Source organism: Paraburkholderia steynii (assembly GCF_900100565.1).
GTDB classification, from domain to species: domain Bacteria; phylum Pseudomonadota; class Gammaproteobacteria; order Burkholderiales; family Burkholderiaceae; genus Paraburkholderia; species Paraburkholderia terrae.
In genome coordinates this window covers 1-57,671 of record NZ_FNDI01000018.1, presented here as the reverse complement: position 1 = coordinate 57,671, position 57,671 = coordinate 1, and the positions used below count along the sequence as shown (strand labels likewise).

Genomic DNA, 57,671 nt, shown 5'->3' with positions numbered 1-57,671 from the left:
GCTTGCGTTCCTCGTTCTACGCCTATGACCTGCGCACCGGCCTGCGTTGCGAGCTGAATAGTTGCCTGACCGACCTTGCCGTTTGCGCCGAAAACCAGGATCACCTTGCCTGGCGCTGCACCGCCGGCCCGACGAAGCCCTTCGGCTGCGGTGACGAACGGCACGCCCACTGCCCCGGCTTCGTCCATCGACAGTGCAGTTGGCTTTTCGCGCACGCTCGACAACGGCACCGTTACGTATTTTGCATGCGCGCCGTTTCTGCGAATGCCAAGCTCCCCCCCACTTCCCCATACTGCCTTGCCGATCAGATTTTCAGGGCCGCGCACAACGGTGCCGGCGTAGTCACGTCCAGGCGTGCGAGGCCAGACCGCGTGCGGCATAAAACCGAGCACCGCCTTGACGTCGCTCGGATTAACGCCGGAGCTGCCCACTTCAATGACGCATTCGCCATTGCCGGCATCAGGCATGGCCTGTTCCTCAAAGTGCAGTTCAAGCGCGTCGATGTTCGCGCTCTTCGCTTTGACCGTGATAGCTGTATTCACATAAACTCCTAACGTTTGATGAGATTGAATTCGTCGTTCAGGTAGCGCAGCGCCAACGCAACGTAGCGGTCGGCAACGGCGGCAAGAGCGTCAGCCTCAATGCCGTCCAGAATGCGCAAGAGCCGCGCTGGATTACCCGCCCACAGTTCGCCAGAGCCTATCGTCTTCCCGGGTGTCAGCACCGCGCCAGCGGCAAGCATTCCACCGCGCTGAATCGTGGCACCGTCGAGCACGCGTGCGCCGAAACCAACAAAGCCGGTGTCTTCAATCGTGCATGAATGGAGAATCGCACCGTGACCGACGGAAACGTCGTCGCCGATCAGTGTCGGCCGTCCGCCCGTCGTGCAGTGGACGACCGTGCCATCCTGGATGTTGGTTCGCTGCCCGATCTTGATGCGTTGGACGTCCCCTCGCAGAACACAGTTGAACCAGATCGACGCGCGCTCTCCGATCGTGACGTCGCCGATAACGACGCTGCCGATGCCGACAAATGCACTCGAATGGACACGTGGTGACACCGCCGCGTAATCGGGCAAGATGGTGTCGCTCATGCCAATTCCAGCATGTCGCGCGCCTCGCGCGCCGACGCGACCTCGCCGCCCAGCGACAGCACTATGTCTCGCGCCCTCGCAACCAGCTCTGCGTTACTGTCAGCTAGCACGCCACGCGAGATGTAGATGTTGTCCTCAAGACCGACCCGGACATGACCGCCCGCGAGCCATGCGAGCCCCACTACGGGAAACTCGAAACGCCCGATGCCGAAGGCCGACCAAATTGCGCCTGCCGGCAGCAGATTACGCGCGTACAGTATCGTTTCAGGGGTCGACGCAAATCCGTACTTCACGCCGGTGACGAGGGTCCACAGCCCGGGACCGTTCAGCACGCCGTCATCGATCAGTTCGCGCGCGAGATGAATGTCGCCGCTGTCGAAAATCTCAAGCTCCGGCTTGACGCCCGCTTCACGGATCACGCGCGCCATTCGCGCGACGTTTCGGGGTGTGTTGATCACTACCTGCGTGCCCGAATTCATAGTGTTCAGGTCCAGACTGCAGATGTCCGGACGCAGCTCGGCGATGTGCTCAACACGTTTTTCCGGCTGCATCAGCGTTGTCCCGGGCCCGGCGACCTTAGGGTCATCGTCACCCGGCACAAACCTGCCGCCCGGCCCAGTCGTAAGGTTGATGATGAGTTGGTCGTCCACTGCGCGGATCCGATCCATCACGTCGCGGTACAGCGCCACGTCCATCGACGGCTGCCCCGTCGAAGGGTCACGTACGTGAATGTGAACCACCGCTGCGCCGGCGGTCGCAGCTTCCAGCGCCGAGTCGGCGATCTGCTCCGGCGTGATGGGCAGGCCTGGGTGCTGGTCGGGCCGCGTGATATTTCCGGTGATTGCGCAGGTTATGATGGTTTTGCGAGCATGCATCGTGTTTGTCTCTTTGTGAATATTCCTTACGGGCAGAAGCTCTTACGTCGGTACGCCTCCACGGAGTCGCACTGCTATCCAAGCCGCCGTCCGCCATCAACGACGATCGTCGTGCCGGTGCTGAAGGTCAGATGCGTCGCGCAGGCGATGACCGCCTCCGCGATGTCCTGCGCACTGCCGATACGTCGCATCGGCGTCGTCGCGGCGACCTTGTCGTTGAAGTTAGCACCGCGTCCCGGGACGAATCCCGTATCGACGACACCGGGCGACACGTTGAGGATGCGAACGTGCGGTGCCAGTACACGGGCAAGTGACATCGTCATCACATCGAGCCCAGCCTTCGCCGCGCAGTACGCAATGTTGCTGCCAATGCCATTCGCCCCGGAGATCGACGACACGTTGACCACAAGGCCGGCGCCCGACTGCTCGAGCAGACCACGGAACTCCCTGATCGCGGCAAACTGTCCACGCCAGTTGACACGCATGATGTCGTCGATAAGTTCATCGGTCAGGGCATCGAGATCGGCGTGCGGCACCGGCCTGGTAAAGCCTGCGGCGTTCACCAACAGGTCGACGCGGCCGTGAAGACTCGCGAGTTCGTCCGCGAGACCTTTAAGCGTAGATGTGTCTGCAACCGAAGCAACAGCGGCATGATGTCCCCTGCCCGGTAGCCCGCTTATCATGCGCTGCGCGGTCTCGATCGTCTGCCCAGTGACCACCACACACGCGCCAGCGGCAGCGAGCGCAGTGGCCGTGGCCGCGCCGATACCCCCAGTACCGCCGATGACGACTGCAACCTTTCCTTCCAGCGATTCGGACATAACGTACTCCGACGATCATTTATTTGATGGGTGGAACCGGGCGGAACGACTCGCCTTCAGCAAGAACGAATTCGTACTCGAGCGAGTAATGCGGCCCGTCGCAGGCGCTTGAGGCCGTACCTTCACGTAGTTCGTAGCGTCCGACCAGATCCCGAGTGACGCCGAACACGACGTCGGAGCCAAGATGGTCAGAATCGTCGGCGAATACCTGAGTGACCAAGGTTGCATAGCCTGGCGCGACGACCAGGAAGTGGATATGCGCCGGACGATATGGGTGCCGCTTCTGGGCAGCAAGCAGAGCGCCCACAGGACCATGGGTAGGGACTGGGTATCCCGCGGGACACACGCTGTGGAAATAGAACTCGCCGTTATCGTTTGTGCGGAACTGGCCACGCAGATTCATCTCGGGCTGCTCCGGGTCCTGGTTCTCGTACAGTCCAACGGGAGACGCCTGCCAGACGTCGACTGTCGCGCCGGCAATCGGCTCACGGCGGGTATTCACCACCTTCACTCGGACAACCAACGGCAGGCCGGGCGATCCCGACGCCGCGATGTTGGCGCCATTTTCGAACCGTGGTGCGCCATCGCGAAAGAATGGCCCGAGCAGTGCACCGGAGGTGCGCTCACCGCCGCACCCATTAAGCAGTGTGACGAGCGTGGAAATGCCGAGCACGTCAGCCAGCAGGACCACTTCGTTGTGCAGGTCGGTGCACGACTCGCCGACGGCCCGGAGAAACGCGTGGCCCTGTTCGAATTCCTGATCGGTCAGGCGCACCTCGCGCAGAAATGCGTGGCTATGCCTGACGAGCGCGAGCAGGATCTGCCGCAGGCGGGGGTCGGGCGTGTTGCGCATCGCTGCCTCCACGAGTCCGGTCATGGTGTCAGCATCTTCGATGATGCCCTCGTCCTCTACACGGTTCATACGGCTTCCTTTTCTGGTCATCGTTTGCAATCGATTGCATGGTAGGCGCATGATCTACCTGCGTCAAGTCGAAGCGAAGACGTGGCGGCAAAATTCGGTGTGGCCTCAGTTACGACTCGAAAAGGTGGACGACACTCGTAAACCCCTACTTATTGCTAGCTCTGAATGGCGTACATTTACGCAATCGATTGCATTAAAGTAACGAAGACTGCCGTTTGGCCCTCACCTGTTATAGCCCGAACGGGAAACGAAGATGACACGGATACTGATCAAGAACGCTCAGATCGTCTCGATGGACGATGAAGTCGGAGACTTTCAGGGAGACATCCTTATCGACGGCTCGCGGATCGCCGCCGTCGGTCACGCACTCGACGCGCCGGACGCGGCAATTGTCGACGCCTCGGATTGCATCGCGATCCCGGGGCTCGTGAATGCGCACCTTCATACGTGGCAGGCGGGACTTCGCACTATCGCCTCAAACTGGACGCTACCGGAGTACTTCCGATGGGTGCACGCTGGCCTCGCCGCACTGTTCACTCCCGAAGACATTCGGATTGCAACGTTGGCGGGGGCGCTGAACCAGCTCGAAAACGGAACCACCACGCTCGTCGACTGGTGCCATAACAATCCCACGCCTGCGCATACCGATGCCGGAATTGCCGGGCTGCTCCAGGCTGGCATCCGGGCCACGTTCATGCACGGTTCGCCGAAGCCTTCTCCCGTCCCCGGGCAGAGGCCGTTCTGGGAAGTGCCGCATCCGCGTGACGAAGTGATTCGGCTCAAAAGCGAGCTTGATGGAAACGACAGCCTTGTCAGCCTCGGCCTCGCGATTCTGGGTCCGCATTACTCGACGCTCGAGGTCGCGTTTGAGGACTTCGAGCTGGCGCGGGAATTTGGTCTCGTCGCATCCATGCACCAAGGTGGCGGTGTCGCGCGCAGTCCCGACGGATGGCGTCACCTCGAGCAGGCCGGCTTGCTCGGGAAGCGCATAAACATCGTGCACGGCAATGATCTCGGCGCGGATCAGTTGCAACGTTTTGTGCGCGCCGGCGTGACCTTCACTGTCACCGGCGAAAGCGAGATGGTGTCCGGGCACGGGCACCCGATAGTCGGACGGCTACGGGACCTCGGCGTGCGGCCATCATTGGGCAGTGACATTGAGTGCGCGGTGTCGGGCGACATGCTGACGGCGGCGCGCATTACGCTGTCGCATCAGCGTGCGTTGGACAATGTGGCTGCCCGTCAAGCCGGCACACTAGGAGGAAAAAGCCAGGCTCGTACACGTGACGCGCTCGCGTGGATTACGATCGAAGGAGCACGTATGCTCGGACTGGAGGCGTTGGTCGGCTCAATCTCGCCCGGCAAACAGGCCGACCTAGTGCTGATCTCGACCGCCTCGTTGAACATGCAACCTGTGCACGATCCGGTATCCGCTGTCATCCTGCACGCCAACCAGTCCAACATCACTTCCGTCATGGTGGCCGGCCAATGGCGCAAGCGAGGAGGGAAACTTCTTTACGACGATGTCAACGGCGTGATTGAAGCGCTTCGGCTATCGGGAAAGCGGATACTGGGTGCCGTGGGCATTCAAGGCTCCGATCTGGAGTAAAGAGCTTCGTTGAACCTTGCATACTCGCCGGCCCCAGTTGCGGGTCCCCTCTCCGCGCATGGACGTATGCTACTGATACGCCATGCGCATGTCGTATCAATGGATCCTTCGATTCGCGACCTAGTGGGGGATGTGCTTATCAGTGGCGGCAAGATCGTCGACGTTCAATCATGCATTGAGGCACCGGACGCTGTAGTGATTGATGCTCGTCATAAGGTCCTGATCCCCGGCCTCGTCAACGCACATATTCATCTATGGCAGACCGTGTTGAAAGGGTGCGGAGGAAACTGGACTTTCAGTGACTATTTGCATGTGCTTGACAAGGCTGGCAAAAATTTCACGCCTGATGATGTATATCTGTCGACGTTGACCGGTGCGCGTGAGCAGCTTGAGAGCGGCGTCACAACGGTATTTGACTGGGCGAATATTCTCAACACGCCCGACCACGCGGACCGCGTAATCGATGCGCTCAACGACTCGGGAATTCGTGCCGTGCTAGGCCATGGCACGCCGGGCGCCGACTTCTGCACGTGGCGCGAGTCGACCAGACTCCGGCATCACGACGACGTCGCGCGGGTCCGCCGGCAGCGCCTGTCTTCCAACGATACATTGGTCACGCTCGGACTCGCTGTCCGCGGGCCCGATTTTGCCACCTTGGAGGCAACCCGGGCCGACATACGCCTGGCCCGCTCGCTCGACATCATGTCGAGCATGCATGTGGCGTTCGGCACGTGCGGCGGGTATGTCCCGAACGTGCGACGCCTTGGCGAAGCAGGGCTGCTCGGCCCGGACATCAACCTCACACATGGCAACCGCCTGGGCAACGATGAGATTAGAATGGCCGTCGACCTCGGGACTAGTATTACAGTCACGCCGGAAACCGAAATGCAGATGGGTCACGGGTTTCCCGTCACCGGTCGGATAATCGACGCTGGCGGCAACGTCACGCTCGGCTCCGATCTCGGCTGCAGCTGCAGCGCCGACATGTTTTCTCAGATGCGCTTCGCCGTTCAGTTCGAGCGTGCAATGGCCAACTCCCATGCGCAACTGGAAGGTCGGATGCCAGACACTATTGCGCTCACTGCGCGCGACGTCTTGCGAAGCGCCACACTGCAAGGCGCTCGCGCCCTCGGACTGGCGCAGCGCACTGGTTCGATTACCCCGGGAAAGGACGCCGATCTGACACTGCTCAGCTGGGAGCATTCACACCTCGCGCCGCGAGACCCGGTGCAGGCTGTGGTGTTTCACGCAAACGCATCCAACGTCCATACCGTCATGGTCAAAGGCGAGCTGCGCAAATACTGCTATCAACTGCTGAGCCCTTCCGAGCACAAGGCGTTCGATGCCCGCGCAGCCAGCAAGCGCATCGTGGACGCGGTGGCGTTGCCGACCGGCGCATATAGCGACGACTGGGACTTCCGGCAACGGCCTCCGCACGGTCGTTAGCTTCGCGCCGCCGACGGCGCCGCTGTCGACGCCCGAACTACCAATTCCGGCGTTAGCACCACGTTCACTTGACGCTGACTGCCTGATTGCAGCGTTTCGAGGATCAGCGAAGCCGCTCGCGCGCCCATTTCATATAGCGGCAGATGAATCGTCGTCAGCGCAGGGGCGACGGCGTCCATGAGCGGCATATCGTTGTGCCCAACAATCGAAATGTCTTCGGGACAGCGTACCCCTGCCGAACGCAGCGCATCGTAGCACCCAAGCGCAATCAGATCGTTCCCCGCAACGATCGCGGTGACATCCCGGTACTTTTCCAGCAGCACTTCACAGGCTGCCTTGCCAGCTTCACGCGAGTACTGCGGGCACTCGATGATCGGACAAGCGGACTTCCTGAGACTATGTTCCTTGATCGAGTCTTCGAATCCCAGCTTTCGCAGATGCCCTGTTGACAGCCCTGTCGGTCCACTGAGATGCGCGATGCGGCGATGGCCGAGCGTGGTCAGATGGCTCACTGCGAGACGGATAGCGAGTCGGCTATCGCCGACAACGCACGAGACTCGTCCGCTCTCATCGCTGCGATTCACGCCGATCACGGGCAAGCCTTCGTCGAGGCAATGCATCAGCACTGGGTCGTTGCGCTCGGCAGTGGCCAGAATGAGTCCGTCTACGCGTCGCCCAACCATTTGGTCTACAACAAATCGCTTTCGCTCGGCAGATCCGGAGGCATTGGCGATGAGCGGCAGCATCCCGCGTTTCGCGAGTTCGTCCTCGATTCCTCGGCAAATCGGCGGAAAGATCGGGTTCGTAATGTCCGGCAGCATCACGCCGATGATGCCGGAGCGGCTTGTCCGAAGCGACGCCGCAGCCCGGTTCGGCGTGTAGTTCAGCTTTTGCGCAGCCTTCAGCACCCGATCGGCAACCTCGGCCCCGATCAGATGACGGGTCGACGGGTTCAACACACGGGACACTGTTGAGGCGTGTACTCCCGTCAGTTCAGCAAGCTCGTGAATTGTCGAGCGTCTCTTTGTCGCCATGGTCGGAAAATTAACCAGCAATCATTCGGCATGTCGGACAACCAACATGGTCGGAAACGCTATGGCGTGTACGTCTGGAGCCTCCGATACAGGCCACGATGCGAAACGCGAATCTTACTCTATCGGCGCCAGCCAGACCGGTACTGCACGAGACTGGCCAACGTGGATCTCTTCGCCGGCGCCTGATTCGACTGCGGAGCCAGCCACTCAACTTCGACGTTGCTGCCAAAACCTCTCCTCACAACGGCCGCTGTCCTTGTCTGCCTCGTTGTGATCTAAAACGCGCCAGCGACATCAACCGGCGGCGGTCGTCAAGGCAAGGAAGGCCGCTCACCCCATTATGCAACCGATTGCGTAAATGTGCACCATATTCACAACTTTTTCCCCTCGATATTCTGCGAACCGAGCATGCAAGGAGGTGCGTTTCCCTTGCGAAGATGGGAATCCGGACGCCTCACGGCCCAACCCATGACTGCGCCCAGCGTCTTACGCTATAAGGCCACGTCGGGGTTCCTCTCTATTTCTCCCTTCCTTTTCGCGCGTCAATGGGTAAACCCTCCTTACCTAAACTCCATGCAACAAGTATTGTTCATGCAACCGATTGCATAGATACCGCTGCGACCCTGCGGAAATTGCGTACGCACCGGCGCGGGCCTCGCGTTGCGCTACATCACGCCGCTGTCGTCGGTGGCACAGACCAAGTCGTCATTTGTTGGAGGAATAATGAAACTCAATCGCCGTCAGTTGCTTGTCCGGGGAATCAGTGCGGCCTCCGCAAGTTTCCTCACAGTAAGTGGTGTCAAAGCATCCCCATCCGTTCGCCGTGGATTGCCGGGACAGCTAGACACCAGTGGGGCTACGCCTGAGCTCGTCTCGTTTTTCGAGGGCTACTTTGCCGCCAAAACAAGCCGCAACGTTGAAAAGACCATGTCGTTCTTTTCCCGGGACATGGTTGCTTATATCGACGCCACCCTCGGCTGGCGCCTTGCAGGATTCAACGAACTTCACAAGGTATTTTCTGACTACATGCCTCGCTGGAGTCCGTCGGCCGCGTCATATCCCACCCGGATCTTGGGAGACATGCAAAGTGCCATCGTGTGCTTTACTGATACGCCCGAACTGTTCGGTGGAGAGATTCACCCGTTCGGGGCCGTTGATATTCGCAACGGCAAGATTGTACGGTGGGTCGACTACTGGGACTCACGCGGCTGGCCTAATTCCTATGGCCTGAAGAAGGCTGTCCTGACAGATCTCGACGAAAAGGAAGTTCGCACTTCGGCGTCACCGATATTAGTCGACGCGGTGAAAAAGCTTGCTTCCGCATTGTCCAACCCTGATTCCAACGCTGCCGAGTCGTTGTTCAGCCTCGACGCAGTTTATGAGGACCGAACGCTCCGCAGCCAGATTTTCGGGCGCGCGGCGATCTCGAGCTATCTGGGACGAATTCTGCAAGCTAGCTCAAGCCCTCTTGGAACGCGCGTACGCCACGTTGTCGGCAATGCGAGTGCCGGCGGGTACGAATGGGTAGCTGGCACGTCGGATACGGCTATCACAGGAATAACTGCGATCCAACTCAATCGTACTGGCGAGATATTCCGCCTCAGCACTGTCTACGACGGCGCCCTACTCGGTAGCGATACCGTCAAGTCCATGTGCTCTCTTTCGGTGGAGCCTTAACTCACTATAAACACCTTTCGCATCACAAAACGTCAATTCTTTAGTAATACATATTAACCAGGTCGGACTACACGGCTGCCAGGAAACGATAGGAGACGAAAATGTGGATTATGAAAAAATGGGGGAGTGCAGCACTTACCGCTGGACTGTCAATTACGATTGCTATCCCTGCTATCTCGCAGGCGCAGGAGAGTGTTACCTTGTACGGTGTGCTTGACACTGGCCTACTATTTACCAACAAGTCTTTCTCGTCCTCTGGAGCCAACGCCGGAAAGACCTTTTCCCTGATCGACGCAGGCGAGTCGCCGTCAAGGTTTGGAATCAGCGGGTCAGAAGATTTGGGCCACGGAGTAAAGGCGGAATTCAAACTGGAGAGTGGGATCAACGTCGCAAACGGAGGATTCGACAGTTCCAACGGGAATCTGTTCGGTCGTCAGGCGTGGATTGCAGTTGACGGAGCTTACGGCAAGGTGACAGCTGGCCTGCAGTATTCTCCTTTCATCTTTGCTTTATTTGATTCCGATGCCCGAGGTTTCTCAACCTTCGGAAGCGGTTACGTGATCTATGCCGACGCAGTTGCCGTCACGGGCGTTTTCACAGCGAATGCAATCTCGTATACCACCCCTAACGTTGGGGGCCTGCAGGCAAGCGCAATGCTTGCACTAGGTGGGGTAGCAGGTGATTTCCAGGCTGGACGCCACTATTCGGCAAGCATTGAATACAACGGCGGGGCGTTTATGATAAATGCCGCGATTTATAGCAGCAATGCGGGCGGAACTCAGACGCCTGTTCCAAGCACCATACCGTTTCAAGGCAAAACGGTTGGAGTTGGCTACAAATTTCAGTCGCTGGGACTCAAGGCATCGTTCACTAACTACAAGGTATCAGGATCTGTCAACAACGATGTATATTCTTTCGGCATAGACTATTTCGTTAGGCCTACTATTAATATTAACGCCGGCGTGTGGCTTACGAGTGATCGTAATAAAACAAAGAGCCATTCCATACTGGGAGCAGTTGGAGTAGAAGATTATCTCAGCAAGAGAACTTCGGTGTACGTTCAGGCTGGAGTGGTAAACAATCATGGAGGGATGAACACTGGTCTCTCGGCGACCGGCGCTCTCTACAGCGCGCCCGGGACGACCATCGGAGTAGATGTGGGCATTCGCCACACGTTCTAAACGATCGGTGACCAGCGTTCTTCCGCCGAATAACACGCACGGTTGAGGAGATTCCTATTGCAGCGATGTACTTGAATCAGATGACGCAGCCGAATTCTACCCCTAGCTGATCAGTTGCGGGGTTGGCTTGATACTGACTTTTCCGTCGAATGAAAGCCCCCGCTGCCTGCGTCATCTTTCCACGAACGGCGTTCGTATGTTCGCGCTGCGATCGTGGATCTCCGAAGCTGACAGTGGCGAGCGGCAAAGCAATGGGAAGTGTCTTATCCATATCAATTAAGTCGACGCGTCTCATCCGGTTGATGACCCGCGTCACCTTTCTGTCGCGTACCGTTTGCATCTTTCTTCTCCGGGGGACGATCCGCGACATGTGAGTATGTCAAGGAAAAATGAAGCTTCAGACGATGATGACAGAAAGACATTTTATACATTGATATCGCGAGGGATCTTCTAGGCAAACAATACCCGACGTCCCGGACATGGTTGTGTGTTCCGGAACTTTTAGTATCGACCCACGGATTTTGTCGTCATCATCCGTCGCGGATTTGAGCATATTTATCTTTGAAACGGGCGACTTTTACTTAGGGTAAATCTCAGAACAGCAGGCATTCCAATAAGACGATTCTCATAAAAACATGCGGCCTCCTGGCAGCAGGGGCATGCCGGCCTGCTTTGCGTTGGATGGATTTCGGTGACATGCGCAGGAGGCTTCAAATGGAAACGAGACAACAATCACTACGAGAGGCGATGACGAAATGGTTGATTCCGAATTGCGCGGTGCCCGTCCGCGTCCGGCAGTTTCGGTTGGCAGATTGCAGACGCTGCGTGGCTGTTGATGCAGCGGTTCGTTCTCAAACACTAACCATCTGCTTTTTCCAACACGATGACAGATCCTGGAACGTCCTTCCGCCACGCTCACACCAGCTCATGATGCGTACATGCTGACTGGCGCCATTGATAGCCTCACCTTCTGCTCTGGCACACAACCAACGCTGGCGCGGCGAACAGGGTTTCCTGGCCGGAATAAGCACGCCGGCGTGACCACTGAAGGCCCGATCAGTACGTCATGCAGCGCCGGTCAAGGTGGCCGCACTGACCTGATTAAGCCGTTGGCGCACAGAGCCGATAGCGCCAGCCGATCATGCCCCGTCATGGAGTCAATCAGCGTCGGAATACGCGCCAGGATCTGCTGTCAGGTCACCTCCGATGGAGGGATCTTACACCGGCGGAATGGCGAGGAAGCACCGAGTGGGCGTTGACACAGAACGGAACGGACGGACGCGTTCAACCCGTCCGCCAAAAAAAGGATACATCGGGAGAGACGGTAATCGTATGCCCGGCATGGTCGGCAGGGCCGCATTCGACTCAAGTGGAAAAGAGGGTGGCGCTTTCGTGGAAGATCTGACCGAACGCAAAGAAGCTGAGCACCGCTTGCACAAATCCTATGAGAGGCTCCGCGAACTTACCTCGCATCTCGAAACAGCCCGCGAGGACGAACGCAAGCACATCGCCCGGGAGATGCATGACGAACTTGGACAACACCTCACTGCACTTCGTCTGAGAGCATCGATGTTACGCATGCAGCTCGGCGACGACCGCCCGGAACTAGTCGAACAGACTCAAGGATTGATTTCCCTTGTGGATGAAACCATGCAGGTCGTAAGGGGCGTCATCGCATCGCTGCACCCCGCCGTCCTCGCCACCGGCATTGCCGCAGCGCTCGAGTGGCTTGCTGCGGAGTTCAACCGCAATGGGCACACCGTTTGTCGTCTGCACTTGCAGGACGAAAATATCGACGTACGCGAGGACCGCACTGTCGTGCTGTTTCGCCTGGCCCAAGAGGCGCTGACCAATGTCGCCCGTCACGCTGCGGCCAACGAAGTGACCATCACGCTTGAGCGTACGCCCGATGCTTGTCTCCTGGAAGTGTGCGACAACGGTCAAGGATTCGATGTTCTGGCAACACGAAAACGATCGTTTGGACTTGCGGGGATGGAAGAGCGCGTTCAGATGCTAGGCGGTCAGATCAACATCATCAGTTCACCGGGAGCGGGTACCACAATAATTGTCAGACTTCCCGACCGTCCAGCTGTGCCGACATAGTCATGCACTCCGCGAGATCTGTTGAAGTTCATTAGTTTCGCTAATCGTGTTCACAAAAGCAATAATTGGTTCGTTAATTCTGCTGCCCTGGAACCGATGGGGAGGAGTCCACAACTACCGGCGGCATCCTGTCTGTTTGACATTGCAGCAGTGTGTGCCGATTTGGACTATACGGGGTTGCCCGAAGACCTAGCAATATGATGAGACCGGGTCCCGAAACGAAGTTTGGTCTCTAAATCAGGCATAAAAATTTGGAGACCGTTCAGGACCATGAACAGAGCCACGTTCCGACTTCGACAGATCCAGCTCACTGATAGGACGCAGTGCACGCGTCGTGTGATGCACGAAGCTTAACAACATCCTTAAGCGCGTTGGCTAAAGTCTCAGAAACAGAGGGGTACATTAGCAGAATTGGTGAACATTTTTCGACCATTCGGTTGCGATAACGCAACGCAGTAGATCTGACGAGATTATCGTCCTCCGCGTTGCCCGGTAGGAGTTTCGAGCATGTTTTCCACTAGCAGTATCTCTGAACATGATTAGCGATATCTAAGAACGCCAACAGATGGTCCCATCCTGGCAGGCCGTCGAACACCCGCATGGCTCGCTCCTGCTTCTGCGTCGTCGCCGGCCGCAGTCCGGTTGCGGCCATGAAATGCAGAGTGCGGGCGGCCGTCAGAAGTACCTCACGCGCAGTTGCCTGACTGTTGAGGTCGATCCGCCGTTCGAGGTGATCAGCGGACTCGAGGTGGAACCAGCCAAGATTGCGGGCAGCAGTGATCTGATGCCGCGCAATGATGTCGCCCAGGGGTTTGGGCAGCTGGATGCTGATCGTTTCCCGACCGGCCTCCGCTCGCCCTGCGGCCCAATACGCAGTCAGAAAAACCGTGAAGCAATGCACGATCGTGGCCCGCAACTGCTCTTGCGCATGCTGGATGTTCTGATAGCCCGCTTCACCAGCGGCGATATCAAGAGCGAGATGGTGCGGGAGGTTGCGCTCGCGTTTGATGTTTTTCGCGAGGCGCTTGACTCCGTCCAGAGTGGACGGTTTTGAAATACCAGAAGACATGACGGTTCTCCGGCCCTGCTGCAGCGTCACCCGTCCACGCTACGTTCCAGGGCCAAAGAAGGCCACATGGAAAATTGGTAAATCAGGCAGTGCCGTTTCCAGTTTTGCGAAGACGGGTAGCGGGCGCCTGCCGGGGCGCCGCGCGCACATCATACCTTGCAGGGGCCGAAATTCACAATCCGGCTGCTTTTTCACACGCCATTAAGTCGTGACGCCACGCTGGGACTTTCAACAGCGTGAAGGAGCGCTACTTATGTTCAGCCAATTCAAGTTCAATTGTCCCGCCGTTGACGTCCGGGTGACAGTGACCCGCCAGACGTTCACGCACTCGATCATTGGTACCTCAGAAATACTCATCCAGCACGATCACGACTGCTCGCGTGAGGACACATGCGAACACCGGGTGACCGCAGTCTGCCGCGTGCGTGCGCTGAACCAGGCCGGTTAGCGGCGACCGGCGAGCGAAAGGTCAGGCGGATTTTCCCTACGCATGTCGTCGCCAAATCCTCCTTACAATGAGGCTGTTCCGAGGAATCCGGGCAACGTCCGAGGGGAAGAAGCGCAATGCCGCCCCGTTGCCTCGATTGAGAATGCTCAGGGAGATACGTTAAATACGACACCGGAGCCCGCCGCGTAGCCGTCGCGGCTTGACTACCGTGAGCCCGCATGCCGCCTGTCGGCTGCGGGCTCTCTTTTTTTAGCCGACCTTGCGCGAACGCAGTTTCGCGCTCGCGGCGCGGGACACGCCCTCTTTAGTCCGAGCGCCGTGGAATCCGTCGGAGCGGGCGCGGTATCCAGAAATTGTTCATCAGTCTCGGGACCGCCGCAATCAGGAGCAGTTCGCCGGGCGCCACGACGGCAAACCCAAGTATCGAACGGGGATCGAACCAGAGCCCCAGTCTGACGACCGCCGCGATGCCGGCACCAAAAACCGCGAGCGCGAGGACCGGCAACCACCTGAGCAACGCCTGACGTCTTGGCGACAGAAATGCACCGTCGTCGATCCGGCCAAAGCTTTTGATCGGCCGCAGACCGCGCACCGAGCCCGTCAGTGTCGGCACGACACGGGTTGAGGTATGCAACGCCTCCAGGATGACCCCGCTTTTCCCTTCCCAATAATCAAACTCGATCAGCCAGCCGTCGCCGTCGGGCCGCGACCGGAACTTGATCCCTTCATGGGTGCTATGCACCACCTTGAGATCCAGCAGGGTCGCACCGGGATACCGGACTTTCAACGGGTTGGTGCTCACGACGTCACCCGGCTCGATGGCCTTGCGCCCTGCGTTCCACAGGCGGATACGCGACCGGGTCAGGCGTTCGACTGCGTGGCCGTTGTGCGTAATGGAGAGTCCGTCAACCTGGTCGTGCTTTTCGATGACGGTCACCCCTTCCGCCGAATAGGTGAGCAACCGGCGCTCGAGGAAACGGGTGATGGCAAGGGAGCCGACGCTGCCGGTGGACTCACGTGACCGCGGCATGCCGATGTCGACCAGACGTCGCACGAGCCGAAATGTCTGAAATCGTCGCGGCCACAACGGCCCCCTCCAATGCCGCGCCGATGTTGGACATCATCAGCCCGCACGCGCGCGAGACCGTATGCGATCCCCCCAGACGGTAGTCAGTGCATCAGGAAGTGCAGCGCGAACACGAAAAGAAGACTCCTCCGCGTTGAGCCCAAAACCGCTCATCAATGTATTTTATGATCGAAAAGCACAATATGATCGTAGCTTCGAGAACTTCATGGACTACGACGGTTGACTACAAAAGCACTGCACCATTGAGGGCGCATCGTCTTCAGGCTTACCCCGCCCGAAGATAAGGCTCAAGATTCTGAGTCCGCTCAACGTGTCGTTCAACGAGTTTGGCGAAGATTTGCCGAAACGGTAGCGCGCCCGTGCCCTGCTCATGTCTGCCCGGATAGTCGGATATCTGAATATGGCCCGTTCGCGGCAGCCACTGCACTAGAAACGCAAAGGGTCAGGAGTTAATGCGGCCGCATGGTAGGTGTCAAAAAGAAACTCAAGATTGCGATCAGGAATCGCCGCGAACAGCGCTTCAGCTCTATAGAACGATGACATGAAATAGTCGGGGACTTGCTGTGGGCTCATGACCTCGACAAGCGTCTTGGTCCCGACGCTCCCGAACACCTCTACAGCTCATAGACATCCCAGTTCGCATCTACGCCTGCTGTCACGTGTCCCGACATCACGTGGATACGGGGACAACCGGGCAACAAGGCAGCGTCAGGGGCGATGTCGAGGCTGTCGCGGTATTCCGTACGGCGCCAGGAGAACGAAGCAATACCCTTCTCGCCTGATGCCGAACTACCCATCGGTGCTCCCATCTGCACAAGTTGCAGATTTTGCTCCTCGAGCAGGCAGGGCGTTCGCAATGCCACGGCGACCAGCACCGAGCGCTCCACCTTCGCCGGTGGCTGATACGACTTCGGGGCCAAACGCCTCTATGCCGGATACGCGACTGCATGGTGGGACGACGTAAAAATCGACATCCGCAGCTCCGAGTTTTCCGGGCGCTGGAGCTTTTCTCCGTTCGCGTATCTCGCACTCTGCTATACGTTCCTGCAGGACCGGATCAGTAGAAATGGTGCGTACAGTACAGTGCGATGTTCAACTATGCGTTCTCCGGGCGCACGAGCATCTATGCAGCACTGTCGTGGCTTGACAACCGCGGTGCCGCACAGTATTGCGTCGCGGGCGCGGCGAACGCGGGTCTCGCACCTGCTTATCCGGGCGCCCCGGCACAGGGAGTTCAGGTTGGCGTAGTGCAAGCGTTCTCGTGTTCCGCGTTTTCAGGCACTGGCTCGCGGGACGGCATAGGCGTGCCGCCGCAGAAGTTACGGAGTAGTCGTTGCCCTTGCCGCACGAAAAGCGAGGTTTGCCACCGCGAGATCTTCAAGCGCGGTCTCAACCTCCTAGAAAACGGTACATTGCCGCGCGTGCGCTTGCCCTTCAACGCCGCCCGGCAAAGTTGTTGCAGATCGCGGCACAATGCGGAACGATTCATCTGTGGATACCGATCGCGTTCAGGAGATCGCCCAATTTCGTCAACGCTTCCTCCGTATCGACGCAAACAGATCCTTGAGGCTCCGCTTCGGTCATGGCCAGCGAAAAACTCCCGATCAGATGCAGATGGCTGCCCGGCGAAATCCAGTCAGCGCAGATGAAGGGCTCGTCCGCCAGCGTGGCGCAACTCACGATATCCGCGCCGCACACCATCTCCTCCAGTCAGGCGAGCGGGTGCTGGTGATCCGGCATCGCACAACGCTCGGGCGCATCGGCCCGCCGTTGTCAGATTACGGTCCCGTATCCCGATGTCGTCGAGCGTGCGCACGGCGGCCATCGTCGGTCCAATCAGGCTGCCGACGCGTCCCGCGCCGAGCGCTGCGGTGCGGCGAAGGTAATTACGTCGCCAGCGAGAATGGCACGCGGCATGCCCGTGTGACTGTCAAGCAATGTGGATCGCCACGGAGCCCGAGCTTTAAATTACCTGCGCAGCATACTCACGGAATTCTCGCAGTCCAACCCGCTTCGTTGCATTGACCAGCGTGTTTTCAAACGCTTTGTTGTTCTATCAGAAGACGGAAGGTATGTGTCCATCCAGCCCTGTCTGCGCACATTAGGTGCGTTGACAGTCTGGCGGGACTGGGAGCAACGCCTTAACTACCAGCCCGCCGCCACTCCTAAGAAAGCATTGGAGGTCACCTCCGTGTCTTTGACAAATTGCAGCGGCTATCGCAAGTCCAAGTCCGCTGCCACCCCAGTGACGCGCGCGGGAACGTTCCGCTCTCCAAAAGCGATCGAACATGCTGTTCACCTCGTCGGGACGGACTCCTGGCCCTCGGTCACTCACGACCAGCACCACGGCAGTTGGAGTACCATCTAGCTCAATCTCAAGAGACCTGCCACTAGCTGCGTAGCGGAGCACATTGTCAATCAGTATCGTCAGTACCTGACCAATGCGTCCACGGTCGGCAAAAACGCGCGTTTCCACAGCACAACGTTGGACAGTAACAATGCCCGCCGCGGCAAGCTGCGGCGCCGCCCATTCCAGTCGCTCCGCAATCAGGTCGCATATTGCGAATTCTTTCAAATCGAGCGTCAACTGACCTGCACGCGCGAGAGACACGAGATGAAGATCACCGACCAATCGATTGATCTGCTCCAGTTGTCGCCGGATTAGTCCCAACTGTTCTGAGTTCAACGGGAAGACTTCGTCCAGAAGACCTTGGACGCGACCCATTGCTGCATTGAGTGGCGTGCGCAACTCGTGCGCCAACACAGCACTGGAATCGCGCACCTCACGTTCGTACTGCTGCAACCTCGCGGCCATATTATTGAAATCACCTGCGAGACCGGTGAGCTCGCCCGGGGCGCTTGCAATTACGTCGACACGCGCAGAAAAGTCCCCGTCGCTGACCCGATGCGCAGCTGCGGCTACGTGCGTGAACTGACGAGACAATGGTCGTGATGCCGCAAGTCCACACAAAACGATAACCGGCACTGAGATTGAAACCATCGCGATCAGCGTCCACCAGTCGGGATTGGCCAGGCCGGGCACGAGCCGCTCAATATCGTAAATCTGCGGTAGCAACTGTCGCAGGCGCGCTTCGTTTTGTTTCGGATGTTGACGAAGAAATTCGATTTCCTGTCTCACCTGCATCGGAGCGTGCCGCAAGGCGAGCGTATCCCGAATGCCGAAATAAAGCCACATGGAAAAGGCAATCACAATGACCGTCGCCACAGCCAGCGCGCTCATGCGCACCCCAACCCAAATCCATAGCGGTGTGGTTCGACCGCGCGGATGCGTTCGCGATGACGTCATCATTGGAAGCGATACCCGACGGCACGCACCGTTACCAGTACACCCAGGATGCCATGTTGTTCCAATTTGCGGCGAAGATTCGAAACATGCACATCAACCACACGCTCAAGCGCGTCGCTGCCTGGCAAGCAGGCTTCGAGCAGTTCACTACGTGTGAATGCCTTGTGCGGAGTTGCCAGAAGCGTGGCGAGCAGGTTGAACTCGGCAGGTGTGAGGGTCAACTCGTGAGGCGCACCGGATTCGTCTTCCACACTCGCCCGAACAGCCAAGGTGTTGACCGCGAGGCGACCATAACGCAGAAGTTCTCCGCTGGGTCGTAGAAGACCCGTGCGTCGGAGTACGGCGTGGACGCGGGCAACTACCTCCCTGGGGTTGTATGGCTTGACGACGTAATCGTCTGCCCCATACCGCAGCGCCCCCACCTTGTCCGACTCATCCCCGATGGCAGTGACCATGATGACGGGAGCGTCGCCGGCTCGCCGGATTGCTGAAAGGACTTCTGTCCCACTCATCCCCGGCAACATCACGTCAAGCAATACCAGGTCCGGTTTCCACTGTGCAAACATCTGCACGGCATGTCTGCCGTCAGGGGACAGCGCGACTGCAAAGCCGTCCCTGCGAAGGTACGCATCGAGGATGCTCGCACTGTCCGAGTCGTCTTCGACAACCATAATTTTTTTCTGCAGCATGATCGTCGGAGGCTCCGCGATGATCTTTACGAAATCTTAATAGTTTCTGAATCGACCGTTGACAGATGGATGTCAGGCTTAAGCGTACTACGATTGTATGCTGACTTTATGCCCCTGACGTTCGCCGACGCAGTGCTGTCGCGCTCTTTCCTACTTGCCGCAATCTTCTTGTCGATGGGAGGGTGTTCGCTCGCCCCCGACTATCGGCGTCCTGATCCTGTAGTCCCAGTTACGCTGGGTGCCAACAACTCTCCGTCAATTTCCGAGCCCCCCCCATCCGACGTATTACTTACGAAGGATGAGCTTCAATTTTTGAGAAAATTTTCACCGGACGCGGACCTTGCTCCACTGGTTTCCCAGGCACTGGCACATAACGCTGATCTTCGTCTAGCCATGTTGCAAGTGGACATGGCCCGGGCGCAATACAAGGTCGAACGATCGGCACGACTGCCAACAGTGCCCATTTCTGGGCAACTGCGACGTCAACAGTTCAACAACATTGCACTCGATGAGCGCTACGGGCAAAACCTCTCTGTCGTGAACCTTGGTATAGAGGACTTCGAGCTCGACTTCTTTGGGCGACTCAGGTCGCTCTCCGATGCAGCTCGTGAGCGCCTCCTCGCGTCGGACCATGGAAAGCAGGCAGCACGTGGTGCGTTGATTGCTGAGGTACTGCGCGCCTATTCGCTGGAACGCGCATCCGACGCCACACTGGCGTGCTTTGAGGCAATTGACGTTGATAGTGCGACGCTTCTGGCATACGCAAATCGTCAGCATCAGGTCGGTCTATTGTCGACGGACGGACTCGATCGACAGCAAAGCGAGAGCGATCTGGCGCATGTGCGCGCGCTACGGGCGATGGAGGAACATCGAGCTGCGGTTCGGGCGCTGCAGATTCTGGCGGGATACCAGACGATGCCCATTGAGACGGGCGATATAACGGTCATCGCTATAGCAAATGCATCGTCATTGGATGCCCTGCGCAATCTCGACTCACACGTTCTGATAGAACGGCCCGATATTCAGCAGGCCGAGGCTGAATTACGCGCTCGGAACGCGGACATTGGAGCCGCTCGCGCGGCGTTCTTCCCATCGGTCCGTCTGACTACAGCAATTGGCATCGCCAGCACGGGTCTGGGCAGCCTTTTCAACAATAGCAGTGGCGAATGGCTATTTACACCCCAGATATCCCTCCCCATATTCAACTACGGCCGCAACCGCGCAAACCTCCAGCTAACCGAGCTTCGAAGGGATGCGGGTATCGTGGAGTACGAGAAAGCGATTCAGCAGGCGTTCCGCGAAGCCGCTGACGCCTTGGATGCGCACAGTGTGCTTATAGCTGCGGAGGCACGTGAGCGCGGACGCGTCACCCGCGAGCGCAAGCGCATCGACCGCATGGACAAGCGCACCGCTCTTGGTCTGGAAGACAAGGCCGCGCTGCTGGACGCACGCGTGCAAGTCAATCAGACGAACCTGATCTATCTCGAAGCCGCTCGTGATCTCGCGCTCAATGAGATCGCTCTCTTTCGCGCCTTCTACGGAGTCACGCTACCAGCTCCGATTTAACCCCTACTTCCTGCCTTAACGCCTTTATGAAACGTCTTCAGCTTTCTGCGCCAGTTGCTGCCGCAGTACTAGCGATTATCTCGATTCCACTTACTGCGCGAGCAGACGGGATCACTGTCTCTCCCAGCTTACTCGGCGACTCGACTCAATGGGTGATCGGCGCGTCTGCGATGGTCGAACCGCGCTATGCCGGCTCCGATCAGACTCATCTGCAATTCGAACCTGTGTTTTCCGTCCAGCGTGGGATCCTGTTTGCGGACACCATGCGCGGCGCGGGCCTTCAGTACCAGACCAGTTGGGGCTTTTCCATCTCTGAATCCATCTATTACGACTGGGGTCGCGTCGATCACAGTGACACGTGGCGACCGGGGTCGAACAGGTTGGCAGGGATGGGTGACGTTCCCGGGTCCGCCACGCTGCACACACTGATAGCGCAACAATTCTGTCCATGGTTTACGGCCAGCATCGAGGCCGACTCGGATTTGAGGAGCGGAGCCAGCCGTAATCACGTGCGCGCAGGCGGAGAAATCACTGTACTCACCACTGGTACCGACAAGATCACGGTGGACATGGATACCTGGTGGGGTGACCAGAAGTACAATCAGGCGTATTTTGGCGTCACTCCAACACAAGCCGCACGCACCGGCTTCAGGGCCTATTCGCCGGGGGGGGGCCTCTATGCATACTCCGCGGGCGTGGAATGGGACCACACAGTATCGCGCCACTGGTCGACAACGCTGCAACTCGTGGGAACCCGCTATATCGCCAAGGCACATGGCAGCCCCATCGTGACAGACAACGTAACGTTCAATGCAGTTGCAGCACTGAACTACTCGTTCTGAGCAACCTGAACCAAATCAGATGACCAGGCAGAGACTGAGCGCCCTTCCGCGCAACTACACCGTGACGATATTGATTCTGCTCGCGGGTTGCAGGCACGATGACAAAGCTGTCGTGCAACCGCCGCGTGCGGTACAACTCGCCACTGCGGAAATAACCGACGATGCTAAATCGCTTCTTGTCGCTACCATCCGTCAGGAACAACGTGCGGACCTCGCATTTGAAAACGGAGGTCGAATTACTTCAATCGGCGTGGAGGTGGGTGACAGGGTTCATCGCGGGCAAGTGCTGGCGCGGATCGAACCGGAGCCAGCCAGCCAGCGGCTCCAGCAGGCCGAGGCGAACCTCCAGGCCGCAACCGCCAGGCTTCGGGAACAGCAGGCGCAAATGCGCCAGCAGCAGGCCATGTTCGACGATGGTTCAATTTCCTCCATCACACTAACTGGTACGAAGGTTCAGCTCGAAACGGGCATGGCGCAGCTTCGCTCGGCGATGGCTGACCGCGCGCTAGCCCAGCGCGCAGTACGACAGCAGGAAATTCGTGCACCCTACGATGGCAACGTAGTCGCGAGACTACAGCAGCCCGGCCAAGATCTCGGCCCCGGACAGGCAGTCTTACGCGTGGAGGGCATTGGACATCCTCAGGCGGTAGCATTGGTCCCAATCGGCACTCCTATGGAGGCCCTTTCGCCCGGCAAAGTTTTGCGGGCGACTAGATCCGGCGATCCCCATACTACGCTAACTCTTCGTTTGCGTAGTCTCTCGACCCGGACATCGACCGGCACCTTAGTAGAGGCCATCTTTGACATCGACGACAGAAACGCAGCCTTGCTTAGTGGGCAGAGCCTGTTGCTAACAATGCCCTCCTCGCTGCACGCGGCCTTGACGATCCCATTGGCGTCCGTGTTACCTGACGAAAGGGGCGAAGGCGCATCGGTTTTCGTCTACGACGCGGCACGCGGAATTATACGTCGACGGCAAATTGAACTTGGTGCAATCGACGGCGAACGTATCCAGATACTCGCTGGAATTTCGCGTGGTGAACAGGTCATCACCGCAGGAGCCGCTTTTCTCTCGGATGGAGAGAAGGTCCTGCCATTCCGTTCATCGTCAAGTCTTGCTGACGGGGACACGAAGTGAACATAACGCGCATCGCACTATCCTCCAGCAGACTTACCCTGTTTTCCGCCGTACTCGTCCTCGTTGCGGGAGTATTCACGTTCCTTGGCTTTCCATCTCAGGAGGAGCCTTCGGTCACCATACGCGATGCGCTCATTTCGATTGCCTATCCGGGCATGCCGAGCGAACGGGTCGAGAATCTTCTCGCAAAGCCAGTAGAGGAACGGCTGCGAGAGATCTCTGGAATCAAGACGGTTGTCACTACAGTCAGGCCCGGTAGTGCAATCATCCAGCTGACAGCCTACGACAAAGTAAAAGACCTGCCCGCATTGTGGCAACAAGTGCGGGCCAAGGCTGCTGAAGCGGGTGCCGCCCTGCCAACAGGGACAATGGGCCCCTTCGTCGACGACGACTTTGGACGTGTCGCGGTGGCCTCGATTGCTGTTACGGCGCCGGGCTACACCATGAGTGAAATGCGCGAACCACTGCGCAAGCTACGCGAGCAATTGTATACCTTGCCTGGCACAGAGAAAGTAAGTCTGTACGGGCTGCAGGAAGACCAGGTCTATATATCGTTCAATCGCGCACGCCTCTCCGAAGCCGGGCTCAGCCCGGCCAATCTGATTGCACAGTTGAACGCGCAAAACGTGGTGACGCCAGGCGGTCTGGTATCTGCGTCGGGACTCGCCTTGACTATCTCGACCAGCGGAGAGATCCGGAGTGTCGACGATCTGCGTCGCTTCTTAGTGTCGACTCCGGCCCCGGAAGGCGGTACGCGGCAGGTTCCGCTGGATCGTCTCGCCGATGTTCGTGCGGTACCCGCTGACCCACCGGAGCGCGCGGCGATCTATCAAGGCAAGCCGGCGATCGTGGTGGCTGTGTCCATGGCCTCAGGGCAAAATGTGGAAACCTACGGCAAGGCGTTGCGCGCAAAGCTGGTAGAAACAGCGGGGCTGTTGCCCGCTGGTTTTGAGCAACACGTTGTAACGTTCCAGTCCGATGTGGTTGCGCGCCAGATGGGACGAATGCATCACGTGATGGCAGAAACGGTTGTCATCGTCATGGCGGTAGTAATGCTCTTTCTAGGGTGGCGAACCGGCCTGATCGTCGGCGCTATCGTGCCTCTGACAATTCTTGGCGCACTGATCGCCATGAGGGCCTTCGGTGTAGAGCTGCAGACGGTATCCATCGCCGCTATCATCCTGGCGCTCGGGCTGCTTGTAGACAATGGTATTGTCATCGCCGAAGACGTCGAACGCCGGCTTGCCACCGGAGAAGACCGTCGTCAGGCTTGCGAGATGGCCGGACGAACCCTGGCAACGCCGTTACTAACTTCCTCAACCGCAATCGTGCTGGCGTTTTCGCCCTTCTTTTTTGGGCAGACCAGCACTAACGAGTACCTGCGCTCACTCGCGATTGTGCTTGCGACAACGTTGCTCGGTTCGTGGTTGCTGTGCGTGACCGTTACACCGTTACTCTGCCTCTACTTCGTGAAACCGCATGCGAAACTGGAGGGAACGACGCACGAGACATCCCATGACTCGCCGCTCTACCGTATCTATCGGAAAATCATAACGTGGGTGCTCGAACACAAGTCGGTGTTTGTAGCCTGCATGGCCCTGCTGCTCGCAGCTGCTATAACGATACTTAAGGGGCTACCGTACGACTTCCTGCCAAAATCGGACCGCTTGCAATTTCAGATGCCCGTGACCCTCCAACCGGGCAGCGATTCTCGCGAGACATTACGCACCGTTACGTCGATCAGCCATTGGTTCGCCGACCTCAAAGCCAATCCAGAAGTGGTCGACAGCATCGGATATGTTGCGGACGGTGGTCCCCGAATTGTGCTCGGTCTGAACCCACCGCTCCCGGGCCAGAATGTCGCCTACTTTACTGTTAGCGTGCGCCCGACATCCGATATTGATCTGGTCATCGCCCGAGCACAGGACTACATGGCAAAGACTTATCCCGCAATACGCGCAGAGCCGAAGCGCTTTTCGATGGGTTCGACCGAGGCCGGCCTGGCTGTCTACCGCGTCACCGGGCCGGACGAAACAATGCTTCGGCATACAGCAGCCTCTATCAGTGACATGCTGCGCGCACTGCCAGGTACAGTTGACGTGCGCGACGACTGGGAGTCACGGGTACCACGTTATGTAATCAACGTGGATCAGTTGAAGGCGCGTCAGGCCGGAGTATCCAGTGACGACATAGCTCAGGCACTTCAGGTGCGATACAGTGGATCAAACGTTACTGTTGTGCGAGACGACGGCGCGAACGTACCGGTCATACTTCGGGGCGACGCGTTCGAGCGGAACCCTACCGCCAGCCCTGCAGACACCGTGGTCTATGCATCCTCCAGCGCGACTGCGTTACCACTGGCGGCGATTGCTACAGTACGGCGCGACAGCGAGCCCTCAACTATTGTGCGCCGGAATCTTGCGCGTACCATCAGCATTAGAGGTCATAACCCGGCGCTCACCGCGGAGCAGATCGTGCAGCGCCTGTCCGGCTCAATTGCGAAACTGCAATTACCTCCGGGCTACAGAATCGAAGTTGGAGGCGAAATCACGGATAGCGCCGAAGCGAATCAGGCCCTCCTGCAGTATTTTCCTCATGCGCTTGTGGCGATCCTGCTGCTTTTCATCTGGCAATTCAACTCTTTCCGAAAGCTCGCCATCGTGATCATCAGCATACCCTTTGTACTGGTAGGTGCGGCACTAGCGTTGAAGATCACAGGGTACCCATTTGGGTTCATGCCAACATTCGGCCTACTCGCGCTCGCAGGTATCATCGTGAACAACGCGGTGCTCCTGCTTGACTGTATAGAAGGCGAGTTAGTCAAAGGTAGATCGAAGCATGAAGCGGTAGTCACCGCTTCACTCATGCGCCTGCGCCCGATCGTGATGACCAAGCTTACGTGTATTGTCGGACTCATACCACTAATGCTCTTCGCCGGACCGCTGTGGACAGGCATGGCGATAACGATGATCGGAGGTCTCGCCCTAGGCACCCTGGTGACGCTCGGTCTGATACCAGTTCTGTACCATTCCTTTTTTAGCTCGGAAAACCGCCCCGCCAGACACTGACCGTCGATCGAAAGCTTTCCGTGCAGGGACATCGTCGATAAACCCGACGGCGCCCTGCACAACGGAAAGCCTATTCCGCCTTGCCCGTGGTCGGAAATAAATCTTCGGCCACTTTCTCCATAGCTCTAAAAACCGATTCAATTGCCAAACCCCGCTCCGTCAACTTGTATTCGACATGCGGTGTCTTCGCGCGAATGACCCGTCGTTCGATAAATCCTCCCCGCTCCAGTACGCGTAGTTGCGACGTCAGAACCTTCGGAGAGACGTCTCCGATTGTTCTAGCGATTTCCGCAAACCGGCAAGCTCCGCCCCCAAGCAAAACCCAGAAAATTCGAAGCGTCCATGCTCCAGACAACACCTTCACGTATTGCTCCATAGAGCAGCTCTGCCGAGAGCTTGCAAATGGTGCAACCGCAAGTTCTATGGCGTCCGTCATTATCCCTCCAGTTACAGAATAGTAAGTACCTTTTCCCATCCACAGACAGATGCTAACCTTCCCGAGTCATCTATCAACGACGGATGCTCTTCCTCGACAAAATGGAGATTGTATGCCCACTAGACTCGCTGACATCGTCAGCCCTATCACCGATTCCATCCTCCCGCCAGCAACATCAGCCGAAACCGCTCGCGTATATGGTCGCTCGGTTTACGATAAGCCTACCCCGAGCAATTCCATCATGCTGTTCATTGACCATCAGATCGGGCTTTTATCAGGTGTACGTGATTTCACATCTCTCGCCCAACTCAAGAGCAACGTGTTAGGTCTGGCACGCACAGCAAAAGCGCTTGAGATCCCCGTCTTGATCTCGTCTTCAAATGCTCAATGGCAAAACGGTGACACGCTTCCAGAACTGAAGGTGATATTCGCTGATTCTCCGATTTACAGGCGTACCGGCATCATTAACTGCTACGAAGATCCCACCTTCCGAGCAGCATTGAATGACCTAGTCGCAACAACTGGACGCACACACATCATCATTTCCGGAGTGACTCTGGGCACTTGCTGCGTCTTCCCGTCTCTTTCCATGCTGCAGGACGGCTACAAGGTGTTCCCGGTCATTGACGCCTGCGGTGCCTGGAACACGTATGAGGCTCAGGCCGCAATATCCCGGCTGTCCAACGCTGGGGCAGATTTGGTGACCACGTTCGCTCTTGCCTGTGAGCTGCAAGCCGACTGGAAACTTCCAACGGCGACCGCGATGCTGTCTCCATTTATGGAAAATTTGCCGGAGTACGGTCTCGTGCTACAGAACTTCTGGAATAATGCCAATCAACGCGCAGTCGACGATCCCTTCGGCCTTGTCTAACTTTCTCGCCGGCTTTTGCGTGACCCGGAAGCTTCCCCCAGCGGCCTAGCATGACCGTTATCGTAAGCCCAACATGTTCAGAAAGCCGGCTCGGGCTATATTCTGGAAATTCGGACGCTGGCTCGCGCATAGGTATCGGTGCGTCTTCATTTCGCAGTGCTTGAACATATCCGGGCAAGCGAGCCGGGAAAGCCACCACTGAAGGCTGCAAGGCAAGAATAGCCGGGGTTGGTATGGGCTGGTGTAGGTCGCGCCATGCCATGTCGCCTTTGCTACGAACAACACCAGACTGGTGAGTCGAATACGCTGAGAAAGCGCAGCGCCGGTTCGCGGACGAGAGACAGGGCAATGACTTGACTACGCCCTGCCTCTCGCTCACTCCCGACATGGCAAGGCTGGCTGTTCGCGGCACTCTTGGTCGTTACAGGCTTGATTTTCACGCAGTCCCTCCCACCAAGAACCACGCCCCTTCTTCTGAGTGTATGACGCGCACCAAAACACCCCCAAAACCTCGATGTTCGATGTTCTGAGGCTCTGGGGGTGTCCAGTCGACTATTGAGCCGGAGGCGCGGTTGTTCAAGAAGAGCCGCAAGAGTCCGGTCATCCTGTTGTACCACGGGCATGTCCTGATGGAGAACCACTCGGGGCCGGTGGTCGGCGCCGTGGTCAGTCACGCGGATGTTTTGGCCAAGCGGGCCAGCGCGTTGCGATTACTCGATGGCGTGCCAGGCGCTCATGCGAAGACCGTCGGCGCCGACAAGGCGTATGACATTCGGGACTTCGTGAACGATTACCGCGCCCGCAACCGTGACACCGCATGTCGCGCGCAGCGATAAGCCGCATACGCGACGCAGATCGCCCGGCAACCCCGGTAATTTGTATTAGCCGGTATTCGACCGGTCACGCAATGTTAGAGGCGATACCGTCCACTCCCGACCAAGGGGATGATTCGTCGGGACGAGTCGAACCTCAAGCCTGCGCCTATGGCGCACCGCTTCGCGGCTTCGGGCTTGACCCCTTTTCCTCGTCCCGAAACGACAGCTATCCAGCCGGGAGTAACGAAATGAACAGACGCTGTCTGTCGAGTCAAGTGCTGCTGCTGTCTACAGGTAATTCAGCGGGAAATCGCGTGCGCAAGTTTCCAGAACACAGCTTCGGTCGTCGTGACGGGCGCCTTTCAACAACCTGCTAGGTTGTTCGATTCAGTCTAGACAGCCGTTGCAAGCACGCCAAGCATGCGAAGTGTTAAGGTCCCGGCTGATGCACTGCGAACGGATGATGGGATAATGTAGGTCTGCCTGCGGCCGCACGCTGGCGCCGCCGCCGTCCGCGAGCAGTCCAAGCAGTAACGCATTCGCTCAATAGTCTGCCGGAAACTGCGCTCAGCGCCAAGCAACCGTCACGGAGCGACGTATGTGGTCCGCTTTTCGAACTTAGGCAGACGCTTTCGCAGCACAGCTTGAAAAGACATCAGTTCGAGGGAACGACGAGCAACAGAAATGTGGACCGGCAGCAATAAGACGGATTCCTGCTCTTCACGCCGTCGGCTGCGTCCCTCTCTTGATCGGCAAGGACTCCTCCGCGGAGCACGCGGAACGGATGCCTCCTCCCGGTGGATGCGGCAAGCAAAGCCTCACGCTTGATCTGGATCGAACAACAGACACGTAGTATCTCGTGTGCGCAAAGGCTTATGCGACGCGCACATCCCCCATCGTTCGATCGAAGCCCGCTTTCAGGATAATTTCCGTGGTAATCGTAAGATGCTCGCCAATCAATATACTTAACTTTTCGTTATCGCGCTCCATCGCCGCATCGAGCAGCGCCTTATGTTCTGCGAAGGTGTCCCGCAAATTCGGCTCTGAGCGCATTTCCAGCTCCGCGAGGTTACGATACCGCTCCGCTTGGTCATAGAGCAAGCGGCATAGCCGCTGCAACCATGGCGAAGCACACCCTCGAATAAGCGCCTCATGAAATTGCCGATGTACTGTTGCCCAGGCTTGATGATTGACGGGATCGGTCGGAACCGGCGTGCGCGACAAGCGATGGTAGGCGCTCAACATATTCGTTTCCCATTCGACATCGCCGTGCAAGACCGCCCGGGACAGCGCAAGGCGCTCTACGCCAATCCTCGTTTCGGTAAGGTCCAGTAGTGCCTCCCGGGACACCGGCGAAACGCAAAATCCACGTTGGTCCTCAACGTCAACGAGTCCTTCGGTTACAAGGCGAGAAAGCGCCTCGCGAATTCCCGTCGCTCCGACACCATACCGCTCGCTCAAAGCCTGAACGCGGAGACGCTCGGAAGGCAACAGCCTTCCGAGCAGGATATCGGCCCTGATAAGCTCAAACGCCGTTGTCGTCAAACTCTTCCCTGTCGCACTGGAACTGTCAAGATCCATTTACATGCTCCATACGGGTGCCTCGGCAAGGAGCAAAGGGTTCCACTGAACCCCCTTACGCAGCCACGGCCCACTGAAAATTAAGATTATGGCTCATATAATCGACTATCCGAGCACAAATCAATTATACAGCGGGTCCACAACTTACGGACTATCCGCACACCACGTATCGCCATTTAATAGGCCGTCAGATGAGCGGGGTAATGTTCGTCTCGACCCCCAGCAGCGCCTTCCCGTAAATTTCTGTGTTGACAACTGGCATAACAATCGCATGACGCGCCCCTGTATTCGAATCGCGCCAGATGCGTTGCAGCGGATTCGTCTGGGCAAACGTACCCGCCCCGTGGGCACTGACGAGGATCTGCAACGCCTCCGTCACCTGCTGAACAGCATATCCAGTATCGGCTCGGCACCGTGCTCGCGTAAGCAGATCCAGTTGACTTCCCCGCTTGGCTGCGGCGTCAATCGCATCCGTACAGCGCCAGGCCATCAGATGCGCCGCGTCAATTTTCATTGCAGCATCCGCGATCTGCAGCTGGAACGCCGTCGAGTCGGTCTGCTTCGCGTAACTCGTGTAAGCAATAGACCGCTTCCCGGCAGTTTCGATGACATGGCGCAGCGCTGCACGCGCAAGACCAAGTTGCGGCCCAGCCAGGACGATCGTCGCCGCGGGGATAAAAGAGGTCTGGTAGACGGGCTCGTTTTTGAAAGGCGTTGGATAGTCCCCCTCAAGCGCGCTAGCAACTGACAAGATCCGATGATCGGGTACGTACACGTCTTGTGCGACAAAGCAGTTGCTACCGCTGCCTCGCATGCCTACCGTGAACCACGTGTCTTCGATTGTCATCTCTTCAACGGGAATAAGAGCCAAATACTGCCCGAGCGGCTCATCGTTCACGCCGACTTCCGTGAAACCGACCATGCCCCAGTTTGCGTGCAGGGATCCGGACGCGAAATACCACTTCCCCGTCACGCGAACACCCCCATCAGTGCGTCGCCCCGTACCTGCCGGCGACAGCACGCCAGCCGCGCGCGAGTCCGGATTGGCACCGAAAACGTCGTCCTGCGCTTGCCGCGACATCAGTGAAATTCCCCACGCATTGATTGAGATGAGATTGAGGATCCAAGAGGTCGACCCGCAGCCTTCGGCAACAGCAGAGGTCACCTCGAGATTGGTTCTGAAGCCTGCTTCGTGGCCGCCATAGCGTTTCGGCACCATCATGCGAAAAAGTCCTGCGTCTTTCAATGCCTGCACATTCTCCTCAACAACCCGACGATCGGCATCGGTACGTTCTGCGTTCTTGCGAAGGAGGGGGGTCAACTCGCGTGCTCGCGACACAAGGTCCATACGCAATGCCAATTCGTCGCCGTCGTCCGTCGCGCGGCGGAAAATCTCGTTGTGTTGTTGCGACATGTCGTCTCCAGTTTTGCTAATACGGGCACTGTGGCGGACGGGATTTTGTACCCAGGCCATAGCAGCCCTGCCGTTAAAAGGGATTTGCGCGTTACAGAGTGCAAGTCTTCCGCAGTGAAGTCTCCACAGCCTGCGGGACTCCAATTCGTCAGTTCTCAACCAAATGTAATATCAACGACGCCACGCATTTTTTGACTACATGTAGCGGGCACCGCCGGAGTTCACTCACCACGCACAGGGGCGGACAGAAGCTGACCATCATTGTCCGTGCTTGCGGACAGATGCAGCGCTGTTGCGACCGGCAATGAAGTATTCATACGTTGAGATCAGCGCCGTTGCCCGCGCAGTCGGTTTGTAGATTACCTTCGTTTTTATCGATATTCAATAGATAACTCTATTATTTCACCGAAATCTGCATGCCGCATCACGAAGGCTCAACTTACTCTCGCGCCACGGGAACCCGGACGCGCAGCAATCAGGTGCCATCTCTACGAACTGACAATCCTGCTGCGCGGATCGGATCTTCCGAGTCAGACACCCGCGGCAATGTCTCCACGGCCCGCCCCGCTCATTTACGCGTCCAATGAAACCGTTCCCGAAGTCGCGGAGGCTGGACGTCCTTCGCTACGGCTGCAACGCGTGAAGCCAGGACCGGCGGCAGCTTAGCGGTATTCTGAAGCATAATGGATTTACCTGTTGTTTATCGATATTTTTTCGTTTACTCTGTTTTCCATGAGATGGAGCATCCTAGGAATCTGTAGCACACCCTAATCCGGGCAAACTCATCTCAACCGGTCGGCTTACGGTAGTTGCATCAAGTAGCGACGACGACCAGAGTTCAGAAAGAGTTCAAAAAAACCAGCATTCAGGAGACACGGATGCAAAAAAGTATCACAATGATTTCAGTAGGATTGCTAATTGCTTGCCGGGCTAGCGCGCAGAGTAGCGTTACGGCCTACGGACTGCTTGATAGCGGCATCTCGTACATCTCGAACGAAGGCGGTCACGCAAGCCTCAAGTTCGCCGACGGCATGTATGCACCGAACCTGATGGGCTTTCAGGGGATGGAAGAATTGGGCGGGGGAACAAAAGCGATCTTCAAGCTGGAAGATCAATTCCAGCTTGGCACCGGCAGCATATTGATGCCAGGTCTGTTCGGACGCAACGCGTATATCGGGCTCGACGATGCGAGGTTCGGTACACTGACTCTTGGGAACGTCTATGAGTTCATGTTCAGCTCACTGACAGGGGCGGGCAACAGTCCAGGCCTCACGACTGGTGGCCTCCACAACTTCCCGGCCGGCCCCTTCCAGAAACTGGCTCTACCCGCCAATGCTACCGGCTGGTTCGACTGGAGCAACACGTCTGGAACGCCTGTTCACAATGCGGTCCGATACCAGTCTCCCACATTTGCAGGGCTCTCAATCGGTGCCCTGTACTCGTTCGGGGGCGTGGCGGGCTCCTTCGGATCAAACTCTGCCGTGAGCCTCGGCATGAACTATGACGCCGGACCATTGGGCATCGGCGCAGCCTACACCAATCGCAAATATCCCGGGGCCACAGGCGGGTCCCCGCAGATTTCCATTCGGAACTGGGGTGTCGGCGCACACTACGCGTTTGGGCAGATCCTAGCTACTGCAAACTTCGTGACGGTACGCAACGAGTTCAACGGCGCACATGCCTACGCCGGGCAACTGGGCGGCACCTGGCAAATCTCACCAATCTGGTCCCTCGGAGCAAACTACATTTACATGAAGGGCAATAGTGAACTCGACAACAATCATGCGAGTCAGGTGGGCGCCCTACTGAACTACGAGCTCTCCAAGCGGACCACCCTCTATGCAGAAGGTGTATATCAACGTGCTAATTCAGGGGCTAACGCCTCGATCAACGGGATCACAGATCCGAACGGATCCTCGACTACGCCAACTCAGGCAATCGCCAGGGTGGGTATGCACACCGTTTTCTGAGGCAACGCCGCACCAATTCAGGCGCACTCGGACGGAATGCTCCATGATATCCGCGGCAGAATCAGCGGCCAGCTATTGGACAACCGTCACCCAACATAAACCATCTGATGAGAATGATACATGAACGCATCTGGCGCCTTTCCGACCGGTCGCGTCGATGAAGACCTGGTCGCATCCGCAGCCGCAATGGTTCCGAGGTTGAAGCAGCGTGCAAGTGCAGTCGATGAATTGGCGCGCCTGCCACAAGACACTATCGATGATCTCAATGCGGCCGGACTCTTTGAAATCACGACGCCGCGTCGCTACGGCGGCAAGCAGGCGTCCCTGCGGACCTGTCTAGAAGTTGTTGCAGAACTCGGACGCGGTGATGCGTCGACGGCATGGGTTGTGGCGCTGACGAACGTCGGCACTTGGGGCGTGGCCTCCTTCTTTGACCAAGGTGTGGTCGACGAGGTCTTTGGCGGATCCAAGCGCGTGCGCGTAGTTGGGGTTCTCTCGCCGCGCAAGGCGGTGGTCAAAAAACTCGAAGGCGGCTTTATCATCGAGGAAGGCGTTTGGGGATTCAATTCAGGCATCTATCATGCCAATTGGGACTTGCTCGGAATTCCGATCGTCGATGTCAACGGCAAGATCATCGATCAAGGCGTGGCGCTGGTCCGCGCGAGCGACGTGCTCACACTCGACGACTGGAATGTCATGGGTCTGCGTGGAACGGGCAGCACAAGCGTGAGTGTCTCGAACTTATTCATCCCCAATGCCTATGTTGCGTCGATGAGCCAGGCCATTGAAGGTCGCTATGCCAGCAGACATGCTTCCCCCGATTCCCTCTACCGGATCGCATGCGTTCCGATGCTCTCGATCATTCTGCTTTTCCCTGCACTGGGCATTGCCCGCAATGCAATCGACACATTCATGGAGCTTTTGCCACACCGGGGAATTCAGTACACGTGGCACGCAAAGCAGTCCGAGGCCGCAGTTACACATCTTCAGATTGGCGAAGCATCGGCGAAGTTGGACGCAGCGCGGACAATCATAGAAAAGCATGTGGACGTCCTCGACGCAAACGCTGCATCGGGGCAATACATGGCATATTTTGATCGCGCCAAGGTGCGCCGTGACGTGGGCCTGGCAGAAAAACTCATCTGGGAAGGAATCGATCTGCTTGCGACTGCTTCCGGTGGATCTCTCGCATCGCTCGGAAATCCGTTTACCCGTATCTGGCACGATGCTCGCGTGGCGTCACTCCATGGCATGGTTACCCCAACGACGACCTTCGAAACCTTCGGCCGACTCGCCTGCGGACAAATCGCAGACACACAACTAATATAAGCCATGACAGCAGATCTCGACCTGGACATAACACGTTTTCGCGCCGCGATGGGCAAATTCGCCACAGGCGTAACCGTTATCACATTTCGTCATCAGGGGATCAGCGCCGGCATGACTGCAAATGCATTCATGTCTCTTTCCGTCGCCCCTCCCATGATCCTTGTATCCGCTCGCAGGCAATCGCGTTTCGCCCAGTCTGTAGGCATTGGCGAACGTTTTGGAGTAAGTATTCTCAGCGAAGATCAACAAGCGCTCAGCCGCCATTTCGGCGGGCAACCCCAAGACGGACTGGCAGATCCATACCTACTCGCTGGTGATGTTATCGTCATCCGGGATGCGCTGGTCCAGATCTCAGCTCGGGCGAATGCAATTCACGTTGGTGGCGACCATCTGATCTATACAGCCGACGTCGAGACACTGACCGAAGGGGATGGTCCACCGTTGCTGTTCTTTAGCGGGAAATACAAGCAGATCTTCGCCCATGATCCAGTTCAGTGCTGGAACGATCACGGCTGAATGCAGGCGGCAGGCAGTTTTCCGCTTCGTTATATTTCGCTACGCCATGTCACGCGAATTCGAAGCGGTAGCTTGTGCTGATTTCCATAGCCGCTCCGCTCCAACCCACTTCGTCTCTGACAATATCGCATCCAAAACGTGATGGACGAGCCGCAGTCCTTCCTGGACTGCGGAAGAATGCGATCTCGCCGCATTCTCACAAAGTGCCCATGTCATGTACATGCCTTGAATGGGGCTCCATTCGACATCGTCCTTCCAGCGCGTATTGCCATTCACTGCGCAGCAAGGCGCAACAGTGTCGCAGATACCTTGTCGAGCCAGTTCTATCGAAAGGCTCATTGCGTCTATCTCAAATAGAGTCTTGAATTCCAGTCCCCTGCGTTCCATAGCATTTTCGATCTGACCGCGAATAACGTTTGGCCGTCCTGGGAGTGCCAGTTTCAGATTCTCAAGGCGTGAAAGCGAAACGGGATGCTCCGGCGTCAACTGCCTCCCCTTTCCCGAGACCAGAACGAGTGGCTCACGGACAAGAGGCGTGTAGACATACCCACGCGGCGGTGACCCTTCAAATGGAACGATGGCCAGATCGAGCATGCCTGCATGCATGACCTCGCGCAACTCATGACTTGCACCTTCGTGTACCCGCAGCGATACGCTAGGAAACTTCTCCAGAAGTGTTGAGACATACGTCGATGTGAACATGTGCTGCCATGAAGGCGCGACCCCAATGGACAATTGGCCGGCGGCACAATCACCGACGTCTTCTACCAGCTTCGCAAGTTGCCGCAGAATCGGACGGGAACGTTCCAGCAGCAGCATGCCGGCTTCTGTCAGTTTGACTCCACCCCTTGTGCGCGTGAACAGCCGCGCGCGCACCTGATGTTCGAGCGACACGATGTGTCTCGATAGCGCAGGCTGCGATAGTCGAAGATCCGTGGCAGCCTTGTTGATACTACCAAGCTCCGCCACTCGCAAAAAGTATTCGATTAAAGACGAATCCAACCTGTCTAGCCTCCTGAACACGGCAAATCACCCTACCATTGCCATCTGGCTTCCGAACCATCTCTATACATTACATTTCAACCTGTCCACCCGGCGATCGTGACGCGTTTGATTCGTTATTCAAGATTCGGTTGTCCGGTATGACGATCCAGCATTACACACATAACGTATGTGTTCGCTAGCATACATGAATGACGGTCGTTGCCAAACGGCAATCCGACATCTCCGCCGGCGCTAGAGCACGCACGATCTACAACCTTTTCTAAAAGAGCTTACGACATGCCTATGGGCAACAAGACCGATTTCGATACAGACGTGATTGTCATTGGTGCGGGTCCGATGGGTGCGACGACCGCGCTCGCACTCGCCACGTATGGCGTAAAAGTCCACATGGTGTCCCGATCAAACTGGCTCGCAGACACGCCACGAGCTCACATTACCAATCAGCGCACAATGGAAGTCTACCGCGACTTGGGTATAGAACAGGAAGTGCTGCGCAACGCCACATCGTGGGACCAGATGGGGGACAGCCTGTTCGCGACCAGCCTCGCTGGAGAAGAACTCATTCGCATTCGTGCATGGGGAACCGGTGACGGGCGGCACGGTGATTATGTCGCGGGCAGTCCCTGCCCCTTGGCGGACATCGTCCAACCCACCATGGAGCCGATTCTCGTAAACAACGCAGCCACACGGGGTGCATCATTCACGACCAACACGGAATATCTGTCACACGCGCAGGATAGCGCCGGAGTTACGGTTCGACTTCGCGACCGCCTAAGCGGACGAGAGTACTGTGCAAGGTGCCAATACCTCGTCGGCGCAGACGGAGCTCGCTCCACCATCGTCGAGGAACTCGGCCTCAAGATCGAAGGCGAAATGGCGCGCGCAGGAACCGTATATACCCTCTTCAACGCCAATCTCAGTCGTTACGTGGAGCATCGGCCCAGCATTCTTCACTGGATTGTGAGTCCACATGCGAGCTTTGGAGAAATCGGCCTTGGCCTGTTACGTGCGGTCAAGCCCTGGAACCAATGGATCGCTGGATGGGGCTTTGATATCTCGCAGGGCGAGCCTGATCTCAGCGAGGAGACCGTGATCTCAAAGATTCGCATCCTCGTCGGCGACCCCAATCTGGAAATCGACATTTTGCGCAAATCAGTCTGGTATGTGAACCAGGCATATGCAGTGACATATTCGAAAGGCCGAGTCCTATGCGGTGGCGATGCAACGCATCGTCACCCACCGTCAAGTGGGCTGGGATCCAACACCTGTGTTCAGGACGCGTTCAACCTCGCCTGGAAACTGGCATATGTCGTCAAGGGGTATGCCTCGCAGAGACTGCTTCAAACCTATTCCGATGAGCGCGCTCCCGTCGGCAAACAGATCGTGCTACGTGCGAATCAGTCGCGCCGTGATTACTCACTCATTAAGGAGGCATTTTCGGTGGCAGACGCTGAAAATCCAGTTGCCGCAGGGATCGCACGGTTTCGGGATCGTGGACCAGACGGGGTACGCGCACGTAAATTGGCAGCGGATGCACTTGAGTTGAAGAATCGCGAATTCAATGCGCAGGGCGTGGAAATGAATCAGCGTTATGCGTCGTCGGCTGTTCTCGCTGATAGCGATCTGGCTGCCGAGGCGTGGAAGCGTGACCCTGAACTCTACCTGCAACCCACTACTCGCCCGGGCGCGAAGCTGCCACACGCGTGGCTCACCGATTCCCTAGGGCGACGCATTTCGACACTCGATATTGTAGGCAAGGGAAAATTCACTCTCATAACTGGACTCTCAGGCACCGCATGGATTCAAGCAGCGACCGAACTGTCCATGCCGTTTCTGCGGATGGTTGTCATTGGGGAGCGTGATTATCAGGACGTCTATTGCGCTTGGCAGCGACTGCGCGAAATTGACGAAGGAGGAGCACTTCTCGTTCGCCCCGATGGCTGTGTAGCATGGCGCGAGCGGTCTTTTCTATCAGATGGCATGGTGGCCGCTCAGATGTTATCCAGCGCGATTGAATCTATCCTCGGCCAGCAGATAATCCCAGACATCCGCGCTTTGCATACGTTTCACTAGAGTCTGTCAGTGGTCGCTGCCGACTCGTCACCGCGCAGACCTATCGGCAATAGCCTCCATGGCAGAACGGGTCATTGAAGTGTGTGATTCACAGACATCGTTTCAACTAAAATGAGGCGATGAACCGCGAGATTGCGACTCGGTTACTGGAGGGTGATGATGTATCACGAGACCGGCAACGCTGGTCTCATATGTGCGCGCCGCGGCATCTCAAGACCGACACTTCGCAAATGGTTACGGCGCTACCGGGATTCTGGAAAAGGGCGGCTTCGATCTCAAAGTCGCCGCCCTCTCAACAGTCCAGACGGGAAGGTCATTGAAGCTGATCGGGCGAGGATTCTCCGGCTGCGTTCCCAGCATAAGGGAGCGCGGAGGATCCAGAACGAGTTGCGGCTCCACGAACAAAGAGAACTGTCACTCGCGACCATTCACAAGGTGCTGAACGAAGCGTCCGTGAAACCGTTAGTGCGGCCCAGGCAGCCGGCACACCCCAAACGCTATAGTCGCCCGATTCCAGAGGATCGGGCCCAGATGGACACGATGAAGATCGCGAGAGGCGCCTGCCAATACACGGCCATCGACGACTGCTCGCGCTTTCGCGTACTGGCTATCTACCGCGCAGAAACTCTCGTAATACGCTGCTTTTTCTTGATCGTGTCATCGAGGAAATGCCGTTTCCGATCCGCCGTATCCGGACTGATCGGGACGGCGAGTTCGTCGCCGAATCGGTACAGCGACGTCCGGTGAGCGAGTGCATCAAATTTCGACCGATTCCGCCACGCTCGCCACACTCAACGGCAAGGTCGAGCGTTCACAGCTGACTGACCTGAACGAGTTCCGGTTCCACCATGCCCCGACCGAGGATGAGATTGACCAGCGACTTGAAGAGTGGCAGTCCGCCTGCAACTGGCGGCGTCCGCGCGGCTCCCTCGGTGGCAAGACACCAGTTGACCACATCGCAGAAGTCGCCGAAATCACTCCTCTTCCGGCAGGTGCAAAACGCATGCGACGAGCGGAAGGAACGAATCCGGCATCGCGAATGGCATGTAGACAGGACACTCGCAGAGCATCACCGGCGCGTGCTCGAACTCGCACGTCCTACCGGAGCCACGAGTTCCAGCAAGGTAAGAAAACTGCCACCACGAAAACGAAACGATGTCTGCGAATCGCACACGTCATCCGACGCGGCACGATCGAGTCGGCACCTTTGATCTCGATCACCGCCATGCGGATAGGCTCGTCCATCCAATGTATGATTCTTCGCCCAGTGTACTGCACGTAGAATTGGCCCCCCGCAACTCCGCTCGGTGTCCTGCGATTCAGGAGACTGCTCCACATTTTTGACTATACAGATTATCCGAGAACAGATCCCCTGAGCGGGGAAACGGGAAAGTGGCTTGTTCGCACCAGTACCGAAGCTTCGCACTCCCCCGAACGTAAACGTTCCAGCATGTCTTCCGGATTGAATTCGACGCCAATAGGGTTTGCGGCAAACCCGGCTCCTCTCATGAAAGCATTTGCCTGATCCGCTGACCCATAGGCGTCTACCTGAAATTCCATCTGATTGCCGTCCGGATCTGCATAGTAAAGGGAGACGGTAGGACCATGGTGAATGCACCAGTATGGCACGATCCCGCGCTCTTTCAGACTGGAATATTTGGCGAAGAGATCGTGCAGGCAGCCGAAGCCGTACGCGACATGGTCCACGCCGGCCGTACCCCGCGGAGTTCGGTCGTCCCGAGTTGCACCTTTCCCAAACCCCAGGTCGACGATCGCAATACGGTGATGCTCGTCGTCGTAGGCAATGAATGTGACGGCGGGAGTGCTGTGCTGCACCTTTGCGTCGAACACCAACAGGTACCATTCGACCATCTGCTTGTAATGGAACGACCGGTAGACGACATGTGCAAAGCTCTTGGGTCGAACTGGGGCGTGCATGATACCTCCTCCGTTTTAATATGGCTTCAGTCAATTCGTTGGTTACCGGTCCGGTAAGGCTTTGTCTCTATCCACTTATCAGACCAAATGTGACTTCCGGTTCTACCAGCACTAAAGATGCTGTCACCTCCCGTGACGCGTGCGCCACTTCAGACTCCAACCGGGGTTGATTGCCACCCGACCATCTGCCACACGCCTCCCTCATTCACCCAGACATTGGTATAACGGTTTTTGAGCTCATGCTCCCGCCCATCTGCAAGAACCCGCATCTTTGCCAAACCGGTAACGACGACTGTTTTGTCTCCGTGAGCTCGGGCGTCACTGCTGTGCTCTATCGACAGATAGGTCACCTTCCCCGAAGCCATCCGCCCGAGAAATTCCGTTTTTCCGTCATAGTGTCCCGAAGAGTGAACCCAGGATAGCCGGTCGTTCAACAAAATGTCCAGACGATCGATATCTGAAGAAATCATTGCCGACCATCGACTCTCTTCGAGTTCCCGCACCTGATTGACGATTGAATTCATTTCGTGCCCTCCAGCAATCCAGCGCTAAAGGGCGCCGGCACTAATATCTTGTTTTCCATGCGATCGATAAACGTATAAAGTTTCTGCACAACACTTCGCCAACGTTCATCACCAAACAATGCCGCGCGACATTCGTCCCGCTGCTTCAGGTCCGTATATGCCCACATGTGGATGACCTGATTCAGTTCCCCGATCTCAGACCAGTAATAACCCACCAGATGCGGGAGATGCGCTCGCTGTACCTGAAGCCCCTCTTTTTCGTACAGCTGCATATACTCTGGTACTGTTCCTGCCCGCAGCGTATATGTCCGTTGCTCGACGAGCATCAAGCTCCTCCGATCGTTAGTCGATATCTAAACAATCCGCCGTTTCGCAGCCCGTCCGCTCTGTCGGGGTAAAATGCCTGATCAATTCAGGACGTCGCGGTCTCTCGGGATGTCTTTCACGCTTCGGGCGGTGCACACTCATAGAGTTGATCCGGCTCATTGACCAATCTTCACGAAACCATTCCTCCGCTAACCATCCAACGATTTTCCTGTGGCGATCGTATGTCGGAAAATCCGTCAGCCACGCTCGCACCTCAACTGCCTCACTATCCGGACAGATTTCGCAAAGACGCCGCTGTAGCGATTCATCCGCTGCCGCGACCCTTAGGGGGCAGTGCCTAGAAGCTCAGGCCTGGTTTAACAACGGTTCCCCCTCCCGCAACCGCCGACAGTTTTCGACAGTCAATGAGATGCTGCGTTCAAGCGTCTGCGGCGTTAGCCAAGCGACGTGCGGAGTCGCGACCACGGTCGGCAGCCGCAGCAACGGATTGTCTGCGGCGACTGGTTCTTGCGCGAAAACATCAAGGCCTGCGGCCGCGATCTGGCCAGAGCGCAACGCGCCGAGGAGCGCGCCTTCATCAATGAGCTCGCCGCGCGCAGTATTAATGAGCTCAGAACCGGATCGCATCGACGCGATCGCCGCAGCGTTCAGCATGCCGTGTGTGTCAGAAGTCAGCGGTACGTGCAGGGATACGATATCCGCCTCCTGCAATAAATCCCTCAATGTTGGCATCCACCTAGCCAGATCGTCAGCCCGACTTCTCGCGTAGTAAATCACCTTTGGCAGTGCGGAGCTCACGCTCGGCGCCCTCCAGGCGCTACGTGCACTGAAACTCGAATGGCCGCGTGACGTATCGTTGATTGGCTATCACGACCCCGCATGGTTCGAACTGACCGGAATCGGTATCACGACCGTGCGCTTGCCCGTGCAGGAAATCGCCACAACAGCGACTAGCGTGCTGCTGTCACGTCCGTCCGCCAGGTTGGCTACTCAGACGGCTCACGAAACGCGAGCCAATGTCGAGTTTTCACCGGCCCTGGTTTTGCGCGGCTCAACCGCCCTGTACGGGGGACGGTAACAGCACATGCATTCTGCAATGCCAAGTATCGGTCCTGCATGGACTGCCCCCGTGAACTCAGGATGCCTTTCCAGCACTGGCTGAAGCGTCGCGATTCGAATTCGGCCAGTCTAGTGCGCAATTCCCATCGCTGTATGTTCAGGTGCGGAGGACCCATGAGGAATGCGCCAGACAAGGAGTGTGGACACGGCCGCAAACAGGACAACACAGATCCCGATTGCCCAGTACCCCATGCCGAGCGCCAATGTCCCGGCTAGGAGAGGGCCAACTGCGGAACCGCTCATTATCATCGCGGGTGTCGAAGCAACTGCACGGCCGCTTTGATCAATCCGGGCTATCAAGCCGAACAGAAAGGTATGCGCAAACAGCGTGACGAACGGATAGATACTTCCGGCCAAGGCGTAGGGCAGGAACGTCGCTGCATTCGTCACGGTCAGCGCGAGCGCGGCCTGCGCCCACGGAGCAGTTAGTGCCACAGCACGGGCATCCAACCTTCGTTGGAGCACGGCTGCAATTAGTGCCGGGAACAGTCCAACAATTCCTGTCGTGAGCAACACGAAGTTCACTCTATCCGTCCCGAAGTGTCTGTCGATTCCGATGCGCTCCAGGAAGCTGAACATCATTGCCTGATTAAGTGTCAAAACCAGAACACCCCCTACGGCGAACCACGTTGCACGGGGAACATGCGTTTCGGACTGGCGCGCACTCGTTTGGCCAATACAGGTACGATCCTCTGCTGGAAATCCGGCCGCCGCACATACGGCCGCCAGCGACATCACGCCTGCGAAGACCACAAATAGTGCGGAGCCGCCCAACGCTGATAGTGCCTGAGGCACGACCCCCAGGAACCCAACTGCAAACAGGCCAAGCGCAGCCTGGGCATAGGCAAAAATGCGATGCGGATTTTGGCTACAGCCCATCGTTCCATGAATAAACGACAGCCCAACCCCGACGCCGAGCCCACTCACCACATGTAGTGCTGCTAACGAGCCAAACTCCTTAACAACAGATGCGCACAGAAACCCGATCGCAGAAATTCCGTATCCGATCGCGGGTATCCATCGACGAGGCAAACGATCGAAGCGAGGAGCGAGTAATACACTCGCCAGCACCACACCCGTCAGGAACAATGTAACGATTCCCCCTGCCTGCTGAGAGTTGAATCCGTAGCGCTGCACCAAATTCCCCACCCAGACCGGTAAAGCCACCATGTCGACCATTCCCGCGACATGACACACGATCAGCACTGCCCGCGTTGGCCAGCTCTCGATATTTGACATCGTTTTCTCCTTGATGACAGGACACAAAGAGCTTTGCCGTCTTCGTTTGGCCAATGCTCATTGACAGCGCCTGACCGCACAATGCTGGCCGCCCGGCTTCGGATCGAGGCACACCTACCATGCCCGATCAAAATCCGGAAGGAAATGCCTCGTCAAACCGATGATCCGGCAACGCTCGCGCATCGTACATTTCAGACTGTTGGGATACTGCGCTCTCGGCTGGTGATGGCAACTGCCAAGCATCTCAGAGGGTCGCCACTGCCCTAAAACCGATGCTGCATCATGTGAAATGGGCGGAAATCCTCCACGCAACATTTCAGGCGCGAACGATCGCGCACACCGCTGTAGCGGATGCAATCAACTTTCCCTCTTGCCAAAGTTCTCCGTTTACGTGACAAACTGTGCGCCCTCTACGAACCATCGTTGCACAACCTTGTAGGTGGCCCGGATTTGCGGGGCGAATGAATGAAGTATTCAGACTCAGCGTCGCACAACGGGCAGATCCGTCTAATCCAACGGTAACCAGCCACGCCGTAATATCGTCCAGCATTGCACTGAGCATACCGCCCTGCAAGTTCCCCGCCGGATTCCTGAACTCCTCGGTGCCAACGTACTCGCATTCGAGCCTGCTGCAGGTCTCATTGATGTATCTGATCACCCCACCAAGCATCTCCGTTACAGGCGATTCCCCCAGTTTCTCGATACCTTTCAGATTTAATGTTTCCATGCCATTAGTCCGTTTCGTGAAGGCGACACGCCTAGCAACTGATACATCGACATACTCGTTCCCACGCTCAATAGTCCGTATTGCGCGAAGACAACCGATTCCTTATGAAGCGCATTGCCAAGCTCAGAAATACGCTCGCGTGGGATACCGCTCCGAGAGTGCTATGCAATGCGCGATTAACCCAAGGACGTCGTGCACCGTCGGCCACGTACCTGCAGCAAGCCGATGCAATGTGTCGACTCATCCCCTCTCACAACCGGAGTTGTCAACGTGCCATCAAACCGAGCATCTGACGCGCTTCCGCTGACGTAGCGATAGAAGGACCTATGTTCTCGACTAGACGGCGCGCCTTTATGACCAGTTCGGCGTTACTCTTCGCAAACTCTCCGCGAGCAATATAAACGTTGTCCTCCATGCCGACGCGCACCTGGCCGCCAAGCAAACATGACTGCAACGCCATTGGAAACTGATTTCTCCCGATCCCGAATCCCTGCCAGGTCGCGCCCGGGGGCAGCAATGACTTCATATAGGCCATGGTTTCCGTCGAAGCCGGCATGGTGAAATTCAAGCCCATGACGAACGAGTAGAGCCCGGGGCCCTCGAGCGCCCCCTTGGCGATCAGATGCTTAGCAAGTACCGCATCACCACTGTCAAAGAGTTCGATCTCTGGTGTCACGCCCACAGCGCGAACAAGTTCAGCCATTCGAATGAGTACCGGCTCCATGCTGATGACCACACCTTCAAAAACCTGTGCCGTCACTAGGTCAAGTGTGCAAATCTCCGGCTTGAGTTTCACAATATGCGCAACCCGCTTCTCAGCAGTCCAGATGTGAGTGCCAACGCCGGCCGTGTCCGGCAGCATCGGGTCAGCGGGGACGAAGCCCGATCCGAGGCCGGTAGTCAAATTCAAAATGACTTCCTTGTTCTGCTCGCGAATACGCTCCACAACCTCTTCGTACAGCTCGAGGTTTCCAGAGAAGGCCCCCGTTTGGGGATTTCGAACATGAATATGAAGAATCGCAGCACCCGCCTCTGCGGCTTCGAGACCCGAATCGGCAATCTGCTTCGGAGAGACCGGCTGGTTGGGATTAGGAGACAGTGGCCCTGCGCCGGTCAGCGCACACGTGATGATTATTTTCTCTTTCATGCGAATCTACTCCTTTGAATACGAAATATATCTGCTTCAATCAACTGATTTGGACTACAAAATATAGCGAATTTGATTCACCCGCTTCCGATTCACTTCGAAAACACCGCCATATGTAAGTAGCTATTCGGCCATCGCCTCTCGCCACAATCGAGACTGTTCACGGCGTCAATCTTCGAATAGGCAAGCGCACACCATTCCTAGATCCTGCCGAAGGGCTCCCTGTCTACGTATCCACGCTGCAAAAGACTCGGCGCCACGGACGTCATACAGGGGCAGGAGTAATGCAACGGATTGAGTACAAGCGATCTTTCGGCGAGGAGCATGACATTTCGGTCAGCCTCGCTGGCAGGCGCCGGGAAGGCGAGCTACCGTGCGCGACGCCGGATGCTGTTTGCGCACATCTACAACGACGGAACCGGTGTGCGGCATCTCAGTCCAGCGAAGCTGGCTCGGGGTCTTCCCGGTAGCCTTGGAGTTAGGTTTGACCAATCTCGCTCTTACTGTCCGAGACCCGACCATTCGGTCGAGCGTTCCGCCAAAAGGGAGCTCTCTCAAGCTCACCTACTAGCTCGGCCGGCGCTCCGCCGCCGAAGATATAGAAGTCCGGGCGAATCAAAACGGCCTCGCAGCCAAGTGTCGAAAACCACTCGCGATAGCTTCCATCCACATCCTCAACGGTGCCACCCCGGCCCAGCCAGATCGGACGGATACCGGCACGCAGCATAAATGCCCACTGACTCGAGCTTAGGTCATTTACTGGATTAGCATCCAATGAAAGAAGAACCCAACCGCCACCAGCCAGATCATCAAACCGGCCGACATGGTCGCCGACGCACACACGGGCCTGAAGTGAAAGCTGTCCCGCCAGCGGGTCACCTGGTCGCAGGCACTCAGTAGCCCTGAGCCGCGGAGTCGGAAAGCGGTCCTCTCCGTCAGATCCTTCGCCAAGTAGCTGCGCATCGCGCTTAGCAGCCGCGACCGGGTTCAACACGCAAATCACCTTGCCGAGTTCGATCGCAAACTCAATGAACTGGCGTACGTGGTGGCCGCGCTCAGCACCGTATGAGGCGAGAATGCCTGGATCAGCAAGCCCCCTGAGCACAAGATCGAGTCGCCACACCAAAGAGGCCACGTCACGGATCCCCGCGCATAGCCCTTGGCCTGCAAAAGGCGGAGTGAGGTGAGCCGCGTCGCCCGCGATCAGTATCTGGCCATTGCGCCACTGGTTGGCGACACAGCCGCGGAACGTATAGACCGCGTGTCGCTCAAGTATCGCATTCTGAGGCGTCCAGCCATGGGGTGTGAGAAGCTTCCACGCCGTGGATGCGTTGTTCATGTCATCCTTGGTTTCACCTTCCAGAAGCATGAACTCGAAGCGGCGTCGGCCCGGTCCGCTGGATACGTTTGTTGTCGGCCTAGCAGGATCGCAGATCTGTATGAGCTCACTCGTCCACAGACTTGAGTCGACGGGCAATACATCTACAACGAGCCAGTCAGACGAGAAACCGAGGTCTTCGTACTCGCTGCCCATCGTGCGGCGCACGAAACTTCCGGCCCCATCGCAACCGACGATGTATCTCACATGAAACCGCTTCGCCGGATTTGTCGGGTGCTCCGTTTCCGTAGCTTCAAGCGCGACGCCCTCGTCAACCTGCTCTAGGGCCGAGAGCTCCCAACCCTGCAGAATGGACACCCGGCCGCCAAACGAACGGACTCGCTCATCCAGTATCCGCTCAAGTTGCGGCTGGCTGAACCCTAACCGCTGCGGCCAGCCTGAAATCCCAAATTTATCAAGCCCATTGAAAATTTTCAGGGGCTCTCCTTGCGCATTCCGCCATTCGTACCTCGAACTCAGCGACGTGTGCGGTGCAAGCGCATCTGCCACTCCAAGCGTTTGAAAAATGCGCGCAACCTCGTGGTCGTACACGATCGCGCGTGGCAGCGGATATAGCGACGGCCAGCGTTCGAGCACGAGCACTCGATGCCCCTGCCCCGCCAATCCAATTGCCATCGCCTGACCGACCGGCCCATAGCCAACGATGGCCACATCGGCGTCAAACTCCATTTTCGTCTCCTGATTATTTCTTCCGACTGATCGAACTACACCGTCGGCTCTTCCACGATCCGATTCTCGATGTGACCGAGACCGTCGATCTCCACGCGGACGACATCGCCTGGTTGCAGGAAACTATTCAAAGCGATCCCCACGCCCGCACAGGTTCCCGTCGCGATCAGATCACCCGGCTCAAGGGTCATGACCTGTGAAAGATGATGAATCTGCTGCCAGATGTTATAGATCATGTTCCCCGTAACCTGCTGCTGGCGAAGTGCCCCGTTGACAAAAAGGCGCATTTCAAGTGTATGAGGGTCGCTGACTTCATCATCCGTCGTAATCCACGGGCCAATAGGACCATGAGTGTCAAACGATTTCCCCAAAGTAAAAGTGGGACTGGCCGCTTGCCAATCGCGAGCCGTCACATCGTTCGCGACAAAGTAGCCACCGACAACACTGCGCGCATCTGCCTCGCTCACATAGCGGCACCGCGTGCCAATGACCACACCCAGCTCAGCCTCGTAGTCAAGCTTGTCGGACACACGCGGCCGGTGAACATCGGCATAGGGTCCCGTAATACACGTGACTTGCTTGTTAAACCAGAGTTGCGTTTTTGGGATCGGGATGCCAGCAGCACGGGCCTCCTCCGCATGGTCCTGATAGTTCATACCGATCGCCAGGTATTTCTGTGCGTCGGGAATCGGTGCCTCAAATTGAACCCCGGCGATGCTGCTTCCCCCGGTCGCCGTTTCTAGCGCCCTTTCGATTTTGAACCGCATGGACGAACCTGCGGCCAGAATCTCGCGGATCGACGTCGGGGCATCGTCGCCGAGAAGCATATTAATTTCGTAGACCTTGTCGGCCTTGACCACGCCGATCACGGTACGGCCGTTGGCGCTAAATCGAGCGAGTTTCATTGTGCTTTGATAGATGAGAGGAGTGGATTATGTCGAGCGCTCATTACTCAAAGAATTCCGGCGTCAGTGGCGGCGCCCACTGCTGCAGTTCGTCATTGGAAATCGGCGCACGCCCGACCGGCGTTTCGTCGTTGACTAAATCACCGTCAGTCCAATGCTCGATCTTGTTACCGAACGGGTCGCGCCAATAGTCGAAAATCTGGCTACCCTGAACGTGGCGCCCCACGCCCCAAGAATGCATGTAGCCACGACTCCTGAGGTACTGACCACCCTGCATGACATCGTCCAGGTCGACCACCTCAAAGGCACTATGGTCAAACCGCGCCTCACCGTTACTGCTCGAGACAAGAGCAACAGTGTGATGATCAGTCCACTCTCCACCCAGTCCGCAGCGCATGAAGGCTGCAATCTCGTTCGTTTCCGAGCCTGCGTAGTACAGATCCGAAGGCTTCATGCCCAAGGCATCGCGATAGAAGGCGTAACTCGCTCGGAAGTCGGGGACAAGAATGGCAACGTGGCCCAACCGCAAAACTTCCGAAGGTGAAGGCTTCAATCGAACCGCTTTCCCCCGACGGCTCCGGCTTGAATCGAAGTTCATCGCGATACCTTGGCGGTGAGGAAGTGGCTCTACGCGCTGCTGACCGTAAAGTAGGTCAATTACAAAACCCGACGGATCCCTGGTTCGCACACGTTTTCCACCACCCGGCTCCGGATTGTCTTCGACAGGCTCGCCAACAAATTCTGCAAACGCTCGAAGCCCCTCTTCACTGTCCGCAAAAAGGCCGAAGCCAATTGGGCGGTTCAAATCACCGGCCTCGGTGATATGGACGTGATGGCTACCGCCGCGTGCCCGCATATAGAGCGCTCTGTCGGTTTTGGTGGCCAGAACCAGCCCAAAATCTGACAAAAAGCGCTCCATGCTGTCTAGGTCCGTCGCCTGGTAGCGGACGTACGCAATGTCCCGCACTGACGTCATTAAAGAATCTCCTCATTCGATAGGCCCAAACTCTTCCCCGGGCACCATCGTAGAGTATCCCATACTTTATCGATAATCAACAAAAACATCGATCCCCATTGCCTACCTCGCTATTTCCTTTACGCCGTCTAACCACGCACCGGTGGCCCGGTAGCGCGGGACCGGCGGCACACCCCCAATTGAGGGAATAGGAATCAAGGATGCTGCAAGGTAAACGTTGCGTGGTCTGCTTGAGCACCGTCTAGAACGATGGCGCCACAGTGGTGGGGCCTGCTTTGTCACCTGAGATAGCGGCAACAGCGAGGCGGACGGGTACAGGTTGCCTCGACCACCACCGAGTTTCGCCGGCAACTCGCAAAAGCCGTATATGAAAGCGGTGTTTTGGTTGCACGACTGGCTCTCGAACACAGGCGCTATACGAGTCTGTTGTTCAACTGGCGTTGATCCACGACTACTTTAGCCATAGCAGCGTCGCGACTACAGACCGCACATCAAGATCAACCTGATAGCCAACTGCGTGCAGTGCGGCTGAGTAAAGCATCGCCGGTCGCCCTCGAACCAGCAGCGGCCCGCGCCGTGATCGGGCTTCAAGTGTCCGGCAACCGGTTGAACGGCCCGCCGGTGTTCGCGCAAGCGCCGCTGCCTTTTTTGAAAGCGTCCCACTCTTTCACCGTGTTCACGCGCGATGCGGCTTGCAATTCCTGCAACAGGATCGAAGTCTGTTCAAATTGCTCGGCTAGCACGTGTCCGTCGAAGGATTGCCCTGGAACATCAGCGCGCCGACAGTTGCGCCATGCCGCTCGGTGATCGCTAGGCTAACCTTATGAGGAACTCATAGAGCCGGGATAACGCATCGCTGCGGCAGTTGCCTGGGCAACCGCGAACAGCCCACCGTCCGCTGCCCTGCCAGCCAATACGCAGTTTCGCTTGCCTGGCGGCGAACCGTCTCCCGACCGTGATGCGCCGAATGACCAGTCGCAACATTCGCTTGCGACCTTCGCCAATGTGGTCGGCGCTCGTCGGAGCCGCGGCAGCGCGAGGACCAGAGCTTTCTGTTCGGACGTGGCGACGCGTGCCTTCTGCTTTGGAACTGGGCGACGTCCGTCGTCGTCGCCACAAGGTGAAGCACCGCGTCATTCCCGCACCGCTCGAGGGTACCCCGCCTACCAGACGGTTGGCTATGTCGCACCCGGCAGCCACGTTCAGCGAGGGCGAGCTCCTACTCGGTGTATTCGAGGCGCATGTGCCACTGGCGCAAGATCGCGTTGCTAGATTCCCTCCAAGGCGGTCACAGCGAGCTCGAGTTAGGATGACTGCAGAGCAGTAAAACTACTCGCCGATTGCGTTGTTAAGCCAGTCGCTGCGCATACGCATTCAAACGATGGTCGCGAGCCCGTCGGGAGGGCGAGCAGCGCACACGTACTATGGATAATAGCAGCCGTAACACCGGCAGCGAACGGTCAACGCCCGACCGCAGCAGCCGCATATCAGCAGCGCCCATCCTTCACGCGCCGCACCACTGGGCACGGTGCCTCGCCGTTGGTCCGGTTGTGCGCCAGGCATTTCTGGTTACACTCAACTTAAACCGGAATGAAATTTCCAGCATGATGGTTTGATGGTTTGGCAGATGAACGCACCACTCTGCCATGATCTACACCCGAATCGACCTGTATATGGGCGGCCAGGAGACCTTCCGATGAATTCAACTCTGGACGCACGTCAACACCTATCTCTTAGCGAGCCGTCAAATCACTGATGGGCATCCACACCCGGGGGCTCAAACCAGAAAAGGCAACGCGATGGATGGTGGATCCAAGATCGGAGTAGTCAAGGTCAGTTGAGGTAATCTAGGTTGCGCAATGCTGACGACGTGCATGAAAAGCAGACGCCCAGAGCGGGCCGGTGCGAAGGAGAGAGAGGGGAAATAGGTCAATACGCCCTGCCTATTACCCCACTCTCGACATGACGATCGTTACAAGCGCGATTTCTCCAGCGTCTGCGCCTACAAAAATCTTGACTTCTACCTGCTCTAATTGAGCAACGCCCATTAAGTCACTAATTGTCGCGCATCACATTTACATGTTGTCGCGATATTTCTGAATACGATCCGCTCATACTTCACAAACATTGCTTCAATCAGTACCTGATGTACGCTGAATAACCGGCAGCCACTGGAGAGCGGCTGTCGGGTCCCCCTTGATCTTGATTTTACCTTGCATGAATGCAATCGGCGGGTTCAGTTTTCCTGCAACCAGATCTTCGAAATCCTTACGAGCGATCGTGATGGTTGTGTCGGCTTCGCCGTCGTCGTTGGAGACGGTCGTACTTGTGACCACAATGAAGCCCAAATTTTTAAGATCAATTTTCAGGCTTTTTTCCGGTGTAGGTCCGCGAGAAATAGCGTCCTTGAACTTTGCGGTGACTTCTTCGAGAAATTCCATGGTGGATGACTCCAATTGAAATAGTAACAAACCGATGTGTGATTCAGTGTAGCGACTGGCAGCTCATTCAAATTGCCACGGCAATCCTCTTCACGATTTATAGCTAGCGTCGCTGCGCTCAATTTTGCGCAGCAAAGCCGGCCAAACGAAACTACCTCCCAGGCCGTCGGTCTGCACGTGTGCCGCTTCGGCAACGCCGTCAAGGATGCGCGTATCGATAGGCACAAGATCCTCGCCAGCCTGAGCCGCGATTTGAATCTGGCAGGTAGTTTCAAAGATGTACATCGCGAGGAATGCATCGGCGATGGTTCGTCCCACTGTAAGCAACCCGTGATTACGCAGCATCAGGAAACTTCCATCTCCGAGGTCTTCCTGGAGGCGTGGCTTCTCGTAATCGTGTAACGCCACCCCTTCGTAATCGTGATAGCCAAGTGCCCCCAGCACGAATGTCGCCTGTTGCGAGATGGGAAGCACACCGCATTTTTGCGCACTCACAGCCACGCCGGCGCGCGTATGCGTATGAATCACACACTGCACGTCATCGCGGACCGCATGAACAGCACTGTGAATCACAAAGCCTGCGCGATTCACCGGAAGCGGCGAGTCGCTGATTTTGCTGCCCTCCTGGTCGACGAGTACCAGCGATGATGCTGTTATCTCGCTGAACAGCAAGCCGTATGGGTTGATAAGGAAGTGGTGGTCTGGCCCCGGAACGCGTGCGCTGATGTGTGTAAATACCAGGTCGTCCCACCCGTATAACGCAACGAGCCGATAACACGCTGCGAGATCACAGCGGAGCCTCCACTCCTCTGCACTTACTTTTCCCTCAAGCGAAGGAATATTCATTTTATCCTCCTGACAACTTTCGAGTGACCCAAGTCCCGCCCCACTGCGACGACCACAGTGCCACGGACGGGCGTTGGGAAGAGCATAAATTGCAGCACTCCCGTTGCGCGCCGCAAATGCGGACACCGTCGAGTCATTTATGGTCATCTCGCCAAGTGGAAACGAATCCGCAGTGTGCCGGATGTCACGCTCGTGTCCCATACAGCCCATGGCCGAAACGAACCATGCGAATGGCCGGTTTTGCGTTGGCATCGAACAATTTGGCTTCCTACCTTCGTGACTGGCTTGCAGCCAAACATCGATTCAGGTTCGAGATGTCCATATCGGCCACGCCAGCCCCTTCAAAGAGGAGACAATTCGTGCATTTCATCAAAACCATATTGAAATTTCTCGGCTTACCAATTGCGATATCGCTCGCAATTTCGAACATCGCGTTCGCTGGCGATGCCGACCCTGCCCGCCTGGCCGCCAGAGGTTTTTGGCTGACTGCCGAACATGATGCCGTAGTCAAATTCGGCCCCTGCACGGACAACGATAGTGCGCTTTGCGGAGTTATCGTCTGGGACCAGGACGCAAGCCCCAGCGGGAAACGAGCCAGTTGCGGTGTCCGCATCGCACAGCTATCGCACTTTTCCGACGGAGCGTGGCGCGATGGCTGGGCCTTTGATCCTCGCACTGGCAGACACTACGAGACCGTGCTACGTGTGAGCGGCGAAAAGATGAACATGCGTTCCTACGTAGGGATTGAACTGTTCGGTGAGACGGAGAACCTCAGTCGCGTCGATCAGTTGCCCGCAGGTTGTCCGTTAGCTCATTCAAACTGAAGATCGATAACATGGGTGGTGGCATGGATCGCAATACAAAACGACGGACCCTGCGCAAAGGAGCAGTCAGCGCAGCTTTGCAGCTGTTTTCTACCGTTTCCCTGGCGCAGACCAGCTTGACCCTGTACGGTGTCCTTGACGCAGGTATTCGGTATCAAACCCACGGAGTCTCATACGCAGCGGACGGTACGCCACTGTCGGCGGGCAACAAGGTATCAATGACGAATGGCGGCGGTCTCGCCGAAAGCTACTGGGGCTTGAAAGGGCAGGAAGACTTGGGGGGCGGCAATCAGGCGCTGTTCGACATCGAGAGTCACTTCGATCCGGGAAGCGGCGCGATCACACCGTTTGGCTCTGAGAACTTCTTTGAAATTTCGTACGTGGGGCTGTTGTCGCCAACTCTCGGTCAACTGACATTTGGCCGGCAATACAACGTCGCATTTGAAGGTGTGACACTCGCGTACGGCTCCAACAGTTGGACCGGCGACCAGGATCCCTACGTCAATCTGTTCAAACCGGAACAGACCGTACTTGGTGGCGCACGCACGAGCAACATGATCCACTACGGCGCGCAACTCGGCGACGTGGTTATCCTTGCCCAATATGCACCCGGTGGACAGGCGGGCGGTGGAGGCGCCGGCAGCCAATTTGGCGGGTCCCTCTCATATGCACCGGACAAAGGGCCGATCAAGCTGGGAGTATCCTTCCTGCGTAGTCGAGACGACGTTACAAACGGCAAATTTGATATCTATACAGGCGGAGGGTCATTCACAGTCGGCAAGTTCACGATCAATGCGGGCTACATCCAAAACGATCGCGATAACGACTTCACGTCGTTTGGCAATGGCCCATACAGTGCCACCGACCTCGCGGCCCTTGGGATTATCTCGCCACAACAGGTCGTTAATCCAGCCAGCCCGGGCGGATTCGACAAACGCCAAATGATCCTTGCCGGACTCGCTTATCGTGTCACCCCTTCCCTGACCCTTGCCGCCAATGGCTGGTGGACCAGACAGACCGGTTATACCGCTGACTTCAATGGGAGGGCGCAGCAGTATCAGGTTGTGGGCGGCTATGCTCTGTCCAAACGTGACATGTTATACGCCGAAGCCGACTATTCGATATATCGTGGAGGACTGATCGGTGCCCAGTTGGTCGGCATCAACGGCCAAGCTCCCACGGCGAGCACCACGCAGTTGGGCGTAATGGTCGGGTTGCGGCATTATTTTTGACCCTTCGTCGCGAGAGGTATATTAATCACCAATGGCCATATGGTGCTAGCTTGGGGAGCGGCCAGGCGAAAGCTTTCGTTTTGCCGACAATATGAAATATCAGGAGACAGACTCAATATGGACGACAACAGTCGATATACCACCGCGAATCTTCAGGTATATCTGTTGCGCTGCCTCGCTGGCATGAGCAAGGACTTCGGAATCAGCCCGGACCGTCTGTGCCAAGGTCTGGGTTTCGAAGTTGCAGATTTGTCGAATCCTGAATGTCGCGTTTCCTTTCGCCAGGCTAGCTCCATGATCCGCAGGGCCATAGAAACAGCCCCAGGGCGGGCGCTCGGGCTTGACATCGGCATCAACGAGACAATCGGATCGATCGGCCTGGTGGGGTATGCAATGCTCACGAGTCCGACTCTCGGCGAGGCGGTTTCACTCGGTATCAGCATGCAGAATCACGCGGGTTCCATGCTCCTTCTCGATCTTCACCAGACCCCCTCGACTGCATCTGTTAGCGCTACCAGTCGATACCACGAGCCCGACATCCTCCTCTTTCTGGTCGAAGAAGCTTTTGGAAATTTTTTGAAGATCGTACACGCGTTAGTCGGCGACGATTTCCGACCGAGCAAGATCGACCTCAGCTTTCCTAAGCCTGCGTATTCGGAGCAATATGATCGTATCTTCAGATGCCCAATCCGATATGAGCAGAAAGACAATCTCTTTTCGTGCGATGCCACATGGTTAGCTCGCCCGATCGCTACATACGACCCGCTTAGCCATAGACAGGTACTTGAGATTCTACAGATTACTAAATCTCAGGAAATTAACGGCCCCGACCTTCTTGAGTCAATCGAGCGGATCGTCAGGCGCGATCTGCAACAAGCACCTACGCTGGCCGAAGTCGCAAATCAGCTTTGCATGAGCGATCGCACGCTGCGTCGGCGTCTCGCAGACAGCGGCATATCGTACCAGGTCATTCTGGACAACATCCGGAAGAAGCGTGCACTCACCCTTCTTACAAATGCCCGTTTGTCAATCGAAGAAATCGCGTATGAAGTCGGCTTTAGCGACTCCCACAATTTTCGACGGGCCTTCAGGCGGTGGACAGGCCATGGCCCAAGTGAAGTCAGATAGTCTGGCGAACGAGGGCGTGGCAGGACCCGTAGCCAAGAGTTTATGTTGCTGGCCGTGGCCCGCCCCGGATCCGCATACGTCGTCTTCTTGTTAAGCCATGTATTTTTTCTTCCACATCGCTCGCACCTCATCAGAATAGTCTGCGTCATACCCCCGCACAGCCGCTAGCCGAACTCTACATTGGCTCAAGTCAGACGCAGCAAGTTCGTGCGTATTACTGGATTAGCATATTGGTTTACGCAAGATCGGAGCAGCATCATCCGCGCGTTCCGCTCTCCTACCCAACACCACACGCGCAAAGAATTCTGAAAGTACCGACTCCGCCACATGCTCTGTCACGTGCAACGGATCGAGCACGTGATAGAACCGCACGCCATCGAGCAGCCCCATCAACCCTATAGCTAGCGTTTCAGCATGCATCGGCAGCGGCGTACCCGCGCGCGCCGAAAACTCACGAACATACGCGCTAAGCTGTTCTAGCTTCTCATGAAGGAAAACATTGAAGCAAACCCGAAAGCGACCATCGCGTGTTGCAAGGAGTTTTGCTTCCATCCAGAGCAAACAGTGTTTTCTGTCATGATTCAGCTTGCCGTAGTAATCTAATACACGTGCCTCCATCTCTTCGCGCGTGGCTCCTTCTCCAGATATTTTATGCAATACAGCGCGTATTGTCTCTTGATCTCTACGCAGCAACTCAAGGAGCAGCTCGACTTTGTTATGAAAATTCGAATAGAACGCGCCTCGTGTGTAGCCCGCCGCCTTCACGATATCTTCAACGCTGGCGGCAGCGAATCCCTTTTTCATAAAGACCGCTTGCGCAGAATCGCAAAGGCGTTGCCGCGTTTGGTTCCTGCTTTCCTGGCGAGTAAGTCGTAGGTGCCTCATGAATCCCTGCTCGAGTGGGGAAAGATTCAGGTTTGACCAGACGCTCTGATATGCCGATTACTTTTCATCAGTTTCCAACCAAACTTTCCTGTCGTCGTCGACACCGAATCAATCCGGCTTGGCGACGTAAGCTTAAGGTGCTATCTCTGAACTACTGCCGGTCAATCTAGTTCGCGCGAGACCACGAAGCCGGATATCTTGCCGGTCAAGGCTCTCGACGGCGAGACTCGCGCGAGCCATGTCACGATCTTGTTACTCAGACCAGGCATCACAGCCGTTCGGCCCGACATCATCGCGTCGTATCCGATCCGAGCAATCTCGACAGGCGTGCTATACCCAAGTTTCTCCATGCGTCGCTCATCGATCAGGCCGGCTCTCGCAAAGAAGTTTGTGCGGGTTGGGCCGGGCGCGAGATGCGTACATGTCACTCCGGTATTGCGCAAATCGTACGCAATCGCTTCCGATACACTAATCACGTAAGCCTTGGAAGCAGCATAGGCTGCTTCGAGTGAGTGAGGCACGACGTATCCTGCCGACGAGCTGAGATTCAATATACGGCCGAAGCCTCTCTCGATCATCCGTGGCACGAAAGACAAGGTCAATTCGGACAGAGCGACAATGTTCAGTTGCAGCATCGCGGTCAGCTCTGCCAACTCATAGTCTTGAAAGGCAAGCCCTACTATTCCAACCCCCGCATTGTTCACCAGATACGTAATAGGCAGCCCAAGTGCATCAACTTGCGCCACGACGCGCACCGACGCGCCAGGCACCGAAAGATCCTCAGAAATCGCGCGCGCGTCGACCCCGAACTCGTCGCTCAGTTGTCTGGCATAGATCAACAACTTTTCGCGACTTCTGGGGCTCGACGTAAGCACAAGATTGATCCCATCCTGCGCGAAAATCCTGGCAAGCTCTGAGCCAATTCCAGTCGATGCGCCCGTCACCAGCGCGTAGTCCATAGTCCTCCCTACTCTGGCCGTTTCCTTGAGAGCCCCCTATTTGCATGGCCCCGCTTCATGCACTAAGAACCTTTAACAGAATGAACAAAGGGGCTGTTTACTCTCGATGAATCCTGTTAACCTTTTCATTGTTTCGACGACGAAAAGGACATGGCTAAACCCATACTCGACGACGAACTTTGGGCACTCATCGAACCGTTGCTGCCCCCACCCAAACCTCGCCGTTCACGCTATCCGGGACGCAAACCACTGGATGACCGCGCGGTGCTCACCGGCATCCTGTTCATCCTGCAGACGGGCCTGCGCTGGGACCTGCTGCCGCGCGAGATGGGCTGCGGCAGCGGCATGAGTTGCTGGCGCCGTCTGCGGGACTGGCAGGCGGCCGGCGTCTGGGACCGACT

50 protein-coding genes and 2 pseudogenes (1 of these 52 running past the window's edge) are annotated in these 57,671 nt (G+C 57.0%); 21 read left to right on the top strand and 31 right to left on the bottom strand.

Annotation, left to right across the window (positions count from 1 at the left end; all coding sequences use genetic code 11):
• From BLT65_RS28480 to BLT65_RS28460, 5 genes are all read right to left on the bottom strand, one after another.
• Window positions 1-542, bottom strand: the 5' portion of a protein-coding gene (locus tag BLT65_RS28480) for a quinone oxidoreductase family protein (RefSeq protein ID WP_091783827.1). It extends 436 nt beyond the left edge of the window; only the first 542 of its 978 coding nucleotides appear in the window; the start codon lies at window positions 540-542; the stop codon falls past the left edge of the window.
• A gap of 8 nt (window positions 543-550) precedes the next feature.
• On the bottom strand, window positions 551-1,093 hold the full coding sequence (locus tag BLT65_RS28475; protein WP_091783823.1) for a gamma carbonic anhydrase family protein: 543 nt from the start codon (window positions 1,091-1,093) through the stop codon (window positions 551-553).
• On the bottom strand, window positions 1,090-1,968 hold the full coding sequence (locus BLT65_RS28470) for a beta-keto acid cleavage family enzyme (RefSeq protein WP_091783820.1): 879 nt from the start codon (window positions 1,966-1,968) through the stop codon (window positions 1,090-1,092). Before BLT65_RS28470 ends, BLT65_RS28475 begins: the two co-directional genes overlap by 4 nt.
• 74 nt (window positions 1,969-2,042) lie before the next feature.
• Window positions 2,043-2,789, bottom strand: coding sequence for an SDR family NAD(P)-dependent oxidoreductase (locus BLT65_RS28465; protein ID WP_091783817.1), 747 nt, complete (start codon window positions 2,787-2,789; stop codon window positions 2,043-2,045).
• Window positions 2,790-2,808: 19 nt separating this feature from the next.
• Window positions 2,809-3,711: a dioxygenase family protein gene (locus BLT65_RS28460; protein WP_091783815.1), complete on the bottom strand. Its 903-nt coding sequence runs from the start codon at window positions 3,709-3,711 to the stop codon at window positions 2,809-2,811.
• Between the two features lie 253 nt (window positions 3,712-3,964).
• On the opposite strand from BLT65_RS28460, the gene BLT65_RS28455 reads away from it, so the two are divergent.
• Together BLT65_RS28455 and BLT65_RS28450 are read left to right on the top strand one after the other, a co-directional pair.
• Window positions 3,965-5,320, top strand: coding sequence for an amidohydrolase family protein (locus BLT65_RS28455; RefSeq protein ID WP_091783812.1), 1,356 nt, complete (start codon window positions 3,965-3,967; stop codon window positions 5,318-5,320).
• Window positions 5,321-5,386: 66 nt separating this feature from the next.
• Entirely contained in the window at window positions 5,387-6,766 is a 1,380-nt protein-coding gene (locus tag BLT65_RS28450) for an amidohydrolase family protein (RefSeq protein ID WP_091783809.1), read from the top strand.
• On the opposite strand, the gene BLT65_RS28445 is transcribed toward BLT65_RS28450, so the two are convergent.
• Window positions 6,763-7,800, bottom strand: a complete 1,038-nt coding sequence (locus tag BLT65_RS28445; RefSeq protein ID WP_091783806.1) for a LacI family DNA-binding transcriptional regulator — start codon at window positions 7,798-7,800, stop codon at window positions 6,763-6,765. The two genes, BLT65_RS28450 and BLT65_RS28445, sit on opposite strands and share 4 nt — an antisense overlap.
• 723 nt (window positions 7,801-8,523) lie before the next feature.
• Between BLT65_RS28445 and BLT65_RS28440 the strand changes: the two genes are divergently transcribed.
• Together BLT65_RS28440 and BLT65_RS28435 are read left to right on the top strand one after the other, a co-directional pair.
• Window positions 8,524-9,477, top strand: coding sequence for a nuclear transport factor 2 family protein (locus BLT65_RS28440; protein WP_143036573.1), 954 nt, complete (start codon window positions 8,524-8,526; stop codon window positions 9,475-9,477).
• A 101-nt stretch (window positions 9,478-9,578) separates the two neighbouring features.
• A complete protein-coding gene (locus tag BLT65_RS28435) occupies window positions 9,579-10,658 on the top strand; it encodes a porin (protein WP_091783801.1) in 1,080 nt (359 codons plus the stop codon).
• A gap of 76 nt (window positions 10,659-10,734) precedes the next feature.
• On the opposite strand, the gene BLT65_RS28430 is transcribed toward BLT65_RS28435, so the two are convergent.
• Window positions 10,735-10,998 carry a hypothetical protein gene (locus BLT65_RS28430; RefSeq protein WP_091783798.1) on the bottom strand — a complete coding sequence of 88 codons (264 nt, stop codon included), beginning with the start codon at window positions 10,996-10,998 and terminating at the stop codon, window positions 10,735-10,737.
• A gap of 1,052 nt (window positions 10,999-12,050) precedes the next feature.
• Between BLT65_RS28430 and BLT65_RS28420 the strand changes: the two genes are divergently transcribed.
• Window positions 12,051-12,761 (top strand): sensor histidine kinase, encoded by a 711-nt coding sequence (locus BLT65_RS28420; protein ID WP_244186672.1) that lies wholly within the window; start codon window positions 12,051-12,053, stop codon window positions 12,759-12,761.
• Between the two features lie 517 nt (window positions 12,762-13,278).
• On the opposite strand, the gene BLT65_RS28415 is transcribed toward BLT65_RS28420, so the two are convergent.
• From BLT65_RS28415 to BLT65_RS28380, 6 genes are all read right to left on the bottom strand, one after another.
• Window positions 13,279-13,830 carry a hypothetical protein gene (locus tag BLT65_RS28415; RefSeq protein ID WP_091783795.1) on the bottom strand — a complete coding sequence of 184 codons (552 nt, stop codon included), beginning with the start codon at window positions 13,828-13,830 and terminating at the stop codon, window positions 13,279-13,281.
• 752 nt (window positions 13,831-14,582) lie between these two features.
• Window positions 14,583-15,332, bottom strand: a complete 750-nt coding sequence (locus tag BLT65_RS28405) for a hypothetical protein (protein ID WP_143036572.1) — start codon at window positions 15,330-15,332, stop codon at window positions 14,583-14,585.
• Window positions 15,333-15,979: 647 nt separating this feature from the next.
• Entirely contained in the window at window positions 15,980-16,240 is a 261-nt protein-coding gene (locus BLT65_RS28395) for a hypothetical protein (RefSeq protein WP_091783785.1), read from the bottom strand.
• Between the two features lie 610 nt (window positions 16,241-16,850).
• A complete protein-coding gene (locus tag BLT65_RS28390) occupies window positions 16,851-17,066 on the bottom strand; it encodes a hypothetical protein (RefSeq protein WP_091783783.1) in 216 nt (71 codons plus the stop codon).
• A gap of 400 nt (window positions 17,067-17,466) precedes the next feature.
• Window positions 17,467-18,606 carry a sensor histidine kinase gene (locus tag BLT65_RS28385; RefSeq protein ID WP_091783780.1) on the bottom strand — a complete coding sequence of 380 codons (1,140 nt, stop codon included), beginning with the start codon at window positions 18,604-18,606 and terminating at the stop codon, window positions 17,467-17,469.
• A gap of 65 nt (window positions 18,607-18,671) precedes the next feature.
• Entirely contained in the window at window positions 18,672-19,361 is a 690-nt protein-coding gene (locus BLT65_RS28380; protein WP_091783777.1) for a response regulator, read from the bottom strand.
• 108 nt (window positions 19,362-19,469) lie between these two features.
• Here BLT65_RS28380 and BLT65_RS28375 point away from each other — a divergent pair, with 108 nt between their 5' ends.
• The 4 genes from BLT65_RS28375 to BLT65_RS28360 are packed head-to-tail and all read left to right on the top strand — an operon-like array spanning window position 19,470 to window position 25,975.
• The gene (locus BLT65_RS28375) at window positions 19,470-20,927 is read left to right on the top strand and encodes an efflux transporter outer membrane subunit (protein WP_091784156.1); all 1,458 of its coding nucleotides are present in this window, start codon (window positions 19,470-19,472) and stop codon (window positions 20,925-20,927) included.
• Between the two features lie 26 nt (window positions 20,928-20,953).
• Window positions 20,954-21,769, top strand: coding sequence for a MipA/OmpV family protein (locus tag BLT65_RS28370; protein ID WP_091783774.1), 816 nt, complete (start codon window positions 20,954-20,956; stop codon window positions 21,767-21,769).
• Between the two features lie 19 nt (window positions 21,770-21,788).
• Window positions 21,789-22,907 (top strand): efflux RND transporter periplasmic adaptor subunit, encoded by a 1,119-nt coding sequence (locus tag BLT65_RS28365; protein ID WP_091783771.1) that lies wholly within the window; start codon window positions 21,789-21,791, stop codon window positions 22,905-22,907.
• A complete protein-coding gene (locus tag BLT65_RS28360; protein ID WP_091783768.1) occupies window positions 22,904-25,975 on the top strand; it encodes an efflux RND transporter permease subunit in 3,072 nt (1,023 codons plus the stop codon). Before BLT65_RS28365 ends, BLT65_RS28360 begins: the two co-directional genes overlap by 4 nt.
• 70 nt (window positions 25,976-26,045) lie before the next feature.
• On the opposite strand, the gene BLT65_RS28355 is transcribed toward BLT65_RS28360, so the two are convergent.
• A complete protein-coding gene (locus BLT65_RS28355) occupies window positions 26,046-26,411 on the bottom strand; it encodes a winged helix-turn-helix transcriptional regulator (RefSeq protein WP_091783765.1) in 366 nt (121 codons plus the stop codon).
• A 112-nt stretch (window positions 26,412-26,523) separates the two neighbouring features.
• On the opposite strand from BLT65_RS28355, the gene BLT65_RS28350 reads away from it, so the two are divergent.
• Window positions 26,524-27,282: an isochorismatase family protein gene (locus tag BLT65_RS28350; protein ID WP_091783763.1), complete on the top strand. Its 759-nt coding sequence runs from the start codon at window positions 26,524-26,526 to the stop codon at window positions 27,280-27,282.
• A 563-nt stretch (window positions 27,283-27,845) separates the two neighbouring features.
• A pseudogene (locus BLT65_RS28345) lies at window positions 27,846-28,116 on the top strand (IS5/IS1182 family transposase); the annotation flags it as partial.
• 854 nt (window positions 28,117-28,970) lie between these two features.
• On the opposite strand, the gene BLT65_RS28340 reads toward BLT65_RS28345, so the two are convergent.
• Complete coding sequence (locus tag BLT65_RS28340; protein WP_091783760.1) at window positions 28,971-29,678, bottom strand: GntR family transcriptional regulator; 708 nt, start codon at window positions 29,676-29,678, stop codon at window positions 28,971-28,973.
• Window positions 29,679-29,865: 187 nt separating this feature from the next.
• A complete protein-coding gene (locus BLT65_RS28335; protein WP_208545813.1) occupies window positions 29,866-31,092 on the bottom strand; it encodes an acyl-CoA dehydrogenase family protein in 1,227 nt (408 codons plus the stop codon).
• An 878-nt stretch (window positions 31,093-31,970) separates the two neighbouring features.
• Here BLT65_RS28335 and BLT65_RS28330 point away from each other — a divergent pair.
• The 3 genes from BLT65_RS28330 to BLT65_RS28320 all read left to right on the top strand — a co-directional run bounded on the left by BLT65_RS28330 (window position 31,971) and on the right by BLT65_RS28320 (window position 34,907).
• The gene (locus BLT65_RS28330) at window positions 31,971-33,062 is read left to right on the top strand and encodes a porin (RefSeq protein ID WP_091783757.1); all 1,092 of its coding nucleotides are present in this window, start codon (window positions 31,971-31,973) and stop codon (window positions 33,060-33,062) included.
• A 120-nt stretch (window positions 33,063-33,182) separates the two neighbouring features.
• Window positions 33,183-34,391 (top strand): acyl-CoA dehydrogenase family protein, encoded by a 1,209-nt coding sequence (locus BLT65_RS28325; protein WP_091783754.1) that lies wholly within the window; start codon window positions 33,183-33,185, stop codon window positions 34,389-34,391.
• Window positions 34,392-34,394: 3 nt separating this feature from the next.
• Window positions 34,395-34,907, top strand: a complete 513-nt coding sequence (locus BLT65_RS28320; RefSeq protein WP_091783751.1) for a flavin reductase family protein — start codon at window positions 34,395-34,397, stop codon at window positions 34,905-34,907.
• Between the two features lie 39 nt (window positions 34,908-34,946).
• Here the strand turns inward: BLT65_RS28320 and BLT65_RS28315 are convergent, their stop codons facing one another.
• Entirely contained in the window at window positions 34,947-35,930 is a 984-nt protein-coding gene (locus BLT65_RS28315; RefSeq protein WP_279634488.1) for a LysR family transcriptional regulator, read from the bottom strand.
• A gap of 264 nt (window positions 35,931-36,194) precedes the next feature.
• Here BLT65_RS28315 and BLT65_RS28310 point away from each other — a divergent pair, with 264 nt between their 5' ends.
• Both BLT65_RS28310 and BLT65_RS28305 read left to right on the top strand, forming a co-directional pair.
• Window positions 36,195-37,985 (top strand): FAD-dependent monooxygenase, encoded by a 1,791-nt coding sequence (locus tag BLT65_RS28310; protein WP_091783749.1) that lies wholly within the window; start codon window positions 36,195-36,197, stop codon window positions 37,983-37,985.
• A gap of 119 nt (window positions 37,986-38,104) precedes the next feature.
• Window positions 38,105-39,133 (top strand): annotated as a pseudogene (locus BLT65_RS28305) (integrase core domain-containing protein); the annotation flags it as partial.
• A 205-nt stretch (window positions 39,134-39,338) separates the two neighbouring features.
• Here BLT65_RS28305 and BLT65_RS28300 read toward each other — a convergent pair.
• The 4 genes from BLT65_RS28300 to BLT65_RS28285 form a co-directional block, all read right to left on the bottom strand.
• The gene (locus BLT65_RS28300; RefSeq protein ID WP_091783746.1) at window positions 39,339-39,923 is read right to left on the bottom strand and encodes a VOC family protein; all 585 of its coding nucleotides are present in this window, start codon (window positions 39,921-39,923) and stop codon (window positions 39,339-39,341) included.
• Between the two features lie 149 nt (window positions 39,924-40,072).
• Window positions 40,073-40,447: a nuclear transport factor 2 family protein gene (locus BLT65_RS28295; RefSeq protein ID WP_091783743.1), complete on the bottom strand. Its 375-nt coding sequence runs from the start codon at window positions 40,445-40,447 to the stop codon at window positions 40,073-40,075.
• Window positions 40,444-40,773 (bottom strand): NIPSNAP family protein, encoded by a 330-nt coding sequence (locus BLT65_RS28290; protein ID WP_091783740.1) that lies wholly within the window; start codon window positions 40,771-40,773, stop codon window positions 40,444-40,446. Before BLT65_RS28290 ends, BLT65_RS28295 begins: the two co-directional genes overlap by 4 nt.
• 346 nt (window positions 40,774-41,119) lie before the next feature.
• Window positions 41,120-41,572, bottom strand: a complete 453-nt coding sequence (locus BLT65_RS28285) for a 2-hydroxyacid dehydrogenase (RefSeq protein ID WP_208545812.1) — start codon at window positions 41,570-41,572, stop codon at window positions 41,120-41,122.
• On the opposite strand from BLT65_RS28285, the gene BLT65_RS48780 reads away from it, so the two are divergent.
• On the top strand, window positions 41,547-41,852 hold the full coding sequence (locus BLT65_RS48780; RefSeq protein WP_091783734.1) for a substrate-binding domain-containing protein: 306 nt from the start codon (window positions 41,547-41,549) through the stop codon (window positions 41,850-41,852). The two genes, BLT65_RS28285 and BLT65_RS48780, sit on opposite strands and share 26 nt — an antisense overlap.
• Before the next feature lie 110 nt (window positions 41,853-41,962).
• Here BLT65_RS48780 and BLT65_RS28275 read toward each other — a convergent pair whose 3' ends face one another.
• The 8 genes from BLT65_RS28275 to BLT65_RS28240 all read right to left on the bottom strand — a co-directional run bounded on the left by BLT65_RS28275 (window position 41,963) and on the right by BLT65_RS28240 (window position 52,242).
• A complete protein-coding gene (locus tag BLT65_RS28275) occupies window positions 41,963-43,132 on the bottom strand; it encodes an MFS transporter (protein ID WP_091783731.1) in 1,170 nt (389 codons plus the stop codon).
• Window positions 43,133-43,448: 316 nt separating this feature from the next.
• Window positions 43,449-43,859: a PaaI family thioesterase gene (locus BLT65_RS28270; protein ID WP_091783728.1), complete on the bottom strand. Its 411-nt coding sequence runs from the start codon at window positions 43,857-43,859 to the stop codon at window positions 43,449-43,451.
• 265 nt (window positions 43,860-44,124) lie between these two features.
• Entirely contained in the window at window positions 44,125-45,006 is an 882-nt protein-coding gene (locus BLT65_RS28265) for a beta-keto acid cleavage family enzyme (protein ID WP_091783726.1), read from the bottom strand.
• Window positions 45,007-45,484: 478 nt separating this feature from the next.
• Window positions 45,485-47,074 (bottom strand): bifunctional 3-(3-hydroxy-phenyl)propionate/3-hydroxycinnamic acid hydroxylase MhpA, encoded by a 1,590-nt coding sequence (mhpA, locus tag BLT65_RS28260; protein WP_091783723.1) that lies wholly within the window; start codon window positions 47,072-47,074, stop codon window positions 45,485-45,487.
• A gap of 35 nt (window positions 47,075-47,109) precedes the next feature.
• A complete protein-coding gene (locus tag BLT65_RS28255; protein WP_091783720.1) occupies window positions 47,110-47,979 on the bottom strand; it encodes a fumarylacetoacetate hydrolase family protein in 870 nt (289 codons plus the stop codon).
• Between the two features lie 43 nt (window positions 47,980-48,022).
• Entirely contained in the window at window positions 48,023-48,898 is an 876-nt protein-coding gene (locus tag BLT65_RS28250) for a VOC family protein (protein WP_244186668.1), read from the bottom strand.
• A gap of 2,189 nt (window positions 48,899-51,087) precedes the next feature.
• Window positions 51,088-51,396, bottom strand: coding sequence for an SCP2 sterol-binding domain-containing protein (locus BLT65_RS28245; RefSeq protein WP_091783710.1), 309 nt, complete (start codon window positions 51,394-51,396; stop codon window positions 51,088-51,090).
• A gap of 90 nt (window positions 51,397-51,486) precedes the next feature.
• Window positions 51,487-52,242 carry a class II aldolase/adducin family protein gene (locus BLT65_RS28240; protein ID WP_091783707.1) on the bottom strand — a complete coding sequence of 252 codons (756 nt, stop codon included), beginning with the start codon at window positions 52,240-52,242 and terminating at the stop codon, window positions 51,487-51,489.
• A gap of 230 nt (window positions 52,243-52,472) precedes the next feature.
• Between BLT65_RS28240 and BLT65_RS28235 the strand changes: the two genes are divergently transcribed.
• The 3 genes from BLT65_RS28235 to BLT65_RS28225 all read left to right on the top strand — a co-directional run bounded on the left by BLT65_RS28235 (window position 52,473) and on the right by BLT65_RS28225 (window position 55,426).
• A complete protein-coding gene (locus BLT65_RS28235; RefSeq protein ID WP_244186666.1) occupies window positions 52,473-53,066 on the top strand; it encodes a DUF2147 domain-containing protein in 594 nt (197 codons plus the stop codon).
• A 23-nt stretch (window positions 53,067-53,089) separates the two neighbouring features.
• Complete coding sequence (locus BLT65_RS28230; RefSeq protein ID WP_091784144.1) at window positions 53,090-54,298, top strand: porin; 1,209 nt, start codon at window positions 53,090-53,092, stop codon at window positions 54,296-54,298.
• Window positions 54,299-54,415: 117 nt separating this feature from the next.
• Window positions 54,416-55,426 carry an AraC family transcriptional regulator gene (locus BLT65_RS28225; RefSeq protein WP_091783704.1) on the top strand — a complete coding sequence of 337 codons (1,011 nt, stop codon included), beginning with the start codon at window positions 54,416-54,418 and terminating at the stop codon, window positions 55,424-55,426.
• Window positions 55,427-55,648: 222 nt separating this feature from the next.
• Here the strand turns inward: BLT65_RS28225 and BLT65_RS28220 are convergent, their stop codons facing one another.
• On the bottom strand, window positions 55,649-56,311 hold the full coding sequence (locus BLT65_RS28220; RefSeq protein WP_091783701.1) for a TetR/AcrR family transcriptional regulator: 663 nt from the start codon (window positions 56,309-56,311) through the stop codon (window positions 55,649-55,651).
• A gap of 161 nt (window positions 56,312-56,472) precedes the next feature.
• On the bottom strand, window positions 56,473-57,270 hold the full coding sequence (locus BLT65_RS28215) for an SDR family NAD(P)-dependent oxidoreductase (protein WP_091783698.1): 798 nt from the start codon (window positions 57,268-57,270) through the stop codon (window positions 56,473-56,475).
• Window positions 57,271-57,420: 150 nt separating this feature from the next.
• Between BLT65_RS28215 and BLT65_RS28210 the strand changes: the two genes are divergently transcribed.
• Window positions 57,421-57,671 (top strand): transposase (locus BLT65_RS28210; protein ID WP_143036571.1); only part of this gene is annotated, 251 nt, incomplete at its 3' end.

Bases quoted from the DNA above. Each gene is read 5' to 3' on its own strand.
- BLT65_RS28475 (WP_091783823.1), bottom strand. From the start codon at position 1,093: ATGAGCGACACCATCTTGCCCGATTACGCGGCGGTGTCACCACGTGTC.
- BLT65_RS28470 (WP_091783820.1), bottom strand. From the start codon at position 1,968: ATGCATGCTCGCAAAACCATCATAACCTGCGCAATCACCGGAAATATC.
- BLT65_RS28465 (WP_091783817.1), bottom strand. From the start codon at position 2,789: ATGTCCGAATCGCTGGAAGGAAAGGTTGCAGTCGTCATCGGCGGTACT.
- BLT65_RS28460 (WP_091783815.1), bottom strand. From the start codon at position 3,711: ATGAACCGTGTAGAGGACGAGGGCATCATCGAAGATGCTGACACCATG.
- BLT65_RS28455 (WP_091783812.1), top strand. From the start codon at position 3,965: ATGACACGGATACTGATCAAGAACGCTCAGATCGTCTCGATGGACGAT.
- BLT65_RS28450 (WP_091783809.1), top strand. From the start codon at position 5,387: ATGCTACTGATACGCCATGCGCATGTCGTATCAATGGATCCTTCGATT.
- BLT65_RS28445 (WP_091783806.1), bottom strand. From the start codon at position 7,800: ATGGCGACAAAGAGACGCTCGACAATTCACGAGCTTGCTGAACTGACG.
- BLT65_RS28440 (WP_143036573.1), top strand. From the start codon at position 8,524: ATGAAACTCAATCGCCGTCAGTTGCTTGTCCGGGGAATCAGTGCGGCC.
- BLT65_RS28435 (WP_091783801.1), top strand. From the start codon at position 9,579: ATGTGGATTATGAAAAAATGGGGGAGTGCAGCACTTACCGCTGGACTG.
- BLT65_RS28430 (WP_091783798.1), bottom strand. From the start codon at position 10,998: ATGCAAACGGTACGCGACAGAAAGGTGACGCGGGTCATCAACCGGATG.
- BLT65_RS28415 (WP_091783795.1), bottom strand. From the start codon at position 13,830: ATGTCTTCTGGTATTTCAAAACCGTCCACTCTGGACGGAGTCAAGCGC.
- BLT65_RS28390 (WP_091783783.1), bottom strand. From the start codon at position 17,066: ATGGTGTGCGGCGCGGATATCGTGAGTTGCGCCACGCTGGCGGACGAG.
- BLT65_RS28385 (WP_091783780.1), bottom strand. From the start codon at position 18,606: ATGAGCGCGCTGGCTGTGGCGACGGTCATTGTGATTGCCTTTTCCATG.
- BLT65_RS28380 (WP_091783777.1), bottom strand. From the start codon at position 19,361: ATGCTGCAGAAAAAAATTATGGTTGTCGAAGACGACTCGGACAGTGCG.
- BLT65_RS28375 (WP_091784156.1), top strand. From the start codon at position 19,470: ATGCCCCTGACGTTCGCCGACGCAGTGCTGTCGCGCTCTTTCCTACTT.
- BLT65_RS28370 (WP_091783774.1), top strand. From the start codon at position 20,954: ATGAAACGTCTTCAGCTTTCTGCGCCAGTTGCTGCCGCAGTACTAGCG.
- BLT65_RS28365 (WP_091783771.1), top strand. From the start codon at position 21,789: ATGACCAGGCAGAGACTGAGCGCCCTTCCGCGCAACTACACCGTGACG.
- BLT65_RS28355 (WP_091783765.1), bottom strand. From the start codon at position 26,411: ATGACGGACGCCATAGAACTTGCGGTTGCACCATTTGCAAGCTCTCGG.
- BLT65_RS28350 (WP_091783763.1), top strand. From the start codon at position 26,524: ATGCCCACTAGACTCGCTGACATCGTCAGCCCTATCACCGATTCCATC.
- BLT65_RS28340 (WP_091783760.1), bottom strand. From the start codon at position 29,678: ATGGATCTTGACAGTTCCAGTGCGACAGGGAAGAGTTTGACGACAACG.
- BLT65_RS28335 (WP_208545813.1), bottom strand. From the start codon at position 31,092: ATGTCGCAACAACACAACGAGATTTTCCGCCGCGCGACGGACGACGGC.
- BLT65_RS28330 (WP_091783757.1), top strand. From the start codon at position 31,971: ATGCAAAAAAGTATCACAATGATTTCAGTAGGATTGCTAATTGCTTGC.
- BLT65_RS28325 (WP_091783754.1), top strand. From the start codon at position 33,183: ATGAACGCATCTGGCGCCTTTCCGACCGGTCGCGTCGATGAAGACCTG.
- BLT65_RS28320 (WP_091783751.1), top strand. From the start codon at position 34,395: ATGACAGCAGATCTCGACCTGGACATAACACGTTTTCGCGCCGCGATG.
- BLT65_RS28310 (WP_091783749.1), top strand. From the start codon at position 36,195: ATGGGCAACAAGACCGATTTCGATACAGACGTGATTGTCATTGGTGCG.
- BLT65_RS28300 (WP_091783746.1), bottom strand. From the start codon at position 39,923: ATGCACGCCCCAGTTCGACCCAAGAGCTTTGCACATGTCGTCTACCGG.
- BLT65_RS28295 (WP_091783743.1), bottom strand. From the start codon at position 40,447: ATGAATTCAATCGTCAATCAGGTGCGGGAACTCGAAGAGAGTCGATGG.
- BLT65_RS28290 (WP_091783740.1), bottom strand. From the start codon at position 40,773: ATGCTCGTCGAGCAACGGACATATACGCTGCGGGCAGGAACAGTACCA.
- BLT65_RS28275 (WP_091783731.1), bottom strand. From the start codon at position 43,132: ATGTCAAATATCGAGAGCTGGCCAACGCGGGCAGTGCTGATCGTGTGT.
- BLT65_RS28270 (WP_091783728.1), bottom strand. From the start codon at position 43,859: ATGGAAACATTAAATCTGAAAGGTATCGAGAAACTGGGGGAATCGCCT.
- BLT65_RS28265 (WP_091783726.1), bottom strand. From the start codon at position 45,006: ATGAAAGAGAAAATAATCATCACGTGTGCGCTGACCGGCGCAGGGCCA.
- mhpA (WP_091783723.1), bottom strand. From the start codon at position 47,074: ATGGAGTTTGACGCCGATGTGGCCATCGTTGGCTATGGGCCGGTCGGT.
- BLT65_RS28255 (WP_091783720.1), bottom strand. From the start codon at position 47,979: ATGAAACTCGCTCGATTTAGCGCCAACGGCCGTACCGTGATCGGCGTG.
- BLT65_RS28250 (WP_244186668.1), bottom strand. From the start codon at position 48,898: ATGGAGCGCTTTTTGTCAGATTTTGGGCTGGTTCTGGCCACCAAAACC.
- BLT65_RS28245 (WP_091783710.1), bottom strand. From the start codon at position 51,396: ATGGAATTTCTCGAAGAAGTCACCGCAAAGTTCAAGGACGCTATTTCT.
- BLT65_RS28240 (WP_091783707.1), bottom strand. From the start codon at position 52,242: ATGAATATTCCTTCGCTTGAGGGAAAAGTAAGTGCAGAGGAGTGGAGG.
- BLT65_RS28235 (WP_244186666.1), top strand. From the start codon at position 52,473: ATGGCCGGTTTTGCGTTGGCATCGAACAATTTGGCTTCCTACCTTCGT.
- BLT65_RS28230 (WP_091784144.1), top strand. From the start codon at position 53,090: ATGGATCGCAATACAAAACGACGGACCCTGCGCAAAGGAGCAGTCAGC.
- BLT65_RS28225 (WP_091783704.1), top strand. From the start codon at position 54,416: ATGGACGACAACAGTCGATATACCACCGCGAATCTTCAGGTATATCTG.
- BLT65_RS28220 (WP_091783701.1), bottom strand. From the start codon at position 56,311: ATGAGGCACCTACGACTTACTCGCCAGGAAAGCAGGAACCAAACGCGG.
- BLT65_RS28215 (WP_091783698.1), bottom strand. From the start codon at position 57,270: ATGGACTACGCGCTGGTGACGGGCGCATCGACTGGAATTGGCTCAGAG.